Origin of the sequence: Clostridium gasigenes (assembly GCF_017348895.1) — a bacterium.
GTDB lineage: Bacteria > Bacillota > Clostridia > Clostridiales > Clostridiaceae > Clostridium > Clostridium gasigenes.
In genome coordinates, this window is the sequence record NZ_CP071376.1 from 1,032,501 (window position 1) to 1,090,171 (window position 57,671).

At 29.9% G+C, this 57,671-nt stretch carries 51 protein-coding genes, 9 tRNA genes, 1 rRNA gene, 1 riboswitch and 1 other annotated feature (2 of these 63 cut by a window edge); of the genes, 8 read left to right on the forward strand and 53 right to left on the reverse strand.

Going from position 1 to position 57,671, the window contains the following annotated elements; translation table 11 throughout:
* Positions 1-401: ribosomal RNA gene (locus J1C67_RS05110) — 16S ribosomal RNA — on the reverse strand; it reaches 1,113 nt to the left of the window's first position.
* Between the two features lie 536 nt (positions 402-937).
* Between J1C67_RS05110 and J1C67_RS05115 the strand changes: the two genes are divergently transcribed.
* Complete coding sequence (locus J1C67_RS05115; protein ID WP_167867068.1) at positions 938-1,924, forward strand: DUF5050 domain-containing protein; 987 nt, start codon at positions 938-940, stop codon at positions 1,922-1,924.
* 44 nt (positions 1,925-1,968) lie between these two features.
* On the opposite strand, the gene J1C67_RS05120 is transcribed toward J1C67_RS05115, so the two are convergent.
* The 38 genes from J1C67_RS05120 to purR form a co-directional block, all read right to left on the reverse strand.
* Positions 1,969-2,238 (reverse strand): hypothetical protein, encoded by a 270-nt coding sequence (locus J1C67_RS05120; protein WP_167867067.1) that lies wholly within the window; start codon positions 2,236-2,238, stop codon positions 1,969-1,971.
* A 93-nt stretch (positions 2,239-2,331) separates the two neighbouring features.
* Positions 2,332-3,723 (reverse strand): UDP-N-acetylmuramoyl-L-alanine--D-glutamate ligase, encoded by a 1,392-nt coding sequence (murD, locus tag J1C67_RS05125; RefSeq protein WP_167867066.1) that lies wholly within the window; start codon positions 3,721-3,723, stop codon positions 2,332-2,334.
* Positions 3,724-4,006: 283 nt separating this feature from the next.
* Positions 4,007-5,398 carry a glycine--tRNA ligase gene (locus J1C67_RS05130; protein WP_089970078.1) on the reverse strand — a complete coding sequence of 464 codons (1,392 nt, stop codon included), beginning with the start codon at positions 5,396-5,398 and terminating at the stop codon, positions 4,007-4,009.
* A 390-nt stretch (positions 5,399-5,788) separates the two neighbouring features.
* Positions 5,789-5,863: transfer RNA gene (locus J1C67_RS05135), tRNA-Asn, on the reverse strand.
* 68 nt (positions 5,864-5,931) lie between these two features.
* Positions 5,932-6,006 (reverse strand) — tRNA-Asn (locus J1C67_RS05140).
* 116 nt (positions 6,007-6,122) lie between these two features.
* Entirely contained in the window at positions 6,123-7,628 is a 1,506-nt protein-coding gene (gene lysS / locus J1C67_RS05145; protein ID WP_167867065.1) for a lysine--tRNA ligase, read from the reverse strand.
* A 14-nt stretch (positions 7,629-7,642) separates the two neighbouring features.
* Positions 7,643-8,125, reverse strand: coding sequence for a transcription elongation factor GreA (gene greA, locus J1C67_RS05150; protein ID WP_089970072.1), 483 nt, complete (start codon positions 8,123-8,125; stop codon positions 7,643-7,645).
* Positions 8,126-8,403: 278 nt separating this feature from the next.
* A complete protein-coding gene (gene dusB / locus J1C67_RS05155) occupies positions 8,404-9,378 on the reverse strand; it encodes a tRNA dihydrouridine synthase DusB (protein ID WP_089970071.1) in 975 nt (324 codons plus the stop codon).
* 6 nt (positions 9,379-9,384) lie between these two features.
* Positions 9,385-10,164 (reverse strand): type III pantothenate kinase, encoded by a 780-nt coding sequence (locus J1C67_RS05160; protein ID WP_089970067.1) that lies wholly within the window; start codon positions 10,162-10,164, stop codon positions 9,385-9,387.
* Between the two features lie 131 nt (positions 10,165-10,295).
* Complete coding sequence (locus tag J1C67_RS05165) at positions 10,296-11,966, reverse strand: formate--tetrahydrofolate ligase (protein WP_167867064.1); 1,671 nt, start codon at positions 11,964-11,966, stop codon at positions 10,296-10,298.
* 250 nt (positions 11,967-12,216) lie between these two features.
* Positions 12,217-14,016 carry an ATP-dependent zinc metalloprotease FtsH gene (gene ftsH / locus J1C67_RS05170; protein ID WP_089970061.1) on the reverse strand — a complete coding sequence of 600 codons (1,800 nt, stop codon included), beginning with the start codon at positions 14,014-14,016 and terminating at the stop codon, positions 12,217-12,219.
* Positions 14,017-14,043: 27 nt separating this feature from the next.
* On the reverse strand, positions 14,044-14,580 hold the full coding sequence (gene hpt, locus J1C67_RS05175) for a hypoxanthine phosphoribosyltransferase (RefSeq protein ID WP_167867063.1): 537 nt from the start codon (positions 14,578-14,580) through the stop codon (positions 14,044-14,046).
* A gap of 4 nt (positions 14,581-14,584) precedes the next feature.
* Entirely contained in the window at positions 14,585-15,979 is a 1,395-nt protein-coding gene (tilS, locus tag J1C67_RS05180; protein WP_167867062.1) for a tRNA lysidine(34) synthetase TilS, read from the reverse strand.
* A 179-nt stretch (positions 15,980-16,158) separates the two neighbouring features.
* On the reverse strand, positions 16,159-18,546 hold the full coding sequence (spoIIE, locus tag J1C67_RS05185; RefSeq protein ID WP_167867061.1) for a stage II sporulation protein E: 2,388 nt from the start codon (positions 18,544-18,546) through the stop codon (positions 16,159-16,161).
* Positions 18,547-18,981: 435 nt separating this feature from the next.
* Positions 18,982-19,068 (reverse strand) — tRNA-Leu (locus J1C67_RS05190).
* A 21-nt stretch (positions 19,069-19,089) separates the two neighbouring features.
* Positions 19,090-19,166, reverse strand: a tRNA-Met gene (locus tag J1C67_RS05195).
* 7 nt (positions 19,167-19,173) lie between these two features.
* Positions 19,174-19,249: transfer RNA gene (locus tag J1C67_RS05200), tRNA-Met, on the reverse strand.
* 24 nt (positions 19,250-19,273) lie between these two features.
* A tRNA-Leu gene (locus J1C67_RS05205) sits at positions 19,274-19,360 on the reverse strand.
* 22 nt (positions 19,361-19,382) lie between these two features.
* A tRNA-Met gene (locus J1C67_RS05210) sits at positions 19,383-19,459 on the reverse strand.
* A 7-nt stretch (positions 19,460-19,466) separates the two neighbouring features.
* Positions 19,467-19,542: transfer RNA gene (locus J1C67_RS05215), tRNA-Met, on the reverse strand.
* A gap of 24 nt (positions 19,543-19,566) precedes the next feature.
* A tRNA-Leu gene (locus J1C67_RS05220) sits at positions 19,567-19,653 on the reverse strand.
* 255 nt (positions 19,654-19,908) lie between these two features.
* On the reverse strand, positions 19,909-20,322 hold the full coding sequence (locus tag J1C67_RS05225; protein WP_089970048.1) for a S1 domain-containing RNA-binding protein: 414 nt from the start codon (positions 20,320-20,322) through the stop codon (positions 19,909-19,911).
* 82 nt (positions 20,323-20,404) lie between these two features.
* Positions 20,405-20,680: an FtsB family cell division protein gene (locus J1C67_RS05230; protein ID WP_089970044.1), complete on the reverse strand. Its 276-nt coding sequence runs from the start codon at positions 20,678-20,680 to the stop codon at positions 20,405-20,407.
* Between the two features lie 58 nt (positions 20,681-20,738).
* Positions 20,739-21,149 carry a spore cortex biosynthesis protein YabQ gene (gene yabQ / locus J1C67_RS05235; protein ID WP_167867060.1) on the reverse strand — a complete coding sequence of 137 codons (411 nt, stop codon included), beginning with the start codon at positions 21,147-21,149 and terminating at the stop codon, positions 20,739-20,741.
* Between the two features lie 9 nt (positions 21,150-21,158).
* A complete protein-coding gene (yabP, locus tag J1C67_RS05240) occupies positions 21,159-21,452 on the reverse strand; it encodes a sporulation protein YabP (RefSeq protein ID WP_089970036.1) in 294 nt (97 codons plus the stop codon).
* 52 nt (positions 21,453-21,504) lie between these two features.
* On the reverse strand, positions 21,505-21,765 hold the full coding sequence (locus J1C67_RS05245; RefSeq protein WP_089970033.1) for an RNA-binding S4 domain-containing protein: 261 nt from the start codon (positions 21,763-21,765) through the stop codon (positions 21,505-21,507).
* A 209-nt stretch (positions 21,766-21,974) separates the two neighbouring features.
* Positions 21,975-22,250: an HU family DNA-binding protein gene (locus tag J1C67_RS05250; RefSeq protein ID WP_089970030.1), complete on the reverse strand. Its 276-nt coding sequence runs from the start codon at positions 22,248-22,250 to the stop codon at positions 21,975-21,977.
* A 235-nt stretch (positions 22,251-22,485) separates the two neighbouring features.
* Complete coding sequence (gene yabN / locus J1C67_RS05255) at positions 22,486-23,946, reverse strand: bifunctional methyltransferase/pyrophosphohydrolase YabN (protein ID WP_167867059.1); 1,461 nt, start codon at positions 23,944-23,946, stop codon at positions 22,486-22,488.
* A 15-nt stretch (positions 23,947-23,961) separates the two neighbouring features.
* On the reverse strand, positions 23,962-25,500 hold the full coding sequence (locus J1C67_RS05260) for a putative polysaccharide biosynthesis protein (protein ID WP_167867058.1): 1,539 nt from the start codon (positions 25,498-25,500) through the stop codon (positions 23,962-23,964).
* A gap of 134 nt (positions 25,501-25,634) precedes the next feature.
* Positions 25,635-26,183, reverse strand: a complete 549-nt coding sequence (gene spoVT, locus J1C67_RS05265; RefSeq protein ID WP_089970021.1) for a stage V sporulation protein T — start codon at positions 26,181-26,183, stop codon at positions 25,635-25,637.
* A gap of 170 nt (positions 26,184-26,353) precedes the next feature.
* Positions 26,354-27,331, reverse strand: coding sequence for a peptidylprolyl isomerase (locus J1C67_RS05270; RefSeq protein ID WP_089970018.1), 978 nt, complete (start codon positions 27,329-27,331; stop codon positions 26,354-26,356).
* A 96-nt stretch (positions 27,332-27,427) separates the two neighbouring features.
* On the reverse strand, positions 27,428-30,940 hold the full coding sequence (gene mfd / locus J1C67_RS05275) for a transcription-repair coupling factor (RefSeq protein ID WP_167867073.1): 3,513 nt from the start codon (positions 30,938-30,940) through the stop codon (positions 27,428-27,430).
* Positions 30,941-30,955: 15 nt separating this feature from the next.
* A complete protein-coding gene (gene pth / locus J1C67_RS05280) occupies positions 30,956-31,534 on the reverse strand; it encodes an aminoacyl-tRNA hydrolase (RefSeq protein ID WP_089970012.1) in 579 nt (192 codons plus the stop codon).
* A gap of 196 nt (positions 31,535-31,730) precedes the next feature.
* Positions 31,731-32,417, reverse strand: a complete 687-nt coding sequence (locus tag J1C67_RS05285) for a response regulator transcription factor (protein WP_167867057.1) — start codon at positions 32,415-32,417, stop codon at positions 31,731-31,733.
* Positions 32,418-32,638: 221 nt separating this feature from the next.
* On the reverse strand, positions 32,639-33,598 hold the full coding sequence (locus J1C67_RS05290) for a ribose-phosphate diphosphokinase (protein ID WP_089970005.1): 960 nt from the start codon (positions 33,596-33,598) through the stop codon (positions 32,639-32,641).
* A 120-nt stretch (positions 33,599-33,718) separates the two neighbouring features.
* Positions 33,719-35,089 (reverse strand): bifunctional UDP-N-acetylglucosamine diphosphorylase/glucosamine-1-phosphate N-acetyltransferase GlmU, encoded by a 1,371-nt coding sequence (glmU, locus tag J1C67_RS05295; RefSeq protein ID WP_167867056.1) that lies wholly within the window; start codon positions 35,087-35,089, stop codon positions 33,719-33,721.
* A 206-nt stretch (positions 35,090-35,295) separates the two neighbouring features.
* Positions 35,296-35,568, reverse strand: coding sequence for a septation regulator SpoVG (gene spoVG / locus J1C67_RS05300; RefSeq protein ID WP_089969997.1), 273 nt, complete (start codon positions 35,566-35,568; stop codon positions 35,296-35,298).
* A 145-nt stretch (positions 35,569-35,713) separates the two neighbouring features.
* On the reverse strand, positions 35,714-36,529 hold the full coding sequence (gene purR, locus J1C67_RS05305; RefSeq protein ID WP_089969992.1) for a pur operon repressor: 816 nt from the start codon (positions 36,527-36,529) through the stop codon (positions 35,714-35,716).
* Positions 36,530-36,780: 251 nt separating this feature from the next.
* Here purR and murC point away from each other — a divergent pair, with 251 nt between their 5' ends.
* The 3 genes from murC (at position 36,781) to J1C67_RS05320 (ending at position 40,518) form a co-directional block, all read left to right on the forward strand.
* Positions 36,781-38,169, forward strand: a complete 1,389-nt coding sequence (gene murC, locus J1C67_RS05310) for a UDP-N-acetylmuramate--L-alanine ligase (RefSeq protein ID WP_167867055.1) — start codon at positions 36,781-36,783, stop codon at positions 38,167-38,169.
* A gap of 249 nt (positions 38,170-38,418) precedes the next feature.
* A complete protein-coding gene (locus J1C67_RS05315; protein WP_167867054.1) occupies positions 38,419-39,237 on the forward strand; it encodes a purine-nucleoside phosphorylase in 819 nt (272 codons plus the stop codon).
* A gap of 60 nt (positions 39,238-39,297) precedes the next feature.
* Complete coding sequence (locus tag J1C67_RS05320; RefSeq protein WP_167867053.1) at positions 39,298-40,518, forward strand: NupC/NupG family nucleoside CNT transporter; 1,221 nt, start codon at positions 39,298-39,300, stop codon at positions 40,516-40,518.
* A 54-nt stretch (positions 40,519-40,572) separates the two neighbouring features.
* On the opposite strand, the gene J1C67_RS05325 is transcribed toward J1C67_RS05320, so the two are convergent.
* The gene (locus J1C67_RS05325) at positions 40,573-41,649 is read right to left on the reverse strand and encodes a M24 family metallopeptidase (protein WP_167867052.1); all 1,077 of its coding nucleotides are present in this window, start codon (positions 41,647-41,649) and stop codon (positions 40,573-40,575) included.
* 310 nt (positions 41,650-41,959) lie between these two features.
* Here J1C67_RS05325 and J1C67_RS05330 point away from each other — a divergent pair, with 310 nt between their 5' ends.
* On the forward strand, positions 41,960-42,658 hold the full coding sequence (locus J1C67_RS05330) for a metallophosphoesterase family protein (protein ID WP_167867051.1): 699 nt from the start codon (positions 41,960-41,962) through the stop codon (positions 42,656-42,658).
* Between the two features lie 37 nt (positions 42,659-42,695).
* On the opposite strand, the gene J1C67_RS05335 is transcribed toward J1C67_RS05330, so the two are convergent.
* A complete protein-coding gene (locus J1C67_RS05335) occupies positions 42,696-43,088 on the reverse strand; it encodes a cytochrome b5 domain-containing protein (protein ID WP_167867050.1) in 393 nt (130 codons plus the stop codon).
* Positions 43,089-43,180: 92 nt separating this feature from the next.
* Positions 43,181-43,497 (forward strand) — a binding site (T-box leader).
* 64 nt (positions 43,498-43,561) lie between these two features.
* On the opposite strand from J1C67_RS05335, the gene asnS reads away from it, so the two are divergent.
* On the forward strand, positions 43,562-44,956 hold the full coding sequence (gene asnS, locus J1C67_RS05340) for an asparagine--tRNA ligase (RefSeq protein WP_167867049.1): 1,395 nt from the start codon (positions 43,562-43,564) through the stop codon (positions 44,954-44,956).
* A 230-nt stretch (positions 44,957-45,186) separates the two neighbouring features.
* On the opposite strand, the gene J1C67_RS05345 is transcribed toward asnS, so the two are convergent.
* Together J1C67_RS05345 and J1C67_RS05350 are read right to left on the reverse strand one after the other, a co-directional pair.
* On the reverse strand, positions 45,187-46,668 hold the full coding sequence (locus tag J1C67_RS05345) for a leucyl aminopeptidase (RefSeq protein ID WP_167867048.1): 1,482 nt from the start codon (positions 46,666-46,668) through the stop codon (positions 45,187-45,189).
* A 356-nt stretch (positions 46,669-47,024) separates the two neighbouring features.
* The gene (locus J1C67_RS05350) at positions 47,025-47,864 is read right to left on the reverse strand and encodes a hypothetical protein (RefSeq protein WP_167867047.1); all 840 of its coding nucleotides are present in this window, start codon (positions 47,862-47,864) and stop codon (positions 47,025-47,027) included.
* 250 nt (positions 47,865-48,114) lie between these two features.
* Here J1C67_RS05350 and J1C67_RS05355 point away from each other — a divergent pair, with 250 nt between their 5' ends.
* Positions 48,115-48,717 carry a TetR/AcrR family transcriptional regulator gene (locus tag J1C67_RS05355; RefSeq protein WP_167867046.1) on the forward strand — a complete coding sequence of 201 codons (603 nt, stop codon included), beginning with the start codon at positions 48,115-48,117 and terminating at the stop codon, positions 48,715-48,717.
* A 94-nt stretch (positions 48,718-48,811) separates the two neighbouring features.
* On the opposite strand, the gene J1C67_RS05360 is transcribed toward J1C67_RS05355, so the two are convergent.
* The 4 genes from J1C67_RS05360 to nrdG all read right to left on the reverse strand — a co-directional run bounded on the left by J1C67_RS05360 (position 48,812) and on the right by nrdG (position 51,510).
* Positions 48,812-49,384, reverse strand: coding sequence for a xanthine phosphoribosyltransferase (locus J1C67_RS05360; RefSeq protein WP_089969955.1), 573 nt, complete (start codon positions 49,382-49,384; stop codon positions 48,812-48,814).
* 169 nt (positions 49,385-49,553) lie between these two features.
* Positions 49,554-49,655: riboswitch (purine riboswitch) on the reverse strand.
* A gap of 195 nt (positions 49,656-49,850) precedes the next feature.
* A complete protein-coding gene (locus J1C67_RS05365) occupies positions 49,851-50,480 on the reverse strand; it encodes an SdpI family protein (protein WP_167867045.1) in 630 nt (209 codons plus the stop codon).
* 2 nt (positions 50,481-50,482) lie between these two features.
* Positions 50,483-50,755, reverse strand: coding sequence for an autorepressor SdpR family transcription factor (locus J1C67_RS05370; protein WP_167867044.1), 273 nt, complete (start codon positions 50,753-50,755; stop codon positions 50,483-50,485).
* A gap of 245 nt (positions 50,756-51,000) precedes the next feature.
* A complete protein-coding gene (nrdG, locus tag J1C67_RS05375) occupies positions 51,001-51,510 on the reverse strand; it encodes an anaerobic ribonucleoside-triphosphate reductase activating protein (RefSeq protein ID WP_167867043.1) in 510 nt (169 codons plus the stop codon).
* Between the two features lie 282 nt (positions 51,511-51,792).
* On the opposite strand from nrdG, the gene J1C67_RS05380 reads away from it, so the two are divergent.
* Positions 51,793-52,407, forward strand: coding sequence for a class I SAM-dependent methyltransferase (locus J1C67_RS05380; protein ID WP_167867042.1), 615 nt, complete (start codon positions 51,793-51,795; stop codon positions 52,405-52,407).
* 162 nt (positions 52,408-52,569) lie between these two features.
* Here J1C67_RS05380 and J1C67_RS19960 read toward each other — a convergent pair whose 3' ends face one another.
* From J1C67_RS19960 to J1C67_RS05405, 6 genes are all read right to left on the reverse strand, one after another.
* Positions 52,570-53,346 (reverse strand): ABC transporter C-terminal domain-containing protein, encoded by a 777-nt coding sequence (locus J1C67_RS19960; protein WP_479927570.1) that lies wholly within the window; start codon positions 53,344-53,346, stop codon positions 52,570-52,572.
* A gap of 3 nt (positions 53,347-53,349) precedes the next feature.
* Positions 53,350-54,483: an ABC-F family ATP-binding cassette domain-containing protein gene (locus tag J1C67_RS19965; protein WP_479927569.1), complete on the reverse strand. Its 1,134-nt coding sequence runs from the start codon at positions 54,481-54,483 to the stop codon at positions 53,350-53,352.
* Positions 54,484-55,143: 660 nt separating this feature from the next.
* Positions 55,144-55,383, reverse strand: coding sequence for an HlyD family efflux transporter periplasmic adaptor subunit (locus J1C67_RS05390; protein WP_167867041.1), 240 nt, complete (start codon positions 55,381-55,383; stop codon positions 55,144-55,146).
* A 42-nt stretch (positions 55,384-55,425) separates the two neighbouring features.
* Positions 55,426-56,112 carry an HlyD family secretion protein gene (locus tag J1C67_RS05395; RefSeq protein ID WP_167867040.1) on the reverse strand — a complete coding sequence of 229 codons (687 nt, stop codon included), beginning with the start codon at positions 56,110-56,112 and terminating at the stop codon, positions 55,426-55,428.
* Positions 56,113-56,752: 640 nt separating this feature from the next.
* A complete protein-coding gene (locus tag J1C67_RS05400) occupies positions 56,753-57,145 on the reverse strand; it encodes a hypothetical protein (protein ID WP_167866960.1) in 393 nt (130 codons plus the stop codon).
* A 131-nt stretch (positions 57,146-57,276) separates the two neighbouring features.
* Positions 57,277-57,671, reverse strand: the 3' end of a protein-coding gene (locus J1C67_RS05405) for an HlyD family secretion protein (protein ID WP_167867039.1). The gene runs 718 nt beyond the window's last position; the window shows 395 of its 1,113 coding nt (coding positions 719-1,113); the start codon falls outside the window, past its right edge — the gene reads right to left on this strand; its stop codon occupies positions 57,277-57,279.

The window sequence follows — 57,671 nt, forward strand, 5'->3', positions numbered from 1 at the left end:
CGCGGCGTTGCTGCATCAGGGTTTCCCCCATTGTGCAATATTCCCCACTGCTGCCTCCCGTAGGAGTCTGGGCCGTGTCTCAGTCCCAATGTGGCCGATCACCCTCTCAGGTCGGCTACGCATCGTCGCCTTGGTGAGCCTTTACCTCACCAACTAGCTAATGCGCCGCGGGCCCATCTTATAGCGGATTTCTCCTTTAATTGCTGCTTCATGCGAAACTGCAATGTTATGCGGTATTAATCTTCCTTTCGGAAGGCTATTCCCCTCTATAAGGTAGGTTGCCCACGTGTTACTCACCCGTCCGCCGCTAGATTCGTTCCGAAGAACTCCTCTCGCTCGACTTGCATGTGTTAGGCACGCCGCCAGCGTTCGTCCTGAGCCAGGATCAAACTCTCACTAAAAAGTTTAATCTTGTAGTACTCCTTATCTCTTTCGAGCTAAGTTTCCTTTATTCGCTGACTCTCAAAAAGAATTGCTGGTTATTATTACTTAACTTTAATTATCTGTTCAATTTTCAAAGATCTACTTATTTTTTTCAGCCGTATTCGACTGCTTACTCATAATATCATTTATTACCTTTCCTGTCAATATTTTTTTCAAAATATTTTTTAGGAGTTTATTTTAGTTGTCGTTGTTTTCTCCGACGTCATTTATAATATCATGTTTATGCCCTTCTGCCATATATAAACTCATATGTTTTTTAAGTTTATTTCTAATTTACTTCATTTTTCTCTAAATTACTTTATTTTTCTTATATTGATACGCCAGGATAAGTTAACCTATTTTCTTTCCTATTTCCACATAAAAATTCTTATTTTCATAATTTTCGCTTTATATTTATCCTATTTTTTATAATTATATTGTACTTATCATTCGATTTAATTTATTATAAGAGTATATAAACAAATAAACCCATATTTATTTTAGGAGGATTCAAATGAGAAAAAAACTTTTGCTTACTTTACTATTGTCTTCTTTTCTACTTATAGGATGCAACAGTAATAAAAGTTCAACTAATACAGATACCCTTATAGGTGTTACTAACGATAAAACATCAAATAGCAGTTCCCCTACCCCAACACTAGTAATAACCGATACTGCGATTTCTTACTCACCTTACTTGTCACTAGGTAATCTTATTTTCTTTCCCGACAAAGAAAATAACAATAGATTATCTACAATGGAAGAACCAAAAGCTAGTGGTTACATTAATCAATCTAATATAAAAGATATTTTCGAATATCCCATTGAATCAATTGCTGCAATTAATGATATTGTATATTTTTCTAATGGCTCAGATGGAAACACATTATATTCTTTAAATTACCAAAACAATGAATCGAAAAAAATTAACAATAATTACGCACTTAACTTAACAGCCACACTAGATACCCTTTACTATATTAATAAAAATGATAACAATAAATTATATTTCTACAATGCAAAAGATTCCACTTCAGGTATAATCACAAATGATAGTTTCGGAAAGTTTATAATTAATGGCGATTACATACTTTATCAAAATCTTTCCGACAAAGCCAACCTTTATAGCATAAAATTAGACGGTTCAAATAAAATGAAGCTTACAGATGTTTCAGTGGATAGTTTTATTCCTTACGAAAGTGAAGTTTTATATATAAATTCTGAGGACAATAACACTTTGTATAGAACTAATCCAAGTACACTCAAAACTAATCGTTTGACCCTAGTTCATGGCGAGAATTTAAAAATATCAGATAAAAAGGCATTCATTATAGATAACGATTCGTCTAATAGATTATCATCATTAACAATTGATTTTGGAAAAAATACTGCTTCTACATCAAAATTAACTGATGATGCTATAAATAATTATTTCCCTACTCAAAAAGGGATTTTTCTAGAAAAGAGCCCTGATGTAAATAAATCTTTTATACTAAAATAAAACAAAACAGACTCTGATAAAAATCAGAGTCTGTTTTTAGTGACTTATCTAAATAATTCAAATAAAAATACTGCTAAAGTAATACATATAACTTGAATTATTAAAAGTATCGCTACTGGTAAAACTATTCCCACTCTTGGCAATACTAAAACAGTAACTATATATAATCCTATTAATACAACTGGTAAAATTTTTAAATAATTTCTATCTTCAGCATATATTTCTGCTTTCTTCTTCCACCCTTTCTTTGCTGCTAAGTTATTTAATATAGCACTAAGAACAAACGATAAAACTATAACTACAACTATTTCCATTTTACTTCCCCCATCTATGTTTTTTCTTTTACACATTTCTACATTGTAAACATTATACCATATTTTTGGAAACAAAATACATAGTTTCAATACCTATTTCAAATCATTTTTAAGGTCCCTAACCAATTGTTTAAATCTATTTCCTCGAACTGCAAAATTTTGAAACATATCAAAAGATGCACAGGCTGGTGATAATGTAACTATATCATCTTTTTTCGCTATATCTTTAGCTATTATTACAGCTTCTTCTAATGATTCAACTGTAATTGTAGGTATCTCTATCCCTTTTTCTTCTTTTAACTTATTAAACGCAGCTTTTATCTTTTCTTTAGTAGCTCCAACTAATATCAATTGTTTTATAAATGGATATCCTTCATAAGCTAAGGGTTCAAAAGGAAGATTTTTGTCATATCCACCTGCTATTAAAATTACTTTCTTTTCGAATGCAAATAATCCTGCTAAAGTTCTCGTAGGACTTGATGCTATAGAATCATTATAGTATTTAACACCCTCTAATTCTCCAACTAATTCACACCTATGTTCAACTCCAACAAAAGTTTCTGCTACATTCTTCATAGTATCTATCTTTACATCATCTTTAACTGCTATAAATGCAGCTAAATAATTTTCAACATTATGAATGCCCTTAATAACAACATTGTCTTTTTCGCAAACTTCTTTGCCCATTAAATACAATGTTCCATTTTCATAATAAGCACCATTACCTAATACTCTTTTTGAGCTAAATTCTCTAACCTCACATTTAGCTTCTTTTTCAAACCCAAAAGTAATTTCATTATCTCTATTTAAAACTAATATATTACCCTTATCTTGATATAAGAATACGTTTTTTTTAGAATTTATATATTCTTCCATATCTTTGTGCATATCCAAATGATTTGGAGCTAGATTAGTTACTACAGCTATATCTATAGGAGAATTCATAGTCATTAGTTGAAAACTAGATAATTCTAATACAACTCTATGATTTTCTTCTATTTCTTCTATCTGTGCAAAAAGTGGAGTTCCTATATTTCCTCCAACCCAAGTTTTGTACCCCTGCGCTATTAAAAGCTTTGATATTATTGTTGTTGTTGTTGTTTTACCATCACTACCTGTAACTCCATATACTTTACCTTTGCAATATCTTACGAACTCTTCCATTTCTGAAGTTATATAAGACCCTTCTTCTTTTACTTTAACAAGAGCATCACAATCTATTCTCATGGATGGAGTTTTAAATACAACTTCAAAACCTGTTAAGTTGTTTAAATAATCTTCTCCTAGTTCTAACTTAACACCAATAGCTTTAAATTCTGCCCCAACATCTCCTAATTTTCCTTCTGTCTTTTTATCAAAAGCAGTAACCTTTGCACCTAACTTAACTAAAAAGTTAATAAGAGGTATATTACTAACACCTATTCCTACTACTGCTACATTCTTATTCTTTATAAATTCTTTAAATTCATTGAAATTCTTTTTCATTATTAATCCTCCACCATATATACAATATAAACAATTATTCATTTTATGCTTATATTATTAAGTCTGTCCCATTTCTTTCTAATTATAACATCTAAATTATTTATATTCTATAAAAAGTGAGGAGGTTAAACCGCATCCCCTCACTTTTAACTATAACTCCACTTATCCAACTAAGAGATTTTTAAAAAATAACTAGTCAGATTGTCTTCTATTCTCCTTTATCTTCTTATTAATCAAAAAAAAGATACAAACCACATAAGTTTGTATCTTTTAAATATCTTTATTAAAATTCTAAACTCTTTGCAATAAATGCATCTAACTCTTCTATTTTAACTCTTTGTTGTTCCATAGTATCTCTATCTCTAATAGTTACAGCATTATCTTCTAATGTGTCAAAATCTATTGTTATGCAATATGGAGTTCCTATCTCATCTTGTCTTCTATATCTCTTTCCTATACTTCCTGCTTCATCATATTCTATATTGAACTTCTTGCTTAATTCTGAATATACATCTAAAGCTTTTTCTGAAAGTTTCTTTGAAAGAGGTAATATAGCAGCTTTGTATGGCGCAAGTGCTGGATGGAAATGCATTACGCTTCTTACATCTCCGCCTTCTAACACTTCTTCGTCATAAGCTTCTACTAAGAAGGCTAAAACCACTCTATCAGCTCCAAGTGATGGTTCTATAACATATGGTATATACTTTTCATTAGTTATTGGATCCATATATTTCATATCTTGACCTGAATGTTCTTGATGCTTTGTTAAGTCATAATCAGTTCTATCAGCTATACCCCAAAGTTCTCCCCATCCAAATGGGAAACGGTATTCTATATCCGAAGTTGCATTTGAATAGAATGATAATTCTTCTGCTGCGTGATCTCTCATTCTTATGCTATCTTTTTCAATACCTAAGTTTAATAAGAAATCCCAGCAGTAGTTTTTCCAATATCCAAACCACTCTAAATCTGTTCCTGGTTTACAGAAAAATTCTAATTCCATTTGTTCGAATTCTCTTGTTCTAAATGTAAAGTTTCCTGGTGTTATTTCATTCCTGAATGATTTTCCTATTTGAGCTATTCCAAATGGAACTTTCTTTCTTGAAGTTCTTTGAGCTGCTTTAAAGTTTACAAATATACCTTGAGCTGTTTCTGGTCTTAAGTATATTTCATTTTTAGCATCTTCAGTTACTCCTTGGAATGTTTTAAACATTAAGTTGAACTTTCTTATATCTGTATAGTTCATTTTTCCACATTTAGGACAAACTATATTATTAACTTCTATATATTCTTTTAATTGTTCATTTGACCAACCATCAGCAGATGCTACTTCAGCGCCTCCTTCAGTCATGTGATCTTCAACAATTTTGTCTGCTCTAAATCTAGCTTTACAATCTTTACAATCCATTAGTGGATCTGAGAAACTGCCAATATGTCCTGATGCTTCCCAAACTTTATTATTCATTAATATAGCACAATCAACACCAACGTTGTATGGACTTTCTTGAACGAATTTTTTCCACCATGCTTTTTTAACGTTATTTTTAAATTCTACTCCTAAAGGACCGTAATCCCAAGAATTTGCAAGACCTCCATAAATGTCTGATCCAGGAAATACAAATCCCCTGCTCTTACAAAGAGAAACTATTTTGTCCATAGTTTTTTCTACTGCCATTTAAACTACCTCCTATTAATTTTGAATAAAAAAAAGCCTTAAACCACAAAGGGACGAAATTCTTATTCCGCGGTTCCACCCTTCTTGGCTTTAGCCCAACTTTCTATTTACCTACACTCAAAAGCTCCATTCATTTTAAATCATTAACAATTTACACCTAACATTGTCTCTCTAAAAATGATTTTTAAATTACTTATCTTCATCACCGTATATATTAAATTATATATTAATTTTACCAAAAGACTTTTATATGTCAAGTATTATTGTGATAATACTTTGAAAATCTATAATTATAAAAATTAAAGGTAAAAGCTTAAATACTTTTACCTTTTTAAACCTATTTATTTTAGAGAAAAAAAAATGATGTTTTTCAACACCTTCTTAAGAAATTGGCTCCGCGAAGAGGATTTGAACCTCCAACCTATCGGTTAACAGCCGAGTGCTCCACCGTTGAGCTATCGCGGAATATTTACTATACTATTATTATAGCATAAATTTCTTTTTTTGCAACAACTTTCAAACTAGGTTTGAATTGGCTCCGCGAAGAGGATTTGAACCTCCAACCTATCGGTTAACAGCCGAGTGCTCCACCGTTGAGCTATCGCGGAATGTCATTACTTTATTTATTATATCATAATATCCCAAAAGCGCAATACTTTTTATAATCTTTTTTATATTTTACAATAAAAAAAAGTAGGCACCCTTCTCAAGGTGCCTATTTATCCTATTTTAAAGGCTTCATAGTTGGGAACATTATAACATCTTTAATTGATGCTGAATCAGTTAAGAACATTATCATTCTATCTATACCAATTCCAAGACCACCTGCTGGTGGCATTCCTGTTTCTAAAGCACTCATAAATTCTTCATCTACCATGTATGCTTCATCATCGCCAAGTTCTCTTTCCTTAGCTTGTTGTTCAAATCTTTGTCTTTGAACTATTGGATCATTTAATTCTGAGTAAGCATTACACACTTCTCTACCAAATATAAATCCTTCAAATCTTTCAGTAAACTCCTCATTTCCTCTCTTCTTTTTAGTAAGAGGTGAAATTTCAACCGGATAATCTACTATAAATGTTGGTTGAATCATATGTTTTTCTGCATATTCTTCAAATAACATATTTAATATTTCACCCTTAGTTACATGTTTAAGATCTTTCTTAAACTCTAAGTGTTTTTCCTTAGCTATAGCTTGAGCTTCTTCATTTGATTTAATTCCATTGAAATCAACACCAGCATGTTCTTTAACAGCATCAACCATAGTTATTCTATTCCAAGGTGGCATAAAGTCTATTTCAGTCCCTTGGTAAGTAACCTTAGTTGTTCCATTAACTTTTTCACAAACATAAGCAATCATGTTTTCTGTTATTTCCATCATATCGTTATAATCAGCAAATGCTTCATATAATTCTATCATTGTAAATTCAGGATTATGTCTTACTGACATTCCTTCATTTCTGAATGTTCTTCCCATATCATAAACTTTTTCAAATCCTGCTACTATAGCTCTTTTTAAGTATAACTCTGGAGCTATTCTTAAATACATATCTATATCTAAAGTATTATGATGAGTAACAAAAGGTCTTGCCGATGCTCCACCAGCTATTGGTGCAAGCATTGGGGTTTCAATTTCTAAGAAACCTTTATTATCTAAGAACTCTCTTATACTTCTTACTATTTTAGCTCTTTTTATAAAAGTATTTTTCACTTCTGGATTAGTTATTATATCTACTTCTCTTTGTCTGTATCTTAGATCTGGATCTTTTAATCCATGCCATTTTTCTGGAAGAGGTTTTAAGGCCTTACAGATTAATTGGAATTTTGAAACTTTAACTGATATTTCTCCAGTTTTTGTTTTGAAAATTTCTCCTGTTGCGCAAACCCAATCTCCAAGATCATATGTTTTATAATCCTTTATTTCTTCTTCTCCAACAGCATCAATTTTTATGAATAATTGAATTCTTCCATCTCTATCTTGTATGTCTGAGAATACAACTTTTCCTTGTCCTCTCTTAGACATTATTCTTCCTGCAACAGTTACAGTTGATCCTTCTAAAGTCTCAAAGTTACTCTTAACTTCTTCAGAAGAATGTGTTTTCTCTACTTTATAAACATCAAATGGATCTTTACCTCTATTTTGCAAGTCCACTAATTTTTCTCTTCTTAAGCCTTCTTGTTCAGTACATTGAGCCTCAAGTTCTTGTATATTCATTTCCTCAGTTGACATTAAATATCCCTCCGTTAATCTCTTCTAATCGCAAGTATTTCAAATTTACTCGTCCCATTTGGTACTATAGCTTCAACTACATCACCAATTTTTTTATTAATAAGAGCGCTTCCTACTGGTGATTCGTTTGATATTCTAAATTCTATAGGATCTGCTTCTGCTGAACCTACTATATAATATTCTACTTCTTCATCAAACTCATAATCTTTAACTTTAACTATTGAACCTACTGCAACTTTATCAGTTGGAACATCTGCTTCATCCACAACTGTAGCATTTTTAAGCATATTTTCTAATTGAAGTATTCTTCCTTCTGTAAAAGCCTGATCATTTTTAGCTTCATCATATTCTGAATTCTCGCTTAAATCGCCATAACCTAAAGCGACTTTTATCTTTTCAGTTATTTCTTTTCTTTTAACTGTCTTTAAAAGTTCTAATTCATCCTCTAGTTTTTTAAGACCCTTATAAGTCATTAAGAATTTTTTTGCTTCACTCATATTTTTCTCCCCTTCTCAATCTTACTAGTTTATATAACAACACCTTTTTAAAGCCTTGTATTTCTTCAAATCATTTAAGATATTATAAATCAGCAAGGTTAATATGTCAACGAGTGTGAAAACTTTTACACCATTGAATCTATTATTAATCCTTCTTATTGATATTTTTAAGATTTTGTTTAAAAAATATCCAGTCAATATACATCTCACATTTGAAGGTTATTTTTAAGATGCTTACCTATACATATTCTCTTACCTATTATTTAATGTCCAAAAAATTATAATTTTATTAATTCTTCTTTATATTCTCTTAATAGCTCTATAACTCTAGCACTTCCATCAATAGTATTAACTACATTTCTAACTTCACTACTTCTTTCTAAACCTTTTAGATACCAAGAAGCATGTTTTCTCATTTCTCTAACAGCTTTATGTTCACCGTCGTATTTTAAAGCTAACTCATAATGTCTTATACACATATCTATTTTATCTGATGATGTAATAATTAGTTGCTTTTCTCCATTTAACGCTTTTTCAACTTGTTTAAATATCCATGGATTACCCATGCTACCTCTTGCAATCATTATCCCATCACAATTAGTTTGTTCTCTTACTTTCAAAGCGTCTTCTGGCGTAAATATATCTCCATTTGCCATAACTGGAATGCTGACTGCCGCTTTAACCTTAGCGATTATATCCCAATCTGCCTTACCTTCGTACATCTGTGTCTTAGTTCTCCCATGGACTGTAATGGCATCTACCCCTGCATCTTCTAATCTTTTCCCAAATTCTACTGCGTTTACATTTTCTTCATCAAAGCCTTTTCTAAACTTTACAGTTACAGGCTTATTTGAAGCAGCTTTTAAACTTTTAACTATTTCTGCAGCTAACTTTGGATTTTGCATTAATGCTGATCCTTCACCATTTTTAGTTATTTTGTTTACAGGGCACCCCATGTTAACATCTATAATACATATATCTTTTCTTTCATTAAAATATTTTTTTACTACCTCTGCCATTATTTCTGGATCATTTCCAAAAATTTGCGCAGCTACAGGCATTTCTTCTTCAGATATTCTAAGCAACGTCTTCGTATTTTCACTTCCATAGTGTAATGCTTTTGCACTTACCATTTCAGTATAAACTAGTCCACAGCCCATTTCTTTGCATAGACCTCTAAATGATATATCTGTAACTCCTGCCATAGGTGCTAGAAAAACATTATTTTTAAACTCTAGGTTTCCAATTTTCATATTATACTACTCCTTATTCTTTTCGTATATTATTCTTAACCCCTCTAATGTTAAACTAGATTTCACCTTATCAATAACATCAGTTTCTTTAGCTATTAATTTAGCTAAGCCACCTGTCGCTATTACTAAAGGTTCATCTGACCCAAGATCCATCATTTCTTTTTTAATTTTATTAACTATATATTCAACTTGACCTATATAGCCATAAAGTATTCCCGCTTGCATACTTGAAATTGTATTTTTACATATTATATTCCTAGGAACTTCAAGTTCTACTCTTGGTAACTTTGCAGCCCTCTCAAATAGTGCATCTGAGGCTATTTTAACACCTGGTACAATACAGCCCCCAAGATAATTCCCTTCTTTTGTCACAGAACAAAAGGTAGTAGCTGTTCCAAAATCAATTATTATCATATCTCTATAATACCTATCATTTGCCGCTACCGCATTTACTATTCTATCTGCCCCTACTTCCTTTGGATTATCATATTTTATATTTATTCCTGTTTTAACTCCAGGTCCAACTACTATTGGGTTTATTCCAAAAGATTTTTTTATCATATTTTCTAAAGAGTGCATTATATTTGGTACAACTGACGAAATAATTATGCCCTCAACCTCTTTAGGGTCTAATTTACTTTGAGTAAATAGTTGCATTACTTGTATCTCATATTCATCTGAAGTTTTTTTAACATCAGTAGAAAGTCTCCAACTAGCAACATATTCACTATCCTTATACACCCCTAGAACTATATTAGTATTACCTACATCCACCAATAAAATCATAAAAGCACCATCCTCAACACAATTAAAAGCAGCCCTAAAGCCACTTTTATTTTAAGTATTTATAATCCTTAAAATTAACAATATAATTTTAACAATTATAGTTTTTTTGTCAAGGGTTGTAAATTAGTATATTAAAATAATCCTACTATTTTTCCACCATCTAATATATCCATTTTATTTGCAGCTGGCACCTTTGGAAGCCCTGGCATAATCATTACATCACCAGTTAAAGCAACTATAAACCCTGCCCCATTAGATACACGAATTTCCTTAACTGTTATGTCAAACCCTTGAGGCTTCCCAAGTAACGCCGGATTATCAGATAAAGAATATTGTGTCTTCGCCATACAAACAGGTAATTTATCCAAATTAAATTTTTCAAGTTCTGCAATTTGTTTCTTAGCCGCAGGAGTATAAACAACACCTTTTGCACCATAAATTTCTTTTGCAATTGTTAATATTTTATTTTCAATTTTTTCTTTTTCACTATACAATGTTGTGAAATTTGACTCTTCATTATCTAAAATATCAGTAACTATGTCACCTAATTCTAATCCACCTTCTCCACCTTTAGCCCAAACATCTGAAAGTGCAACTCGAACTCCAAGTTTTCCACAGAATTCTTTTATAAATTCAATTTCATCCACACTATCTGTTAGGAACTTGTTAATAGCTACTACTACTGGCACATTAAACTTCTTAATATTTTCAATTTGTTTTTCTAAATTTACTATACCAATCTTTAAAGCTTCAACGTTTGGAATATTTAAATCATCCTTTTTAACTCCCCCATGATGCTTAAGAGCTCTCATTGTTGCAACTATAACTACACAGTTTGGTGTTAATTCACCATATCTACATTTTATATTTAAGAACTTTTCTGCTCCTAAATCCGCTCCAAAACCTGCTTCAGTAACAACTATATCACTTAATTTAAGTGCCATTTTTGTTGCTATTATTGAATTACACCCATGTGCAATATTAGCAAATGGTCCACCATGAATTATAGCTGGTGTATTTTCTAAAGTTTGTACAAGATTAGGTTTTATTGCATCTTTCATTAATAATGCCATAGCACCTTGAATTTCTAATTGCTTAGCGTAAACAGGACTTCCATCTAAGTCATATCCTATTACTATTCTGCCCATTCTTTCTTTTAAATCTTCTAAACCATTAGCTAAACATAATATAGCCATAATTTCTGAAGCTACAGTTATCATAAATCCATCTTCTCTTAGAAATCCATTTATTTTTCCACCCATTCCAACAACAATGTTTCTAAGAGCTCTGTCATTCATATCCATAACTCTTTTAAAAGTAATTCTTCTTGAATCTATTCTCAAAACATTTCCTTGATGAATATGATTATCTATAGCCGCTGATAATAAATTATTTGCTGATGTTATTGCATGCATATCCCCTGTGAAATGTAAGTTTATATCTTCCATTGGCACAACTTGAGCATAACCTCCACCTGCAGCACCACCTTTAATGCCAAATACAGGTCCAAGAGAAGGTTCTCTAAGTGCTATGACTGCATTTCTACCCATTTTGCATAAAGCTTGCCCAAGACCTACTGTAACTGTAGATTTACCTTCTCCAGCTGGTGTTGGATTAATAGCTGTTACAAGAACTAATTTCCCATCTTTTTTGTGTGCATTTTTTTCTAATACATCTAATGATATCTTACATTTATATTTACCATATTGTTCTATATCATCTTCACTTAAATTCAGTTTTTTTGCTATTTTTACTATGTGTTCCATTTTAGCCTCTTGAGCTATTTGTATATCATTTTTCATTTTTAAACCCTCCCTAATTAGTTGAACATTTTTTTAAACATACCTGATTATATCATTAACTTTATTATTTTAATATATTCCATCGAATAATTAATTCATTTTTTATTTTATCATTCGTATTTATTAGTTATATTCTATTAATTATCATGAATTAATTAATATAATTCGCGATAGACCTTATTTCATTCAATATTTTTGATTATTTAGACATCTTTAATACAGAAAAAGCAGCCCTAATTAGGGCTGCTTTTTAATTAGCATCAAATATTGCTTCGAATTCTTTACCATCAAGCTTTTCTTTTTCTAATAAAACACCTGCTACTGCATGTAGCTTAGTAATATTTTCTCTAAGTAAAGTTTCTGCTCTATTATAAGCTTCATCAATAAAGCTCTTAACTTCTTTATCTATTTCAGCTGCAATCTCTTCACTGAAATTTTTACTTGAGCCTAGATCTTTACCAAGGAACACTTCATTATTATCACTGCCATAAGATATAGATCCTATCTTATCACTCATTCCATAATGCATAACCATAGCTCTTGATATAGCACTTACTCTATCAATATCATTTTTAGCTCCAGTACTTATATCTGATAATATTATTTTTTCCGATACTCTTCCACCTAATAGACCAACCATATCATCTTTTAGCTTCGCCTTAGATGTATATGATCTATCTTCTTTAGGCAAGTGCATAGTGTATCCACCAGCCAAACCTCTTGGAATGATGCTTATTTCATGAACTGGATCTGAATGTTCTAGAAGTCTCATAACAACAGCATGACCTGCTTCATGATAAGCTGTTAGCTTTCTATCGTATTCATTAATAGCTCTACTCTTCTTTTCAGTTCCTACCATAACTCTAGTAATAGCATCTTCAAATTCATTCATTCCAATTTTTTTCTTTTCATTTCTTACAGCTAAAAGTGCTGCTTCGTTTGCTACATTTTCTAAATCAGCACCACTAAAGCCTGGTGTTCTTTTAGCTAGTACATGTAAGTCAACTTCTTCTGCTAAAGGTTTCTTCTTAGTATGAACCTTTAAAACTTCTTCTCTACCCTTAACATCTGGTACACCTACAACTATTTGTCTATCAAATCTACCTGGTCTTAATAAGGCTGGATCTAAAATATCTGGTCTATTTGTAGCTGCAATCATAATTATACCTTCATTAGCTCCAAACCCATCCATTTCAACTAGTAGTTGATTAAGAGTTTGCTCTCTTTCATCATGACCACCACCAAGCCCTGCTCCTCTTTTTCTACCTACAGCATCTATTTCATCAATAAATATTAATGATGGCGCTGTTTTCTTAGCTTCTCCAAATAAATCTCTTACTCTTGAAGCTCCTACACCAACAAACATTTCAACAAAATCTGATCCTGATATGCTATAAAACGGAACTCCAGCTTCACCAGCTACTGCTCTTGCAAGTAAAGTTTTACCTGTACCCGGAGGTCCTACTAATAAGATACCTTTAGGTATTCTAGCTCCCATTTCTATATATTTGGCAGGCAGCTTTAAAAAGTCCACTATTTCTTCAAGTTCTCCTTTTTCCTCATCTGCTCCTGCAACATCTTGAAAAGTTACTTTTTGTGATTCTGGATTAACCACTTTGGCTTTGCTTTTACCAAAGTTCATTACACCCTTGCTTCCGCCGCCTTGTGATTGTTGTTTCATAATAAACATAAATCCAAAAAATAATATACCCATCATTATTATTGGTAACATAGTAAGTATTATATTATTTTTTGAAGGTGCTTCAAAATCTATTCTTACATCGTTAGCCTCTCTTTTTTCTATTAATACCTTTAATACTTCAACTGGTGCATAAGTTGTGAATTGTTTAGCGTCTCTATATTTACCTGTTATAGTCATATTATCATTTTGTACTACTAAACTATCAATTTCACCGTCGCTCCATTTTTGTTCAAATTCACTATAAGCTATTTTATCCGACATTTTATTATTATTCCATAGGAATGTAGCTGACATGAAAAGAATTAAAATTGCGATTAACCACACAGTTGCGCTTGAATATTTCTTCATTCAAGGGCCCCCTTTCTTATTTTATTTTTATTTATATATTTCTTCTTTTAATATTCCTACGTAAGGTAGATTTCTATACTTTTCTGAAAAATCTAAACCATAACCTACTAAGAATTCATCTGGAACTTCCAAACCAGAATATTTTACTTCTAATTCTACTTTTCTTCTAGATGGTTTTGTTAATAGTGCTGCTATTTCTACACTGTTTGCTTTTCTTGTTTTTAAATATTCAAGAAGATAGCTTAAAGTAACTCCACTATCTACTATATCTTCAACTATAAGCAAATCCTTTCCTTCTATACTGTGATCTAAATCTTTTAATATTCTCACAACACCTGAAGTTTCGCTTGAACTTCCATAACTTGAAACTGCCATAAAATCTATTTCACAAGGAATTGTTATGTTTTTTATAAGATCTGATGCAAATATTACTGACCCCTTTAACACCCCTACTACTAATAGGTTTTTGCCCTTATAATCTTCACTTATTCTTTTAGCAATTTCTTTAATTGTCTCCATTATTTTTTCTTCGGTAAATAATACTTCTTTAATATCTCTGTTCATTTAATTATTCCTTTCTAACAAGCTTTATTTTTATAATTTTTTCTATTTTTTGTGTAACTTTGTAATCCTCAGAAACCTTATGTCCAACTATCCAAGATATGTTATTGTCAAAACAAATTATGGGTACAATATCCCTTTCATCTTTAGGAACTTTATTATTTATAAAAATATCTTTTAATTTTTTATTTCCAGTCATTCCTAAAGGTATTATCTTATCTCCATCTTTTCTAGTTCTAATAATTATCCCTTTTCTTATTTTATCATAATCAAAATATTTTATTAAGTCATTATTAGAAAATTCTATATTTTTTTTATTATTTATTATTTCTATATTAACAATATAATTCATAAATCTCAAATTATTATTAGATAAATCTTCTTTTGATATAAATATTTCGTTATTTTGCTGACTTTCCTCTTTCTTTTTTTTACATTTTAAATATATATTTCCATATATATTTTCAGCTATAATATCATTTGGAAGATCTATTTTTTTATTAGTTCCTTTCTTAGCCAAATCAATAACATCATATATATGTTTCATTTCAAAATTTATATATTTTCCTGAATAGTCTATAAATGATTTTTTTATCACTCTAGTTACTATTGCATCATCTAATTTGAATAGTTCTTTATTTATTAACAAACTTTCTAACTCTAATTCACAATACTTTTTAAAAGCTTTATTACATTGTTTATTTATATATTCATCATCTTTTTGAAGAATACTTGCCATTCTATTTAGTGCTTGTATTATATCTTCATTAAAATTTTCTTTCATATAAGGAAGTATGTCCAGCCTCACTTTATTTCTACTATAAATATTTTCTAAATTTGTTTTATCTATTCTTGGCTCTAATTTTTTTTCACTACAATAAGTTTCTATTTCTTCCCTTGAAAGAGATAATATTGGTCTTATTATATTTTCCCCTCTTTTTGCCCTTATCCCAACTAAACCTTCAAGCCCAGTTCCTCTCATCATACGCATGATTACAGTTTCTGCTTGATCATTTGCATTGTGAGCTATGGCAACCTTATTATACTTATGTTTATTGCTTATAGCTTCAAAAAATTTATATCTCTCATCTCTTCCTACCATTTCATGAGACATACTTGTTTTTTTCGATATACTATCTATATCTATTCTTGCTATATAACATGGTATACTTAAATTTTTACAGAGTTTCTCTACATACAGTTCATCACCTGTAGCTTCTTCTCCTCTTAACATGTGGTTAATATGAGCCGCTCCAATAGTTAGGTTTAGTTCATCTTTTAAAGAATGTAACATATGAAGTAAACATACCGAATCGGGACCTCCAGATAAGGCTACTAATATCTTATCATTATTTTCTATAAGATTATTTTTTTGAGCAAATACCTTTACTTTATCTATCATATATACCATCCTTAGTATAAATATTTTAATATATAATATAATACCCTTTCAATGTTATATTGTAAATATCTATACATTCTATATTCTTATATTCTTATATTCTTATATTTTAGTAATATTAATATTTTCTTCATAAAAAAAGACGAGATATTAAATTCCTCTCATCTTTAATTTACTTTCTAATAAACAGAATATATCTTTGATACAAGCACAGTCATATCATCTGTTACTTTTCCCCCACTTAAAATTTTTGCTTTTTCTAATATATCTCTACTTAATGATTCCGGATTAGTATCTGCAAACCTTAAATATTCCTCTAGCCATAAATGACTTCCTTGATTATTTTTATCTACATCTATAACCCCATCACTTAATGTTATAACAATATCTCCATGCTTTAATTTCTTTTTCACAGAATTTACATCTACACTATCTAATATTCCAAAAGGTAAGCTTTCACTTTTAATAACTCTTATTTCCTCTCCTCTTTTTATAAAACTCGCAACTCCTCCAACTTTTATAAAATCAGCTTCACCTGAATACAAATCAATAATATTTAAATCTAAAGTAGTAAACTTCTCATCTTCACTAAACTTCATTCCCATAATTGAATTCACCGTATTTATAGCTGTAGTATCACTAAAGCCTGTTGTTATAAACTTTTCTACCAAATCTACAGCAACCTTACTCTCAATCCCAGCTTCTGGTCCTGATCCCATACCATCACTTACAATACTTAAATAAGTTCCATCTTCACTTTTACCAAAGGTAAAACTATCGCCTGTATATTTTTCACCATATTTAGGATTAGTAGCTACATAAGATGCAACATGATATTTAGGTGTTTCTTCAATAATTACTGAACATTCATCTGTGTCTGGATTTATTCTGCATCCATCTCCACCTAGTGAAACTGGCATTTTGACTATCCCATTAATAATTGGAAGTATTTTTTTCACACAATAATTTGCCCCTTCGCAGTTATTAAGAGTAACTTTAATTTTCAATCTACCTTTTCTATCTATATAAGAAAATACATCTGTGTACTCCATACTATTTTTATTCAAAGCTTTTCTAAGGATTCTATCTATATCCGTACATACAGTTATATCCTTATTAAAATCTCTGACTATATCCCCCATAGTTAAAGCCATGTTATTGATATGATTAGCTATTAATTTTCTTCCTTCTCCCAATCTATTTTTAAGAGCTTCATTAACTGTATAATTATTTATAAGTTCTTGAGAGCTTATTAGTAAATTGCTTTTCTTAAGACAATACCTATCTAACTCTTTTGGCAACTTTAATTTTTTCTTTTCACAACTACTTATAAGCTCTTCAAAAGAAGAAAATGTTTTATGCAGATTTTTATCCCAACACTTTCCTTTTAATTCACAATTGAAACAAACTCTATCTGCTAAACTTTCTACTAAAGCTGTACTTTTATTTTTCCATAATAATTTATCATTTTCTGCCAAGTCATCTATTGATGTTGATAGGCTCCCTAAAACATCTTTAAGCCCATCTAACCTACCTATAAATTCACTCTTTATTCCTTGCAGATGTGTATCACTTATTATTTCTGCCTTTTTATCAGAATTAACTTCTTTAACTGCAAAATTTATAATATTTTTTGGTAATATCAATAATATAATTCCAGCCAAAATAGCCTCCATAGCAGAAGTCATAGCAAATGTGTCTGAGTACATAGTAACAATAAAGTAAACTACCACGTACGCAATCGAGGATAAAATTCTACCTGTATCTTTAAATATACCCACAATAAGCCCACACACACTATAAAGACTTATTAATGCTATTATATCATTAGTCGTTATCCCTATTAGAAACCCCATTGTCACGCCAACAGCTGCACCAAGGCCTGTCCCACTTACATAGGCTATTAATATTACTATACTTAAAGCAACTATACTTCTTATAGAAACCCCCAATATAGCTACATTACCGATCCCCGCCACTAATAGACAAATTAAAATTGATATACTAATTAATTCTTCTGTAGAGAAAAGATAATTTGTCCTTAATTCTTCCATACAATTCATGGCATATTTCAAAATATAGTACACAGGTATAATAGTTACTACTTTTATTAAAGAGAAAGTTAGATTAACACCTAGCGGTTGTGCCTGAATAACTGCACCATAAACACCGAACACTAAAAATATTATACAAAATGCAAATCCCTCTTTATATTTTGAACCTATCTTATTTTTAATATACCCATATAAAAACACCATAACAGATGCAATAATGTAAACATTAATATTATCTAAGGATTTATATATGGATAAATATCCAATTCCAACACCAAGCATAGCTCCAATCATTTCTTTACTCTTTTTATTAGATATAACACCAAGTAAGTACGCTATTCCAAAAGGCGCTATCCCCATCCCATGAGTAACGGATAATATAACTCTACTTAACATAAATGCCAATCCACAACATATAATTAGGTTTACAGTTGCATCTTTTAACTTTATATTTTTTTTACTTTTCCTATTATTAACTCTCTTATAGGTTCCTACATCTAATCCGTACTGCATACAGCCACTCCTTCTTCCATAAAATATATCTAATTTATATAATCTGAATTATAGCACCTTAGGAAAAAATTATATGTCATTTAATGTCAGCTAGTTTTTTTTTCGTAGGACAATAAACCCCCTTATTCTAATATAAATAAAACTAATTTTCTTTTTCATTAATATTTCTATTTTTAAAAATCGGCTATTTCTCTAGGTTATTTTACATTTATTGGAATTTAAATGTTCTTCATATATTTTATTAGTTATTTACTTTTTTAAAACTTTATGTCGCTATTTATTTAAATTTGTATTTATTTAAATTATATTTCTATGCATAATTTATTTTTTGTAGAATTTTAAGATATGAGTTTATTAAGGCATATTTTTAAAATACATAAATCAACCTTTCATTTTTTAGACAACAAAAAAGACTAAGTATAAATACTTAGTCTTTGGTGCTGAAGACCGGAATTGAACCGGTACGGTATCACTACCGCAGGATTTTAAGTCCTGTGCGTCTGCCAGTTCCGCCACTCCAGCATATTAATGTTATAAGGTTTATGGTAGCGGAAATAGGACTTGAACCTACGACCCTTCGGGTATGAACCGAATGCTCTAGCCAGCTGAGCTATTCCGCCAGATATATGGTTGCGGGGGTAGGACTTGAACCTACGACCTTTGGGTTATGAGCCCAACGAGCTGCCAACTGCTCCACCCCGCGATATTAAATGTTGAATTTAGTTTTTGGTGCTGAAGACCGGAATTGAACCGGTACGGTATCACTACCGCAGGATTTTAAGTCCTGTGCGTCTGCCAGTTCCGCCACTCCAGCATATTAATGTTATAAGGTTGTATGGTAGCGGAAATAGGACTTGAACCTACGACCCTTCGGGTATGAACCGAATGCTCTAGCCAGCTGAGCTATTCCGCCAGATATATGGTTGCGGGGGTAGGACTTGAACCTACGACCTTTGGGTTATGAGCCCAACGAGCTGCCAACTGCTCCACCCCGCGATATTATAAAAACTAAATTCAACTTGGTGCTGAAGACCGGAATTGAACCGGTACGGTATCACTACCGCAGGATTTTAAGTCCTGTGCGTCTGCCAGTTCCGCCACTCCAGCATGTTGTTTCCATCGCCTCTTGACGACAAAATTAATTATATATCAGGATTCAAATACTGTCAACACTTTTTATATTGTTTATTATATTTTATGCTTTTTTTTGCTTATATCAACTCTATAAACCTGTATTTTAGCCATATGTAGTTCAACCTTTTTTGAACTTCTGTTATTTAAATACATAAAAAGCTAAGAGATATATCTCTTAGCTTTTTATGTAAAGTTTTATATTAAATTAAAATTTTTCTTAAGCTATGCTTAACTTTTCTTACCATTTCTACTTTTAAAGTCCTGGTTTTTCTTTACATCTTGAAGTCTCTCTTCGCTATCCTTTAAGAATCTTGACATTATGTCCTCAAACCCAGCTGTATTGTGATTGTTTGTAGACTTCTTATTTTCTGAAGCCCAATCAATTTCAACAGGCTTAACTGTTCTTTTAGGAACACTTGCTTGCTTAATAGATAAGCTTATTTTGCCATTATCATCTATTGATATTACTTTCACCTTTACTTTATCTTGTTCTGTAAGGTGTTGTCTGATATCCTTAACAAATGAATCAGCTACTTCCGAAATATGAACTAACCCTGTTTTGCCTTCGATTTCCACAAAAGCTCCGAAATTTGTGATATTTACCACTGTACCTTCTAATATGTTTCCTGCCATTAAGGTCATGTTACAAAGATTCCTCCTTAAAATTAAATAATATATGTCATTATAATAATAACCATTTGTTGTGATTTTAAAACATATTTTTTCAATTTTCTTTTTGGGAATTCACCACTTTTTCTCCTTCTTTTATCATACCTAGTCTTTCTCTTACAAGTTTTTCTAAATAATCATGAGATGGTGTATTATCCAATTCAGTTTGTAGCTTAAAATTTTCATCTTTAAGTTTTGTCAACTCTTGTTGATTTGCTACTATATCATTCTGAATTCTTTTCATAGTAAGTTCTTGTTTAATAAAACTAATAATGAAAATTACAAAAAGTAAAATTACAATAGTGCCCTTGAAAGTTAATCTTCTTTTCATTATATTAACCTCTTTTAAATATATTCTATATACATTTTAAACATTATATATACTTTATTCAAGTTATTTTTTTTTGTTCTTTAGTTTTACCTGAAATTTTTGAATATATTAATTTAATAGGATAGACTATATTTTTAAATATAAGTCTTGAAACCCCTCTAATCTTGCCAATTATTATAAGTTCAACTTTGAAAATTAATGAACTTATAAACCTTAAATAAAATAATAAAGATATCACCATAAAAATATATACATAGGCTCCTAAAAAGGCATAATTAGTATATAACAAGAAAGTAAAAACTATTACAGCAGCTAAGCTCCAAAATAATATGTCTTGTATAAAAACAATAAATTTGGGAACCTTAGCTCCTCTTATAATTCTATAAAGATCAAACATAATACCAGTTAATAGACCTGCTAAAAGAGCATATAAAACTATATCAAATTGAATTCTTATTGGTAAAAGCATAATACACTCCTATTTGAATAACTTCGTTATTATATTTTCTTTTTCTTTTTTAAGCTCTTTTCCACTATAAACCATAGATGCGATCTTACCCACTATTATAACATCTCCATTTTGAACATCTAACTTATTCATCTTAAGTTCAGATCCTTTAATAGTTAATGCTCCTAATTTTGTATTAATCAATATCTTTTCATCATCAAAGCTTATAACTTCCTCTACTCCTGTTAATGTTAATCTATTTCTGTTCTCCAACGTTATATTTCCTCTTACATCTTCTACTTTTTTTTCTATTTTTCTTTCCATAGTTATATCCTCCACATATTCTTTATAAAAATATATGAAAGTTGTTTCACTTTTATTCTTTATCTTCTACGCCTTCTAATATCTCGTACATTTCTTTTGCATTTTCTTTTCTTACATGTTCAATAATACTTGTTATTCTAGCTTTTAAAGATCTGTTTGCAAAAGAAATTTCTATAATGTCCCCAGCTTTTACGTCTACTGACGGTTTCACAACTTTTTCATTTATAGTAACTCTTCCACTTGCGCAAACTTCTTTTGCAACTGTTCTTCTTTTTATTATTCTTGAAACTTTTAGATATTTATCTAATCTCATAAAGCACTCTCCTTTATTATTAGAATATGAATAAGCTCTTATTATCGCCTATGCTCAGGTTTACGCGACCTTAAGTTTTTCTTTTAACTGAAACTCCTACTCGCTACGCTCCTAGGAGTAAGTTCCACTACATGTTCCAGTCTCGCTGCGCGAGTCTGGAACATAAGTGTCACTTAAAAGAACCCGAGATAACTCGGGTTCCTATATAATTATTTATTAACTTTTTCTTTGAATTCTTTTCCAGCTTTAAATACTGGAACTGTTGATGCTGCTATTTGTATAGTTTCTTTAGTTCTTGGGTTTCTTCCTTCTCTAGCTGCTCTTTCTCTAGTTTCGAAAGTACCAAATCCAACTAATTGAACTTTTTCACCTTTTTCTAACGTTTCTTCAACGCTTTCTATAAATGATTTTAAAGCTGCTTCTGCATCCTTCTTAGTTAATTTGCTCTTTTCTGCCATACTAGTAATTAATTCTGCTTTATTCACAATTACATCCTCCTTAAATAACCAGTTATATATTTTAGTAGTTAACTGCTTTATTCTATGTACATAACTACATTACCCTATTATATAGTGTCTTTTCAAACTAGTCCATAGCATTATGAATTTTTTGTTATAAAAAGATAATTATTACAAGGTAATCATGATAGTTTTCTATAGCTTTATACAATCACTTTAAATATATTCTCTATTAAACACAAAATTCCTTCTTTAGTCAAATTTATTTTTGTGTTTTCTCTATTTTTTTTGCTTCATCCCATAAATTATTCATTTGTTCTAAGTTCATTTCTGTTAACTTTTTACCTTTTGATAATGCAAACTCTTCGATGAAACTAAATCTTTTTATGAATTTTTCTGTAGTCTTACTTAAAGCTTCTTCTTCATTAACATTTAAAAATCTTGAAACATTAACACAAGAAAATATTAAATCTCCTACCTCTTCTATTATTTTCTCCTGATTATCTGATTTATATACCTCTAATACCTCTTTTAATTCTTCTTCAACTTTTAAAGCCGCCTCTTCAACATTATCCCAATCAAATCCAACTTTAGCAGCTTTCTTTTGAACCTTATCAGCCCTAATTAACGCTGGCAAGCTTTTAGCTATAGCTTTTAGTTCTTCAGTTACAGAATTAAATTTTTTTTCTTTAGTTTTAAGTTCATCCCAGGTAGTAATTACTTCTTCACTTGTAGTTTCTTTCTTATCCTTAAATACATGAGGATGCCTATAAATCATTTTTGTACATATAGATTCTATTACATCTGTGATATTGAAATACCCATCATCATTTCCAATTGAAGCATTGAAAACTACATGTAAAAGAACATCTCCAAGTTCTTCTATAATTCCATCTATATCCTCATTATTTATAGCATCTATAACTTCATAACATTCTTCAATTAATTGATTTTTCAAACTTTCGTGAGTTTGTTCTCTATCCCAAGGACATCCATCCTCACCTCTTAATGTATCAATTATTGAAACTAAATCATTAAAATCTCGCTTGTTTTTTAAATCCTTAGGTACATATACAGATGTTAAATAATCTATATCTTCTTGCATATCTAGCTCATATATAGGAATCTTTCTTATACTTTCTTGACCTTCTATGCCAGCAGCTCTTACATAATCAATTATTGTATCATCATTATAAAATTCTAATAATTGAAGTTTAACTTCTGATGCTATTAGTGGGTTGTACACCTGTGTTATTATTGTGCCTATTCTCTTGTCTAATATTTGATTTTTCATATCAAAGGCATCTATAACTTTAATTCCTTCAATAGGATCAATTTTCAAGCTATCTATCATAGCATCTATAAAACTAACTGCTGGAAGTATTTTATATTCAATATTATTTTCATCACATAACTTCATTAAATTGAATACAGATTTTTCTGCAACTAAGGGATGTCCTGGAACAGCGTATATTAATTCGCCCTTTTCTTTATACTGACAAATTATATCTTTAGCTATATTTTCATATACTTCGTCAAAATTACTTCCCTCTTCATAAAAGTGATCGTATGTTTTGAATGTTTTCATCTTTTCTTTTAAATAATCTACTGTTGGATGTTTTTCAGTTCTGAAAAATATATTTTCACTTTTCTCTAAAGCTTTAACAGCTCCTATTGTTAATGCCTCAGGTGCACCAGGTCCTAAGCCTACTATCTTTATCATAAGGTTCTCTCCTTCTTATCTGTTTTTTATTAATCTTTCCTTAATTTCATTCATGCTAAACACTCTAAAGATTAATATTGATACTCCATATATAATAATACCCAAAAGTATTGCTAATAAGCAAGAAGTACTATTACTAGATGTCTTTTTAAATAAGAAATTATATGCAAACATTGTAGATACTATCATTAAAATTGCTGCATAAGCTGGTTTAATAAAGGAACTATAGAACTTAAGTTTTGTTTTCATTTTAACCTTCATAGATATCAAGTTTAAAATCGTTGCAACTACATAGGCTCCCACACTAGCTATTACAGCTCCATATATGTTTAAAGACGGTATAGGCACTAATATCCACGTAAGTACAATCTTCACTAAACATCCTATAAACAGGTTTATAACAGGTGCTATATAGTGGCCTGTCCCTTGCATTATGGATGTTGTTGTTTGCGTTACTATAATAAATGGAATTGATAATGATAAAAATCTTAATATTTCTATCCCCTCAAATCTACCGGGAAATATTAATTTCATAATAGGTCCTGCTAGAAAAAACATTCCAAGCATACATGGCAATGATATTACTGCTGATAACTTCATAGATAATTCTATTTTTTTATCAACTTCTTTTTTATTTCTTAGAATATAATTTTCAGCTATTATTGGAATTAACGATATACACAGTGCCATTGACAGTGTTAGAGGTATATTTACTATTACTGATGCTTTGCCTGTTAATTGTGCATACAATATAGTTGCCGCTGTCTCAGAAAGACCTGCTTCTAATAACTTTTGTGGAACCACTATTGAATCTATCAAACTCATAATTGTTCCAACAGTTGCTCCAATAGATATAGGTATTGATATTTTCAAAATACTCGTTAGTAATTGAGTGTTTGTTTTAACTTTTTTAATACCCATTTGTTTTTTAATTTTTCTATATTTTAAATATAGATACCCACCTCCAAGCAATCCACCTGCTGCTGCTCCAAAAGCTGCGCCTCCTGCTGCATACTCAATACCTTTAGGTAATAACAATATAGCAAGTCCAACTCCTACTATTACTCTACCTATTTGTTCTAAAATTTGAGATACACCTGATGGTGTCATGTTTTGAAGTCCTTGAAAAAAACCTCTGTATATAGTCATTAAAGATATAATTAAGGGTGCAAAAGATATTCCTATAAGTGCATAATATGACTTAGGATTCCATTTTAAAAAACTAATAATTGGATTCGCAAAGAAAAAAAGTATTAATGTTGTTCCAATCCCTAAAAGCAACATTAAATAAGTTGATTCTTTAACAACTTCAAAAATCCCTTCTTTATCACCTATTGCATTTTTTTCTGATATCATTTTAGACATAGCAACCGGAACTCCAGATGCTATAGCAATAAAAAACATATATAACGGATAAGACATTTGATAATACCCTACACCTTCATCCCCTATAAGCATAATTAATGGCCATCTAAAAAATAATCCAAGGAACCTTGCGAGTATCCCTGTAATTCCAAGAATTAAGCTACCTTTAATTAATGATTGCTTCTTCATAAAATACCTCCAAACTTTATTTCTATATAATAATTTCTATTTAAAGTTTAGAGGTATTATTACTTTTATTTTATGTTTAACTTTATTTTATAGATAATTTAACATATGCATACTTTAAAAAATGTTTTTATATTTTATTGTTCCATTTGTTTTCCTAAGAATGCTGCTGCTGTTTCAGCTAATTTCAACTCTAATTCACCAAGTTTTTCGCCTGGTTCTTTAGTTAAAATAATTACAACTCCAATGGCATCTCCTTCAGCAATTATAGGAGCAACTACTTGACTTGTATATTTACCGTCTTCCTCATCATTATGTAATGGAATAGTTTTTGCTGGATCAATAATTATTACAGGTTTTCTATTTTCCATAATCTTCTCTAATTCTGGACTTACTTTTCTTTCTACATACTCCTTTTTAGGCGCTCCACTAGCAGTTATAAATGCATCCTTATCTGCTATAATAATTATATGTCCAATAGCTTGTTGCAAGCTATCTGCATAATCTTTTGAGAAGTCTGTTAATTCACCAATAGGAGAATATTTTTTTAATATTACGCCACCTTCTCTATCAGTAAATATTTCTAAAGGATCCCCTTCTCTAATCCTTAATGTTCTTCTTATTTCTTTTGGTATAACTACTCTACCTAGGTCATCAATACGTCTAACAATTCCTGTTGCCTTCATTTTAAGTTTCCTCCCTTATTTATTAATAACTAATTGCATTATTATTATTTGACTTCTTAGAAATTTTATACACATATAGCCAATATTTATATAATTAATTTAAATATTCTATTTTTTCATGCAAAAAAGAACCCGACTTTGTCGAGTTCTTTAATATTCCTACTATTAAATTAAAGTTTATCTTCGTAAATTTTAACTTTAAGTTCTTCTTTCCATTTTGCTAAGTTTTCAGTTTTAATTTTATTTGTTTGTTCGCCTTTTATTGTATCCTTAGCAGCATCTTTAACTTCTTCAAAAGGTGTTACTTTTACTCCAGTAGCTTTAATTATGTGATACCCAAATTGACTCTTTACTGGTTGTGAAATTTCACCTTCCTTAAGAACGCTCATTGCAGCTACAAATTCAGGAACTAATTTATCAGTATTATACGTTGTAAAACCAAGTGATCCACCCTTTTCCTTACTTCCTGGATCTTCTGAGAATTCTTTAGCTAACGCTGCAAAATCTTCACCCTTAGCCGCTCTTTCGCTTACTTCTTTAGCTTTTGTCTCATCTGCAATTAGAATATGAGAAACATCTGCGCCTGTAAAGTTATTAGGATTTTCATCATAATATTTTTTTACATCTTCATCTGTTACTTTTATATCTTTTGTCATATCTTCTGTAACAAGATCTCTTATTACAGTTCTTTCAATACTCTTTTTATACTCTTCTTCACTTACTCCCATTCCTTCTAAAGCCTTTTTAAATCCTTCATCCCCACCTACTGATTCTTTTTGAGGATCGATTATTTCTGCAACCTTCTTGTCTAATTCAGATTGTTCTGGAATTAAATTTAAAGACTTAGCTTTTTGCATAAAAATTTCTTCTTCAACTAAAACTTCTATACCTTGTTTTTTTAATCCCTTTATTTGTTCGGCAAATTCTGGCTTTGATTCAAAACCTTCTCCATATTGTTGTGCACCTTGGCTTAAAACAGGTTTTGTTATTTTATCTAAATCACCTTTTGTAATTTTGTGATCCCCAACCTTTGCTAACACGGTCTTTTGGATAGCCTCCGGAGTCTTTTGAATCATTTTGCATCCAACTACTGAAAATGCTAATGTTCCTATCATTGCTATAGCTAGAACTTTTTTTATCTTATTCACACATGTTCCCTCACTTTTTTTAAATTTGTTGCTTGAAATTTTACATAATATTAGTATATCAATTTTAGTTTATTAATTCAAATTAATATACTAAAATTAACTATTTTTTATTATTTCATCTAACATGTTTTTATAGAATCCTAAGGCTTCGTCTTTTTTCACCTCACTGGATTTAACTGAGAAATATGGATTATTACCAAACATAAGGAATACCTTTCCTTTATATTTTTCTAATAATACTTTATAAATACTATTAATATCTCTAAATCCTTCAGCAAATTTAAATTTAACTTCTTTTGGAGTTTCTTTTATCTCTTCTATAGATAACAATTTAGCTCTGCTTTTTATATATGCTATGTCCATTAAGTTATATACAGGGTCTGGAATATCTGAATATCTATCTTCAAGTTCTTCTTTAACATCCATATACTCTTCTAAACTCTCAATGGCTGCAATTTTCTTGTAAACCTCTATTTTTTGAATTTCATCTTGTATAAAGTTTGCTGAAATATATGCATCTACTTTAATATCTACAGTTGTTTGTACAGGCTCTTTTTCAATTTCGCCCTTTATTATTTTAATTGCATCTTCAAGCATTCTACAATACAAATCATATCCAATAGCTGCCATATGACCATGTTGGGATGATCCCATCATGTTTCCAGCGCCTCTTATTTCAAGGTCTCTCATAGCTATTTTAAATCCTGAACCAAGTTCTGTGAAATCTTTTAATGCTTTAAGTCTTTTTTCTGCTATTTCAGTTAACACTTTATCTTTTGTGTAAACAAAATAAGCATAAGCAATCCTATTAGTTCTTCCTACTCTTCCTCTTAATTGATAAAGCTGAGAAAGCCCCATTTTATCTGAATCATGAACAATCATAGTATTTACATTAGAAATATCTATTCCGGTTTCTATAATAGTAGTACATACTAATACGTTGTACTCATTACTCATAAATTTAACCATCTCTTTTTCTAACTGCCTTTCAGTCATCTGTCCATGTATAATACAAACCTTACATTCTGGAACTAATTCTTGAATATGAGTTGCCATAACTTGTATGCTTTCAACTCTATTATAAACAAAGTAAACCTGCCCATCTCTATTAATTTCCCTTAAAATAGCATCTCTTATAAGTTGATCATTTTGTTCTACTACATAAGTTTGAATTGGGTATCTCTCTTCTGGAGGAGTCTCTATTACAGAGATATCTCTTGCCCCTGTTAACGACATATGAAGAGTTCTTGGTATTGGTGTAGCACTTAAAGTTAATACATCAACATTTTTCTTTAATGATTTAATCTTTTCTTTTTGAGCAACTCCAAATCTTTGTTCCTCATCTACTATAAGAATTCCTAAATCTTTAAATACAATGTCCTTCGATACTAATCTATGAGTTCCAATTAATATATCTATATTCCCTTCTTTAACTGCTTGCAATGTAGCTTTTTGTTCTTTAACACTTCTAAATCTACTAACCATATCAATTTTAACAGGAAAATCTGAAAATCTCTTAATTAAGTTTTTATAATGTTGTTCTGCAAGTATTGTTGTTGGTACTAAAAATGCTACCTGTTTTCCATCCATAACCGCTTTAAAAGCAGCTCTTATAGCTACTTCAGTTTTCCCATATCCAACATCACCACAAAGCAATCTATCCATTGGTTTATCTGATTCCATATCTTCCTTTATCTCTTCAATTGAAGTTAATTGATCTGGAGTTTCCTCAAAGGGGAACTCGTCTTCAAATTGTCTTTGCCATTGTGTATCTTTACTATATTTGTAACCTTTTAATATAGATCTAGCAGCATAAAGTTTCACTAAATCTTCAGCAATTTCATTTATAGATTTTTTAACCTTTTGTTTAGCTTTTTGCCACTCTGCTCCACCTAGTTTGCTGACTTTAGGTGATCTGCCTTCACTACCAATATACTTTTGAACTAAATCTAATTGATCAACCGGAACATAAAGTTTGTCACCTTTATCATAAACTATATCTAAATAATCCCTAGTGCTTCCTGCAACAGTTATTTGCTTTATACCCTTATATACTCCAACTCCATTACTAGCGTGAACTACATAATCTCCTGGCTTCAATTCTGCGAAGCTCTTTATTTTTGCAATACCTTTTCTTTTTTGTGTTTTTTTAGTTACCGTTTTCTTAGCCACACCAAAAACTTCTTTATCTGATATTACACTTAATCTTAAATCTGGATATTCAAATCCACTAGATAAATTCCCAAAAGTTATTACAACTTCCCCAAATTCTATAGATGAAACATCATCTTTATATACACTTTCTATATTTCTATCTCTTAAAGTTGAGGCCAGTCTCTCTCCTCTACTTCTAGTTCCTGCCAGTATTAAGGTCTTATAACCCTTACTTTTTTTATCCTGTATATCTTCAATTAACAATTCAAGTTGTCCTTGATAGTTATGAAGTGTTATTTGATTTAAACCAATAATTGATAAGGGATTTATTAATTCATTTTTAGTCGCAAAAGTATCTAATGTTATTATCTTTTTACTTTTAAGTTTTTCTACTAATTCATCTTTCCCAATTAATAAATCAACTTGTTTTGGAAGTATATCTCCTCTTTGTAAAAATGCTGAATAATTTTCATTAAATTCAAAATATAAACTATCCAATTTACCTTCACATCTTTTTACATCATCTACAATGTATGTATATCCCTCTAAATAACTAAATAAATCCTGTGGGTTTTCATAAAAATAAGGTAAATAACTATCCATAGTTTCAAAACTTAAATTTTCTGTTAAACTTTCTAAGTTTCTATTTACATTCATTTGTAACTTTTGTATTATTTCTGATTTTGGATTAGAAATCTCATTTTTAACTGTTTCTAATTCTTTTGTTATTTTTTCCTTAGCTCTAGTTAAAGATTCTTCAGCTATAATTATCTCTTTAGCTGGGAATATTTCAAAAGTACTTATTTTTTCTATACTTCTTTGAGATTGGATATTAAAAGTTCTCATTGAATCTATTTCATCACCAAATAGTTCTACTCTAAATGGATACGCTGAATTAGGAGGGAAAACATCTAATATCCCTCCTCTTAAAGAAAATTCACCTTTTACTTCTACTATTTCCACTCTTTCATATCCACTTTCCACAAGTTTTTTAGATAAATCTTTAAAATTAACTTCATCCCCTGTTTTTAATATAAAGCTATAATTTTTATATAACTCCTTAGGCGTATATACCGCTGCAAAAGCATCTATTGAAGTAATAATAATTTTCTTTTTATTATTTAACATTTCTTTTATAACTTTTAACCTTGCCCATCTAAGATCCCCAGAAATAGCGTCTATATTATAGAAAACTACTTCTTTTGTTGGGAAGTAGTACACATCTGTTGTATAAAAACTTAAATCTTCATAAAGGTTTTTTGCTGCCATCTCACTGTGTGTAACAATTACTACTGGCGTTTCTAGATTTTCATATATTCCATCTAAAATATAACTTTTTCCAGATTCAGAAACACCATATATATTAACAGGATGTCTATTGCTGTTTATATCCTTTATTATTTCTTTAAATTTATCGCTGTTTTCTAAGGGTTTAATCAATCCCTTTAATCTCATCAAATCACACCATCCTCAACCTATAATCGTCTTTGCTTTGAACCCATTTAGTTTATTCATAGCCTCTTTAATATCTTCTTTTAATATTATTTCAACAGCTAACGCTGATGCTTCCATACTTTCTTTAAGCACTTCTATTTCTTCTTTGCTAAATTTACCCAATACATGAGCTACTAAATCGCCCTTAGGTTGTCCTACGCCTATTTTAATCCTCGGAAAAATATCTGTAGAAAGGTTTGCAATAATGCTTTTAATACCATTATGCCCTCCTGCACTTCCTTTTTCTCTTACACGAAGTCTTCCAATTTCTAAACTTATATCATCATAAAGGACTATGACTTCCTCTTCTTCTAGTTTATAAAAATTAACTACTTCTCTTATACTTTCTCCGCTTAAATTCATATAAGTAGTAGGTTTTAATAATACAACTTTTTTATTTTGTATAAAGCCTTCACCATATATTCCTTTAAATTTTACCCTATTTAACTCTATATTATACTTATCTGCGATATAATCTATAACTTCAAAGCCTATATTATGTCTAGTATTATCGTATTCTTTACCTGGATTTCCAAGCCCAACTATTAGAAACATATTCATTTCTCCTTTTCTTAAGTATTAAATATATCCACATTCTAATTTGCTTAAGGGATCTTGAAAAAATAACAATTACGATTCTGTTCTATTTTTTTCAACTCCCTAATAGTATATTTAATTTAACTTTAACCTATTTATATTATACTAGTTTTGCAGAATAATAAAAGATTATTTTAATTTGTTATTTTTTCATTTATTCCACCTGAAATTTATACCCTATACCCCAAACAGTTTTTATTTCCCAATTTTGTCCACCACTTAACTTTTCTCTTAATCGCTTTATATGAACATCAACTGTTCTTGAATCTCCCGGATAATCATATCCCCAAACTTCACTTAACAATTGTTCTCTTGTAAAAACTTTATTTTTATTAATTGATAAATAGTGTAGTAATTCAAATTCTTTAGGTGGCATTTTAACAGCTTGATCTTTATACACTACGTTATATGAACTTAAATCAATCTCCAAATCATTGAATTTTATAAGTTCATTATCAACTCTTTCATAATTGTATCTTCTTATTACTGCCTTTACTCTTGCTAGTAGCTCTTTTGGTTCAAATGGCTTAACTACATAATCATCAGCTCCAAGTTCTAAAGCTAAAACCTTATGAAATGTATCCCCTTTAGCTGTTATCATAATTATAGGAATTTCCGAATTTTTTCTAATACTTTTTAAAACCTCTATTCCATCCATTCCTGGTAACATTATATCTAATAAAACCAATGTTGGTTTAAACTCCTCAAAAGCTATACAAGCATCTTTCCCATTCCCACATTTCTTAGTTTCATATCCAGCACTCTTTAAATACATATTAATTTCTTCGCATATATTTTCATCATCATCTACTACTAAAACTTTTGCTGATTTTGCTTTCATCTGCAACACCATCCTTATTGTATTAGGAACTTGAGAAATTAACTAGTCAGATGCTAATCTATTCTTTTTCATATCCCTTATTCAACAAATGTTAATTATAAAAAGACCTCTAAAAAGTTATACTTATTTAGAGGTCTTTTCTTATAGTTTAAGCATTTTGAAAATAATAGACTAATTTGTTAATCTATTTTTTTCAAATGCCTTATACGTAAATATATGTACTATGATTCGAATAATTTACTTATTGGTTCATCATCATAAATTCTTTGAATTGCTTCTGCAAATAACGGAGCTACAGATATAGATTTAAACTTAGTTAAGTCGTTTCCTTCTGGTAACTTTACGGTATTTAGCATTACTAATTCTTCTATTGCTGAGTTATTTATTCTTTCAAATGCTGGCCCTGATAATACACCATGAGTACAGCATGCATATACTTTAGTGGCACCTAATTCCATAAGTGCATTTGCTGCATTTGCAATAGTTCCTGCTGTGTCTATCATATCATCTATAAGTATACATTGTTTTCCTTCTATGTCTCCAATTATGTTCATTATTTCTGAAACATTAGCTTTTGGTCTTCTCTTATCTATGATAGCTATTGGTGCGTGTAATCTATCTGCAAATTTTCTTGCTCTAGTAACACTACCTAAATCTGGTGAAACTACTACTACGTCTTCAACATCTTCAAGACCCTTTTCAACAAAGTAGTTTGACAATATTGGCGATCCTAAAAGGTGGTCAACAGGTATGTTAAAGTATCCTTGTATTTGAGATGCATGTAAATCCATAGTTAATACTCTATGTGCTCCAGCTGCTGTTAAAAGATCCGCTACTAGTTTTGCTGTTATTGGATCTCTTGACTTAACCTTTCTGTCTTGTCTTGCATATCCGTAATAAGGCATAACAACTGTTATTCTACCTGCTGATGCTCTCTTGAATGCATCTATCATTATTAAAAGTTCCATTAAATTATTGTTAACTGGTGAACTTGTTGATTGAACTACAAATACATCTGCACCTCTAACTGTTTCATCAATATCAACTGAAATTTCTCCATCACTAAATGTTGAAACCTTAGATTTACCTAATGGTACTCCTATTATATCCGCAATTTCTTGAGCTAAAGCCGGATGTGAATTTCCTGTAAATATTTTAATGTTTTTTCCATGAGTTATCATAATTGTGAAGACCTCCTTAATTTATGGGGATTTTATTATAAGGCATCTTTAAAAATAATAAGCCAATATACGTCGCGCACCTTGACTTGTTATTTCTTTAAATGCCTTATATATAAATAACTATTTATTAGTAAGACCTCTTCTATTTACCCAACCTTCAATGTTTCTTTGCTTAGCTCTTGCAATTGCAAGGTCTCCCTCTTTAACTTCATTTGTTATAGTTGAACCTGCTGCTATATAAGTATTGTTTCCAACTTTAACTGGTGAAATTAAATTAGTGTTGCATCCAACAAAGCTATTATCTCCAATTTGAGTTTTATTTTTATTTTTCCCATCGTAATTAACAACTACAGTACCACATCCAAAGTTACATCCTGAACCTACTTCTGCATCTCCAATGTAAGTTAAATGTGAAACCTTTGTATTGTCTCCTATAGTAGATTTTTTAATTTCTACAAAATCTCCAATTCTTGCATTTTTACCTATAACTGAATCTGGTCTTATATATGCAAATGGTCCTACTGTAGTATTATCTCCAATTGTACTCTCGATAATAACAGATGATTGTATTTCTACTTCACTAGCTATACAACTATTATTAATTCTTGAATTAGGATATAATATACATCTTTCCCCTATAATTGTCTTACCTTCAATTACATTTCCAGGATAAATTATTGTATCCTTTCCTATTTCAACGTCCTCTCCAATATATGTGCCTTTTGGATCTATTAGAGTAACTCCATTTTCCATGTGTCTTAAGTTTATTCGGTTTCTTAATATTTCTTCAGCTTCTGCAAGTTGTACTCTTGAATTAACTCCAATTGTTTCTTCATAGTCTGTAACTACTGCTCCAACTTTCTTGCCATTATTTTTTAATATTCCAATAACGTCTGTTAGATAATATTCACCTTGCTCATTATTATTAGTAATCTTATTTAAGCATTCTAATAATTCTTCTATATCAAAACAATACATTGCTGCATTCATTTCTTTTGCTTTAAGTTCATCTTCATTACAATCCTTATGTTCAACTATTTTTAACACTTCATCATTTTCTCTTATAACTCTTCCGTATCCAGTTGCATCTTTAAGAATTGAAGTTAATAGTGTAGCACTATTCCCTTTTTCTATATGTTCATTTAATAATTTTTTTACTGTTTCATTTTTTATTAATGGTGCATCTCCGCAGAAAATTCCAACTGTTCCCTTTTTATCTTTTAGGAAATCCACAGCACACTTAACTGCATGGCCAGTTCCTAATTGCTCTTCTTGAAGAGAATAAGTAACATTTCTAGAACTTGTTTTCTCTTTTACTAGCTCTGATCCTTTTCCTATGATTACATTAATATCTTCTATATCAACTTTTCTCATAGTATCTATAACATGATTAACCATTTCTTTCCCTGATACTTTATGTAGTACCTTTGGTAAATCGGATTTAATTCTTTTTCCTTGACCTGCTGCTAAAATTAAAGCACATTTATACATAAAATCTCCTTTTCACGAAACATTTTAAGGACAAATTTATTCTTTTTTAAAAAAACGTTCGTCTACATTCTTTACCATTATATTTCATTAACAATAGTATTTCAACCTTATAGAAGTAATTAAATAATTTTTTCTTCAAACTTTTACTCATATTATTTCAAAAAAAATGAAAGGAATGGATTCCTTTCATTAAAAATAATTTATAATTATTCTGTTACATCTTGTAAAACCGCTTTTTCATAAGCTTCTAGAATTGATGTTTGTATTCTTTCTCTAGTGTCTGGATTTATAGGATGTGCAATATCCTTAAATTCGCCATCTGGTGTTTTTCTGCTTGGCATTGCTATAAATAACCCATTTTGTCCTTCTATAACCTTTATGTCATGCACTACAAATTCGCCATCAAAAGTAATAGATATTATAGCTTTCATTTTGCCTTCAGCAGATATTTTTCTAATTCTAACATCTGTAATTATCATCCCACTACACCCCCAGTTGTTTATAACTACTATATTTCTATAAAAGTTTCCAATTTCCTTTTTTTATACAAATATTTATTGGAATTTTATCAAAATTCTTAATTTTCCAATAATCAAGGTGTAGTATTCCTGAAAAATATATTATTTATGACATAAGCTTTGATGGATTAACCTCTAAAGTATCCGTTTCTTCTATATGTTGTAGCTCCACTATTGATAAGTATTCTGATGTCTTTTTCTTATTTACTCCAACATTATCTACTAAAACACCAATTCCTACTAATTCACTATCAAATTCTTTTAGTAGATTTTTTATTCCCTTAGCCGTTCCCCCAGCTCTTAAGAAATCATCTATAAACACACATTTACTTGCCGGTTTCATAGATTTTTTAGATAAAGACATTTGTTGTATTCTTCCACTAGTTCCTGAAACATAATTTATTGTAACTGTAGAACCTTCAGTTACTTTGTTGTCTCTTCTTATTATCACTAATTGAACACCTAAATTTCTTGCAACTTCATAAGCTAAAGGAATACCTTTTGTTTCTACTGTTACTATATAATCAACTTCTGATGCTTTGAACATAGATGATAATATAACTCCAGCTTTGCTTATTATTTTAGGATTATACATTAAATCTGTCATATAAATAAAATTACCTGGAACTATTCTTGTTTCATCTCTTAATAATTCACATAATTCATTTGCAAATTTTTTGCTATCTTCTTGACCAATACCTGGAATATATTTAATTCCTCCAGCTGCGCCTGCAATAGTTTCTATTCTACCCATTTGTAATTTTTCTAAAACTTCTCTAATAATAACGATATCTTCACTTATTGTTGATTTAGCCGCATTTAATAACTCCGAAAAGTTGTTAAGCCCTATAATTCTATTTGAATTTTCCATTAAAATCTTTGTAATTGCTACCACTCTACTATTTCTACTTAACTTTTCCATAATCTATATCACCTGTACACCTTTTTATTTTCCGAATTATTTTTATATTTTTCTTATCTAATATTCATATTTTATTCCATATCCTTATTAATATCAACATATTTTAAAGGGTTGTTGCTTTAATATCACTTTTTTTATACCATTTAAGATATTTTTTACATAAAATATTAAAAATACTTGTTTTTGTTGTGTTTATTTTGTTATTTTTGTATATAATTATAAATGTATTAATTAACAAAGGGGTTGATATTTTGTCTTTCGATTTTAATAAAGATCAACATAAAAAAGTTCATTTTATTGGTATTGGCGGTATAAGTATGAGCGGTCTTGCTGCAGTACTATTACACAACGGATTCAAAGTATCCGGTTCTGACTCAAAGGAATCTGATATTACAGATAAATTAAAAGTTACTGGAGCTGAAATATACATAGGTCATAAAAGTGAAAACCTAAAAAAGGTTGATCTTGTTGTATATACGGCTGCTATTCCATCAGATAATCCGGAAATATTAGAGGCTAAAAAAAATAATATAGACCTTATGGATAGAGCTGAATTCTTAGGATTAATTATGAAAGGTCATAAATTCAATGTGGCAGTTGCTGGTACTCACGGTAAAACTACATGTACCTCTATGCTTTCACATGTAACTTTAAAAGCAGATTTAGATCCTACAATTTTAGTTGGTGGAGACCTTGACGTTATAGGTGGAAACTTCAAAATAGGTAAAAGTGAATATTTCCTAACTGAAGCCTGTGAATATAAAGAATCTTTCTTAAGATTTTATCCTTTCATAGGAACTATATTAAACATTGATGCTGATCATCTTGATTATTATAGAGATTTAGCACACATACAAGAAACCTTCAAAAAATTTGCTGATATAATTCCATTAGATGGATATTTAATTGGTTATTCAGACGATGAAAAAGTTGCTGAAATACTAAAAGATGCTAAATGCAACACATTAAGCTATGGTATAGAAAGCGGAGATGTTAGAGCTAAAAACATTATCTTTAATAATAAAGGATGTGCAACATTCACTGTTTCTAAGGATAATAAAGATTTATTCGAAGTTACTCTTGGTACCACAGGCACTCATAATGTTCTAAATGCATTATGTACAATTTGTGTATCACTAATTTTCAATGTTCCATCAAGTTCAATTATTGAAGGCTTACTTGAATGTACTGGTGCTCACAAACGATTTGAATATAAAGGTGAATTTAATGGAGCTACTATAATTGATGACTATGCTCATCATCCAGTGGAAATTAAAGCCACTTTAAGCACAGCTAAATTAATTCCAAATAATAAAATTTACTCCATATTCCAACCACATACCTATACACGAACAAAAACTTTATTCAATGATTTCACAGAATGTTTCTCAGATACTGATGAACTTCTATTAATGGATATATATGCTGCTCGTGAAAAAGATACAGGGCTAGTTTCTTCTGAAGAGCTTGGTGATGCTTTAAGATTAAAAGGCGTTAACTGTATAAATGTTCATAGTCATGAAGAAGCTGCAGAATATCTTAAATCAAAAGTTTCTGATAATGATTTAGTTTTAACAATGGGTGCAGGAGATGTTGTTAAAATTGCCGATATTTTATTAAATAAAAATGTGAGTCTTTAGAATAAACCATTTAAATAAGAAGTGAAGATCCTTTATTGAAGGAATCTTCACTTCTTTTATTTCTTGTATAATTATTGATTATATGTATTTTACCCCTACACTTATTGACATATTAATTTTTTTCTATAAACTTTATGTGTTTTTATTTCTTTTTCATTAATTTTATTCTATAATTTACTATGAATTGGATTAATTTTATACAAATATGATTATAAAATTACTAAAAAATATATCTAAGGAGTGATTTTAATGGATTTATCAAAACAACTTCATATTGCATCAAAATTTATTATTGAAAATACCAAATATAAACCAGAAATTGGATTAATACTTGGCTCTGGTTTAGGATCTTTAGCAGATTCTATCGAAAACCCAGAATTTTATCCATATGAAGACTTACCTCATTTTCCAGTTTCTACTGTTGAAGGCCACGAAGGTCGTCTTGTAATCGGTATGTTAAATGGCAAATGCGTAGTTGCTATGCAAGGAAGATTCCACTATTATGAAGGTTATTCTTATAACGAAGTAACTTTCCCTGTTAGAGTTATGAAACTAATAGGCGTTAGCAAACTAATAGTAACTAATGCTGCTGGAGCTGTTAACGCTAGTTATAAACCTGGTGATTTAATGGTTATAACAGATCACATAAACTTTTCAGGAAATAATCCTTTAATAGGAGGAAATCTTGGAGAATTCGGTCCGCGTTTCCCAGATATGTCTAATGCATATAATCCCGAATTAAGGGATAAAGTAATAGCAATATCTGAAAAATTAAACTTAGATGTAAAATCTGGTGTTTATGCTATGATGAGTGGTCCAACTTATGAAACTCCAGCTGAAGTTAAGATGCTTAGAATTTTAGGGGCAGATGCAGTTGGTATGTCAACGGTTCCAGAAGTTATAATAGCAAATCATTGTGGAATAAAAACAGTTGGTATCTCTTGCCTTACTAACATGGCTGCTGGAATATTAGCTCAGCCACTTAACCATCAAGAAGTTATGGAAACTTCAACTATGGTTCGTGATAAATTTATTACACTTATGAATGAAATTATATCTGTAATTTAAAACTTATACCCAACTACTGATAAAGCCAATAAAAACACAGAAGAAAAAGGAGAATTAAAATTGAATAGATTTATAGGTATTTTAGGAATAATTGTTATTTTAGGTATAGCTTTTTTACTTTCTGATAACAAAAAGAAAATTAACTGGAGGCTTGTTTTAACAGGTCTTGGACTTCAAATAGTATTTGCAGTTCTTATTTTAAAAATTCCATTTGGACAAAAAGTTTTTCAAGGGGCTAGTAATGCAATTACTAAATTATTAGATTTCACACTTGAAGGGTCTAACTTCTTATTTGGACCTCTTATGGATACTAAATCAATAGGTTTTGTATTTGTTCTTCAAGTTTTACCTACAATAATATTTTTCTCAGCTTTAATGGGAGTTTTATACTACCTTGGAGTAATGCAATTTATAATTAAGTTTATAGCTAAATTTATTTGCAAATTACTTGGAACAAGTGGTTCTGAAACCTTAAGTGCGGTAGGAAATATTTTTCTTGGCCAAACAGAAGCGCCACTTTTAGTTAAACCTTTCATTAAACGTATGACAAAGTCAGAAATTATGGCAATTATGGTAGGCGGAATGTGTACTGTCGCTGGTGGTGTTATGGCTGGTTATGTTGCAATGGGAGTTAATGCAGGTCATCTTTTAGCTGCTAGTATAATGGCGGCGCCTGCAGGGCTTGTTATGGCTAAGATATTAGTTCCTGAAACAGAAGAAAGTGAAACTAAAAACTCAACAAATATCACTGTAGAAAATACAGCTTCAAATGTTGTTGAAGCTGCTGCAAATGGTGCTAGTGATGGTCTTGGCCTTGCTCTAAATGTTGGAGCTATGTTACTTGCCTTCATTGCACTACTTGCATTACTTAACTTCTTAGTGGGTGCATTTGGCGGATTATTTGGATTCCCTGAATTAAGCTTCCAATGGATTCTTGGAAAAGTATTTTCCCCTCTTGCTTACTTAATGGGAATACCTTTCACAGATATATCAGCAGCTGGTAGCTTACTTGGTCAAAAGGTAATACTTAACGAATTTGTTGCCTATTCAGAATTAGCTAACTTTATAAAATCTGGTGGATTACAACCAAAAACAATATTAATCTTAACTTATGCGCTATGCGGGTTTGCTAACATCAGTTCAATAGCAATTCAAATAGCAGGTATTGGTGGTTTAGCCCCAGAAAAGAAACCAACAATTGCAAAACTTGGTTTTAAAGCCTTAGTTGGTGGTGTTTTAGCAACTTGTTTAACTGGTACAATAGCCGGAATATTATTTTAAATGACCTAAAAAGAAGCTTAGATTTTTAATTAAATCTAAGCTTCTTTTTTATTTTTATATAATTGTTACTTCTTTTGACACTGAGTTCAGAATTTCACATCCGTCTTTAGTAACTAAAACTAAATCTTCTATTCTTACCCCAAAATCATCTTTAAGATATATTCCAGGTTCTATTGAGAATATCATTCCAGCTTTAACTTCTTCATGATTTATAGAACTTACATCTCCAAAATCATGACCTTCAATTCCAATACTATGACCAGTTCTATGTGTAAAGAACTCTCCATATCCAGCCTTTTCTATATGGTCTCTCGCAGCCTTATCTATATCAGAGAATTTAACACCCTCTTTTACATTCTCTATTGCTTTTAAATTTGCAGTTTTTACAGTGTTATATATTTCTTTATGTCTTTCATTTGGCTCTTCCCCAAAGAATACTGTTCTAGTCATATCCGAGCAATAATAATTATAAACTCCACCAATATCTATAACTATACTTTGACCCTTCTTTAAAGTTCCATTTCCCGATTTATGATGAGGATCTGCACCATTTGGACTTGTTGCTATTATTGGTGAAAATGAAAATGAATTCACACCTTCTTTTTCATATAATTCCGCTAAAAGATTACAATAATATTTTTCTGAATATCCTTCTTTTAAATTATTACATAGAGCCGTAATTACTCTATCATTTATTTCAGATGATTTTTTCATAAGTATAATTTCTTCTTTATCTTTAATCATTCTTAATCTATCAACTATAGGTGAAGAATTTACAAACCCCTTTGCACCCTCTCTATTCATAATATTTATTAAGAAATGCGCTGGCCAATTTTTATCTATACCTAAATCTTCTTTCTTATTTACTATTTTACATAAAATTTCTATAGGATCTTCTATGTCCGTATACCATTCTATATCCACCCCTAAATCCTCATATATAGGAAATAATTTATTTACTATAAGCTTATGGTTCCCATTTATATTTAAATATAAAGCCACCATTCTTTCACCTGCTGAAATCCACTTACCAGTTAAATAAAATATTGATGCTGCTGATGTTACAACCATTTGATTTAACCCTTGCTTTTCCATCTCTTTTATAACATTACTTACTCTATTTATCTTCATAATTTTTCCTCCTTTTTCTTCTACTATCTATATAATATACCTCAAAATAAAAACAATATCTATATAGTACTTATAACTATATTAAATACATATTTTGAAAAACAACTAGTCCATATAACTATAATTAAAAACTATTATTTTTTTTCAGATTCCTAAGTGCTATAATGTTAAATATCAAAGAATTCTTAAATCCAGCTGAATCTTACAAAAAATTATCCAGTAAGGGACATTCAAATAAATAGACTAGCATACTGACTTTCTATTTATTTGAACGTCCCTAATATAAATAAAATAATGGGGGGTACTTTAAATGAAAATTGCAGCAATTTCAGATATACATGGGAATCTTTATGCATTAATGAAAGTTTTAGAAGATATAGACCAAAAAAAAGTTGATCTTATAGTTTGTTTAGGTGATTTAGTAGGTTACGGGCCTCATCCTAACGAGGTTATTGCATTAATAAGGAGAAGAGAATTACCTTGTATAAAAGGAAACTATGATGCCTCAGTTGTAGATGGAGGATTTACTTATATAAGAGATACGCCTATAAACTCATTTGCGCTGCCTTGGGCACTTTCCGAGATTAGAGTTTCAAACAAATATTTTCTTAGTGGATTACCAACTACATTAAAATATAATTTTGAAGGTGTTAAAGTTGAATTTGTTCATGGAAGTCCTAACTCTATAAATGAATATCTTTTTGAAGATGGTCCTAATACAAAAGAAATTATGAAAGATTTTTCATCTGATGTTTTGGTATGTGCACACACACATATTCCTTCACTTAAGAATTTCGATGAAAAGATTTTTGTAAATGTAGGTAGTGTAGGAAAACCTAAAATTGGTCGTCCGAATGCCACTTATTGTATTTTAGATATAAATGGCCCTAATGATATAAAAGTTGAATTTGAAGAATTGGAATATGAATACAAAAAAATCGTTAAAGACTGCGTAATGCTCAATTTCCCTGGAAATATTGTTAAGTCTTACGAAACAGGCCAAGAATAAACTAAAAGCGCCATTAAGCGCTTTTAGTTTTAAGTATCTATTGTTTCAAGGTTCCTACAAGTCTTAATTTCCCCAAAATTTCTTTTTTCCCCGAATGACAACTATTATAAACTTCCGTTAAATCACTTCCAGCTAATATTCCAAAATGAACCCCACCCTTCCAAACATCAACATCACCTGTATCATAAACACTTCCATTAATAATAACATAAGCTGGCATTCCATCCTTGCCATTATATTTAGCTACTTCCTCTAAAGTAAACTCTTTCACCGCTCTTTTAGAAACAGCTAAGTAACTAATTATCTCGTCACTAACCTCACCAATTCGCTTTACTATATTATTTCTATAATCACTTGGATAAGTTGATAAAATTCCTTTTAAAATATCTAATTCTTCAAATTTTTTTTCTAATATATTTTCTTTTGTCATATAACCCTCCAATAACATATTATAGAAGTATATTATGTTTAAAAGTTGCAAATGTTATAGAAGTAGTGTAAAATCTTAAGAAATATTATATTTTTATTACTATGAAGAGAAGAGTACCTATATGGAAGTAGTCTTAGCGAGTAAGGATTGGTGAGAGCCTTATACGAAGCCTTTAGCGAATAACATCTCTGAGTTTCTAACCGAACAAGTGAAAAACGAATCACCATTTGCTTATGTCAAAGGTGTAAGTTCGACTAACAAAATTAAAATTTTTAGTCTCACTTAAGTAGGCTTAGACGGATTCAAACCGTTATTAATTGAATGACATTATTGTGTCAATTTAAGTTGGTCATGTTTTTAATATGACAATTTGGGTGGTACCGCGAAAAATATACCTTTCGTCCCAGGATCTATGTGATCCTTGGGCGAAAGGTTTTTTTATTTTAAATTATTATATCTTATAGGAGGCAATTATGGAAAAAGTAATTTTAATTAAATCACTTTACAGAAATTCTGAAGAACATTTATCAAAAAAAGTCAAAATATCAGGATGGATAAGAACTCTAAGAGCTTCAAATGCATTTGGATTCATCGAAATTAACGACGGTAGTTTCTTTAAAAACGTTCAAGTTGTTTTTGATAACAAATTAGAAAATTTTAAAGAAATATCAAAATTACCTATAAACTCATCATTAACAGTTATAGGTACACTTATAGCTACTCCGGATTCAAAACAACAATTTGAAATTCAAGCTACAGAAGTTATTGTTGAAGGTATGTCACAATCAGATTACCCACTTCAAAAGAAAAGACATAGCTTTGAATATTTAAGAACAATAGCTCATTTAAGACCAAGAACTAATGCTTTCTCAGCAGTGTTCAGAGTTCGTTCTGTAGCTGCTTACGCAATCCACAAATTCTTTCAAGAAAAAGGATTTGTATATACACACACTCCAATCCTAACTGGTAGTGATTGTGAAGGTGCTGGAGAAATGTTCAAGGTTACAACTCTTGATTTAGATAAAACGCCAAAAACTGAGGAAGGCGCTATAGATTATAGCAAAGATTTCTTTGGTAAAGAATCTAACCTTACAGTATCAGGACAATTAAATGCAGAATGTTTTGCTTTAGCATTTAGAAATGTTTATACTTTTGGACCTACTTTCAGAGCAGAAAACTCAAACACAGCAAGACATGCAGCTGAGTTTTGGATGGTAGAACCTGAAATAGCATTTGCTGATTTAGAAGACAATATGGAACTTTCTGAAGAAATGTTGAAATATGTTATAAGCTATGTTATGGCTGAATGTCCAGAAGAAATGGACTTCTTCAACCAATTCGTAGATAAGGGTATATTAGATAGATTAAACCATGTAGTATCTTCTGATTTTGCAAAAGTTACTTATACAGAAGCTGTTGAAATATTAAAAGCTACTGATAAGAAATTTGATTACAAAGTAGAATGGGGTATTGATTTACAAACAGAGCACGAAAGATATTTAACTGAAGAACACTTTAAGAAACCATTATTTGTTACTGATTATCCAAAAGATATTAAAGCTTTCTACATGAGAGTAAACGAAGATGGAAAAACAGTCGCAGCTATGGACTTATTAGTTCCAGGAATCGGAGAAATTATTGGAGGTAGCCAAAGAGAAGAAAGACTTGATGTCTTAACTAAGAGATTGGCAGATTTAAACCTTAATGAAGAAGATTACTGGTGGTATTTAGAACTTAGAAAGTACGGAGAAACTAAACATGCAGGTTTTGGTTTAGGATTCGAAAGACTTATAATGTACATTACTGGTATGTCAAACATCAGAGACGTAATACCATTCCCAAGAACAACTGGACAATCTGATTTCTAGTATTAAAAAAATATATAACTAGTTTAATAACACAACCTAAATAGAAGAGGAAAAGTCTATAAAGCAGACTTTTCCTCTTCTATTTTTAATTATATATTATCCACAATATTAAATTTAAACTAAAGATTTATGTGGATAAGTTTTTCAAACTGTTAATTACTTTTATTATGTATATTATTCTAACTTAAGAAAGGTGACCTATAATATAAGTCACCTTCTTTTATCTATAATTATTTACTTTGCTTTTTCTTTGCTAACTCATATAAAGTGCTTACTGGTGCACCAGTTCCGCCTTTAATTCCATAGTCACTTTTTGATGATGACCATGATGTTCCTGCTATGTCTAAATGTAACCAAGGTTTATCTTGAACAAATTCCTTAATAAATAAACCAGCTGTTATTGTTCCTGCAAATTTCCCACCAATATTCTTTAAATCTGCTATGTCTGATTTTATAAGCTTCTTATAATCATCAAATGCTGGTAGTTCCCAAACCTTTTCTCCAGTGTAATCTGAAACTTCTTTAAGCTCATTATAAAATTCACTATTATTAGTTATTACTGCTGTTGTTGTTTCACCTAAAGCTACTAAAGCAGCTCCGGTTAAAGTAGCAACATCAATAATTTCCTTAGCATTTTCTTTTTCAATTATATAATGGACTGCATCTGCTAAAGTTAATCTACCTTCTGCATCCGTATTAAGAACTTCTATAGTTTTCCCTGCCATAGAACCTATTATTTCACCAGGTTTATAAGCATTTCCAGATATTAAATTTTCACAAGATGCTATTACTGTAACTACATTTATTTTAAGTCTTCTCTTTGCAATAATAGCCATAGTACCAATAACTGCGGCTGCTCCACCCATATCAGATTTCATAGTATCCATTCCAGCAGTAGGTTTTATTGAATATCCACCAGAATCATAAGTTAACCCTTTTCCTACTAATCCTAATATATCTTCTTTATTGTCCTTATTTCCAAAGTATCTCATAACTATAAGTTTAGGCTCTTTTTCTGATCCTTTAGAAACTTCATAGAATGCTTCCATTTTTAATTCTTTTATCTTATCTAAGCCAAATACTTCTATATCAAATCCACTTTCCTTTGAAATTTTAATTGCTTCATTTGCTAAAGTTTCTGGGTATAAAACATTTGAAGGTTCATTAACTAAATTTCTTGCTATTATAACACCTTCAGCAATTTCTCTTCCCTCTTGTATATATTTAACCATTTCTTCTACAGTCTCATCATTAACCCCATGAGCTCCTATAGAAACTTCAATTTCCTTTGCTTCTTTTTTAGAAGTCTTATATTTATCAAAAGTATAATTACCAAGAACCGCTCCATAAGTCATAGCCTTTGCTATTTCGCTAGCTTCTAAAGTCTTAACCTCTGGTATTCTTAAGAACACTTTATTCAACTTTAATTCTATACATTTCTTAATAGCATTACCTGCTACCTTTCTAAAATCTTCTAAAGATAAATTTTCTTCTTTTCCAAGCCCTACTAATATTACTGTTTGTAAAGTTTCATTATTTTCTCTAGTAAATGTATAAACTTCCCCCTCTTTTCCAGCGAATAGTTCTCTATCTACTAACATTTTTATAGATTTATTAAGAGCTTCATTAGGTGTAGTTAATTTATTTTCTACTAAATTTACTACTAAGGCATCCACTTCAGCGCATGTCATACTTTTAAATCCTACTTTCATAATTTACCACCTTTCATATATGTCTATATTTATTATTAATTAAATTTACTATACCATAATAATAATCTAGTTAATATCTTTTTCCTCATAATATGTACTATTTTCCCAATAATTTATTGTCCTTCATGCAATTATAAAAAATATTTATAATTTATTTAATATTTTATAATTTAGATGTATATAAATTCCCTATATGGTTCATACTTAAAAGGTAGATACAAAAACCTGTATAGTACAGGTCCCATCCCCCCATTTTTTAAAAAGCGCGAAAGCGCTTTTTTTTATTTCCTAATGCTTAAATTTCAAAATAAAAAATAACCATACGTAGATTAATCTAAGCATGGTTATTTTTTATTTTACATTGCTGGAGTATTCCCTCTAAAGAAACTTACTTCAGACTTACCTGAATGTAGTTGCCACATATACCAGAATGTATAAGGAATTATTATTATAGCATTAACTAGTCCCCAATTTCTTAATACATCTGCATTAAACCATGCTGATGCATCCATTACTGCAGGGAATAAGTTTGGCAAACAAGCTCTAACAATCATATGAGTAGCTAATGTATATATACGAGCTGTTATATAAAGCTCAGGTCTACCTTTAATAATAGGATATAATTCAGCTGCTAATAGTATACAAACCGAACTTGCAAAGTATTTAGGGCTTTCACCATATACAAAGCATAAATTCCAAGTAGTGTATAAGAAATTCCAAGCTACGGTTGTATAAGCTACAACTGCACTATTATCTTTAGAACTTAATTTCCAGAACTTCCTTCCATTTGGGAATGGGATAGTAACACATAATAAGAATCCACAAAGTGCATTACCATAGTTAAGTAAACCAACATCTTTCATTGTAGCTTCTGCAATATTTAAGAATAGTACTCCATATAGGAACCAAACAATCCAATCTTTTCTGATTAAACTCCAAAATTTCCCTTGGCGTTGTTCTTCAGAAGATACACGGATCAGTCCTACTAGTATAGTTGGTAATATAACACTGCATATTTTCGCCCAACGGAACCATCCAACTACCCCTCCCATAAGCCAAAGTGGAAATGTAAGTAAAGAAAGAATCCAGAAGATAGCTGCAAATTTATAATTTTTCTTCATGTATTCAACTATAAATAAAAGTAAAGTAAAGTAAGCTCCCATTGAAATTACATATTTCCAAATAGGAATATCCATTATAAGTCCCCCTTTAAAATTTTTATTAACAGATTTTTTATACATTAATTTAATATTATATGATAATATTAAACATAACGACCGTTCGGTTTAATTACATTATATTCCGTGAAACCCTTTTAGTCAATTAAAAAATCAGTGTTTTTTATATGTAAATGAAATTCTAAAATATCTTTAAATTAGTTAATTTATAAAAGCAATAATTTTTTTATGTTATTATATTTATAAATAGAATCCGGAGGTGATAAAAGTGTCAAAGCATGGAAAAGACCGTATAATTGAAGGTGCTAAAAAAATCATCAGTGAAAATGGTATAAACGGTGCAACAATAAGAGGCATAGCAAAGGAAGCAGGATTAAGTACGGGGGCTATATATCATTATTATAGTTCAAAAGAAGAAATACTTTATGATGTTATGAATGTAAGTCTTTCTGTTTCTACTAGAATATCAAATGAATTAAAGGAAGGGGTTATAAGTAGAGACCAATCAATTAAAGAAATAAGTGAGAATATATTAAAAAGATTTGAAAAGACTGATGAAAATAGAATTCAATTTTATCTAGCTCAAGAGGCTATACTAGGAGAAATTCAGTTAAGAGAAAAATTTAAAGGTAAATATAGCGAATGGATAGTTCACGTTGAGGAAATATTAGAAAAACTTTATGGCAAGAAAAAATGTAGACTAACACCTGCCATAGCATCAATATTAATTGGAGCTATTGATGGGTTAGTACTTCAGAATTTACTTGGAGTAAATGAAGCATCTACCGAAGAAATTGTAGAAGCATATGATTTAATGATTAGAGAAGGAATACCAAAACTTTTAGACATATTCACTAAACCTTCCCCTTAAATTTATTACTATATATAAGTGAAAATAAGTTCCAACAGAAAATAAAAAGTTTTTAAGCCCTTGAATTTCATAAATCCAAAGGCTTAAAAACTTTTTATTTAAATATTACTGAGTTACCTTCAAATCTTTCTATAATTGCTAATGATTCAACTCTCACGCCTTTATCCTCTAGCATCTTTCTTCCAGTTTGGAATCCTTTTTCTATAACTATTCCTATCCCAACTAAATTAGCTTCAGCTTGATTCAATATGTCTATAAGGCCTTTTGTAGCACATCCTAGAGCTAAGAAATCATCTATTACTAGTATGTTTTCTCCTTTTGATAAGAAGTCCGTTCCCACTCTAACACTATAAGTCTTCTTTTTTGTAAATGAATGTACTTGAGCTTCATAAACAGACTTATCTAGGTTTATACTTTCTGTTTTTTTAGCAAAAACTACAGGAACAAAATCAAAGTATTGTGATACTATTGCTGCAATTCCAATTCCTGAAGCTTCTATTGTAAGTATTTTATCTATCTTTTCATCTTTAAATCTTTCTTTAAACTCTTTTCCTATTTCATTAAAAAGCTTTATATCCATTTGGTGATTTAAGAAACAATCAACCTTAAGGATATTCCCTTCTCTTACTTTACCTTCTTTAAGTATCTTATCTTTTAGTAACTTCATATTAATCTTCCCCTCTTCATATTAGGACTTTCACAAAACAACTAATTAATATGTTAGTCTATTTTTGAAGTCATCTTATATTTATAATCTTAATTTTGAATACTAACACCCAAATATTATCTCTATAAATATATAATTATGAAGATTTACAGATAATATAATTAACTATAAACCTTAATTATATATTCGTAGTTAGGATGTTTTTGGCTTCCCAGTAGAAACGCTTGAACCATATTTCCAAGCATATACGAATAATTTGAAACTTATTTTTATTAATTATAACATCTTTTTCTTAGCATTTTCAATGAAATAGTAATGTATCTCCAAATAAATACAAGAATATTGACTTATTATTTATTTGGAGATTTCTAAATAATTTTATATACTAAACACTTTATTATTAGGCACTTGAAAGAAAATAATAGACTAGAAAATTGACCTATTATTTTTCAAAGATGCCTTAATGTTATTTTTCAGAAATTTTATATGAATATATGCATAAAAATAATAAAGGTACTGTAATCATTACGAGCACAGGAAGAACTGTCATCCTCTTGAATATTAACGCTAAAATACCCATTAATACTCCAGTTATAACCATTACTTTTCCACCTAATCTATGAGTTTTATACCACACTTCTTCACTTTCTAAAGTCCATTTTGTTCTTATACCAATAATATGATTTCTTTTCAACTTTGGCATATAATTTCCTACTATAATAAATATAATTCCCGAAGCTATAATAAGGATTTGAGAAACATTAAAACTTTCATCTCCTCCTACTACTTTAAAACTTGTACCTATGATTACATACGTAATGATATTAAATGTAATAGCTATACATAATACACCTATTCCTAAAGATTTATTATTCTCTTTAGATTTTCTTTCTACTAAAGTATAAATACCACATATTATCATTGTCATTATAGGTAATATTAAAATTTCATATTTACTTCCCCATCTATCAATCTCACCACTAAAGTTATAATGAGCCGGTGTAGTCTCTGGTAAATAATTAAGTGCTATTAATGTTATGACCAAAGGCATAAAAGTCAGAATCCATAATAAATTTTTCTTTAACTCAAATTTCATAATTAATCTTCCCCCTTAAAATTAAATTGAGATAACCACATCATTACTTCTTCAAATACAGAAACATTCAATTCATAGTACACATACTTCCATTTTTTCTCTTCTGTTATTAGATCTGCTTTCTTTAAAATCGAAAGATGGTGAGATACAGTTGCTTGAGTCATTTCAAATTTTCCTGCTATATCTCCAGCGGATTTTTTCCCGTCTTTAAGAATTATTAAAATTTCACGTCTTGTAGGATCAGACAAAGCCTTAAATGTATTTTGAAATATCATAACGTCCTCCTAGAACATCATTTAGATATCCATCTATATGATTTATATTATTCTTAATTCCTAAATTTGTCAACATAATTTAAATAAATTTTTATGTGATATTGTTAGTTCATAAATTATGTAATATCTATGCAAAATTAAAGACTGCTAACATTTAGGCATTGTAAAATAAATAATAGACCCAAAATCAAGAATATTGGTCTATTATTTATTTTATGATGCCTTAGTCAACAGTCTCTAACACTCTAATATTCAATAGTTACTACTTCTCCTTTTTTCAAACTTTCTTTTACATCAATTATTCTTTGATTTGTAGATCCTCTATACTTTAACCCATCTTGAGTTTTTGTTTCATCAAATTTACCATCTACTAAAACATCTAAATTCTCCAAAAGATCTTTCCACCCTAATCTTTTATTAATATTTTCTAATATATATTCAAATGTATATCCTGTATAGCTCCATACATTTAACCCGGACTTTCTAAAAGACTTTGCCATATATGCAAATTCTTCTGCTCTTTCTAAGGGATCACCACCACTAAAAGTAATTCCTTTAAGAATGGGATTCTCTAACACATCTTTAATAAGCTCGTCCATATCTCTATCTTCTCCACCAGAGAAATTATGAGTATCTTCATTAAAGCAACCCTTGCACCCATGTATGCAACCTTGTGAAAAGAAAACCCTTCTCATTCCAGGTCCATTAACCAAACTTTCATATGCTATTCCTGATAATCTTATTTTATTTCCCACTAATACTCATCCTCTCTTATATAAAAATTATGTATTTACTAATCATTATATCATCTAATTATTCTTTCTCATCATAATTAAATAAACATTAAATCTAATAATACTACTAAATTGATTTTTTCTATTTCTATTTTTAAAGATGAGGTGTATTCTTATAGAATCTAATAATATAATGATCTTTTATTTTGAAAATGCCTAAAAATATAAAGCATTGTACATTAGTCATCATAAAAGATATTAAATTAAAAATATTTATATAAAAATAAGTTTGTGAGGTTAATTATGATAAATTTAGAACTAAATAATATAAAATTAGAATTTGAAACTAGTGATAAAGTATTTTCACCATCTAATATCGATAAAGGTACTTTGGCAATGCTTTCACAAGTTGAATTTAATAAAAATGATAAAATCCTTGATTTAGGTTGTGGCTATGGAATAGTCGGAATATTTGCAAGCAAATTGATAGGTGCTGAGAATGTAATAATGTGTGATCTATCACCTGATGCTGTTGAATTATCAAAATCTAATGCTACAAATAACGGAATCATAGATTTACAAATAATACAAAGCGATGGATTAGATAATATTACAGACAATAACTTTTCACTTATATTATCTAATCCACCTTATCACGTGGATTTTTCTGTTCCTAAAAAATTTATAGAACAAAGTTATAAGAGATTAATTACTGGTGGAAAGATGTACATGGTAACTAAACGTAAAGATTGGTATAAAAACAAATTAATTTCTGTTTTTGGAGGCGTAGTAATAGTTGAAATTGATGGCTACTATGTATTTATGGCAGAAAAGCGCAATGAGAAAAAAGTTAAAATCGAAAAAACTAGTACTTTATCTAAAAAACTACAAAGAAAACAGGTCAAAACTCGAAAATAAGGATCTCTGATTAGAATAATATTTCCAGGTATAATTTAAATAAAGAAATATAATAACTTTTAAATATATAGGAAAGACATAGTGGTACAAAAACCATTATGTCTTTCCTATCAATTCTTAATAAAGTTATTTCACCAAAAGTATCGAATTCTCAAACCTATTTTAATTTTCACTAACACTATCCATAGTAATGGTTTCCCAGTCTTCCATCATCTTATATAATTGATTTTCTAACTCTTCTTTATTAATATAACGCTCATTTAACTCACTGTAATTATCTTTTAAAGAACTCATTTCTTCATCTATTTCTCTTATCTTTTCTTCTAAAATAGATATTTGTTCCTCCAACTTAGCTATTTTCTTATCTATCTTTTGACTCTCATCTACTTTTCTCACTACTTTAGTTTTTTCCTTTTTTTCCTTTTTCTCTTCTACAAATTGTACCTTAAGCTTATCTTTTTCTTCTTTATAATAATCATAATTACCCAAGTAATTTTTAAAGGTTTTATTATCAATTTCTATTATTCTACTACTCATTTTATTTATAAAATATCTATCATGTGATATAAAGAGTATAGTGCCTTTAAAATATTCTAATGACTCTTCTAGTGCTTCAATAGAATCTATATCAAGATGGTTAGTAGGCTCATCTAGTATTAATAAATTTATATCTTCATACAAAAGTTTACTTAATTTAAGCCTAACTCGTTCTCCACCTGATAACTTATTAACCTTTTTAAACACATCACTTCCAAAAAACATAAACTTTGATAAATACTCTCTTGCCTTACCTTCAAGTATCATAAAATCTTCTCTAAAGCAGTCAACTACAGTTAATTCTTCATCCTTAAAAGTTATATTTTGAGGTAAGTATGCAGATTTTACGCTATCTCCAATTCTAACATTGCCTCCATCTGTAGCTTCCTCCCCTAATAACATTTTTTAAAATGTGGTTTTTCCACTTCCATTTCCCCCTATTAGAGCTGCTCTATCTTTAAAATTAATTAATAAGTTTGACTCATTAAATAGCTGCTTTTCCTCATAGCTCTTACTTAAATTCTTTGCAATTATAACCTGATTCCCTGATCTTTCTACATCATTAAAATCTAGCTTAATATTTTGCTTGTCAAATTTGGGCTTTTTTATTTTTTGTATTTTATCTAGCTTTTTTTGTATACTTGCTGCCCTTTTAAAGAATTTGTTATTATCTGCTCTTTGTGCCCAATCTCTTAAATCCTTTATAGTCTTCTCCATGGCCGCTATTTGCTTTTGTTGTTCTTTAAATTGGTGAAATTGTATAAGCATATTATCTTCCTTTTGCTTTACAAATTCTGAGTAATTCCCTTTATAGGTTTCACATTCCATATCTTCTATTTCTATAATTTTACCTACTACATTATCTAAAAAATACCTATCATGAGATACTATAATAACCATGCCTTTATAACTCTTTAAATAATCCTCAAGCCACTCTGTAGCCTTCATATCCAAATGATTTGTAGGCTCATCTAAGAGTAATATTTCTGGACTTTCTAATAAAATTTTTCCAAGTATTACAGTGGTCTTTTCTCCTCCACTTAATATACTAAAATCTTTATCAAGGAAACTATCATCAAAATTAAGCCCCGTGCATACTTTACTTAATTTTTCTTCCTTCTCATAGCCTCCTTGAATCTCATAACTTCGTTGAATATCACTATACTTTTCAAGAGTTTTCTCCAACGCCACTCCTTGTAAGTGCTTCATTTCCTTTTCCATAAACTTTATTTTCTCTTCCATAATTTCAAGTTCACTAAATGCTAAGTTTAGAATATCATTTACCTTAATATTATTATCATACTTATGAACTTGCTCAAGATACCCAATAGACTTTCCTCTAGGTATAGAAATAAAGCCTTTATCATCCCTAGTCATCTTTTCTACCCCTGCTATTATTTTTAATATAGTACTTTTTCCACTTCCATTTACTCCAACTATCCCAACTCTTTCAGTATCATAAATACTAAAACATATATTTTCAAGAACTAGATTTGCATCTAGATACTTCTTTACATTGTTAAACGATAATTCCATCATAATAAATTCCTCTTTTCCTTATTTACTTATATTTTTTTTGCTAAACTCTATTATTTTCAAAACAAATTAGAAATCTATCTTAAATACTGCCTATTACTCTATACTTCATAAATAAAATATTAAAATATTTTTCAGTAAAATAAAAATACCGTAAGAAGATTTCTCTTCTTACGGTCTAAAACACAAAATCACTCTATTTAATCAAGATAATTAAAAAAATCATTAGAGACTTTTAATGAAATATTGTTAAAAATAGCGCCTACTTTAAGTTAAAACTAATATTAACTTAATTAAAACTAACATTTGTTTAAATTTTTAGACACTATATCACTCCTATATACGGCATTAAATCTCTTTATCTTATTAAATATAAATATTTTAGTAACGTAAGTTATCTTCTAAGTTGCTAATTCCATAAAAGAGCATAACAAATAAACCTTCCACATATATGTGAAAGTAATACTCCCATAGAACAGATTATTAATTTTTTAAAATTAATATTTAAATTAGCAATTAGTTGGTATCATAACTTACAGTCCTCCTTAAAATATATTCTTTGGTTATCATACCATATAAGGTAATATAAGTAAATATATTTATATACAATTACTACCAGCCCTTATACATTTGTTTATCATTGAATATCAAATTCATAATTAATTATTTAAATTTAGTATAAATATTAATATCTAATCTTTTTTCACTACTATTAATATAGCTCCTATTAATTGTTAAAGGTATCGTTCCATACTCTGATTGTAGAAGCCCTCCAACCATTATTGAAACTTCATCTCCATTATTAATTCTTGGATTATCACTAGATGGAAGCATTGTTTCTATAATAAGTTCATCTTCTTTATTTGTTATAGTCCCAACTAAAGCTCCGCCTTGGAGTACCATTCCAGTTGTTAACGGTGAATTAATATGAATAATTCCACTACTTTAAGCTAAGACCTTAAATTCTTCTTTATTTTTTTCTAAGGCTACTTTTTGTGCTTCTAGTTTTACTATTTCTAAATCATACTTCTTTCTTTCATTTGTAAAAGCTGATATTGTTTTATAATATTGTTCACTAGACTTATTCTTTTGAGTTTTTACATGTTCATTAATTTGCTTTTCTTCAGCTCCTTGATCCTTTAAAGCTTGTACATTTACTTCAAATTCTTTTCTTGCAACGTATGCCTCAGATAATTTATTATAAAATTCTACTTCTACAGCATCATTTTTATCGAAATTGTTAGTTCCATTAGTTGCATTTTTTTCAGCACCTTTTAATAATTCAATTCTATTATTAAAATTATTAATTTGAGCTATTACTTGTTGCAATTGAAGTTCTGCTTCTATACCATTGGTCGTGAATATAACATCTCCAGCTTTTATTTCTTTGCCTTCTTCTATAAAAACTTCTTTTATTTCTCCTGGTGCTTTTGCCATAACATATGATTTCTTTTCAGATGCTACTATCCCTTGCCCTTTTATTATAAATGTCTTTACATTTTTATTAGCCCATATTATAACTACTCCTATTAACACTGTTACTATTAAAACTAAATGGTTCATAAACTTTGGTGGTTTCTTATCATAGAGCACCTTACTATCTGTTATTTCATTTAAATTATAAACTTTCAAGTAGCTCCCCACCTTTCAAAGTTTCCATAAATACATGTGCTACAAATTTATTCCCATCTTGTTTTACAAATACCGTATAAGAATCCCCTTTAAGCTTTATATCATTTTCAAAGGCATATACACCTAATTTTTGATATGCAAATTGAAGGTTTTCTTCCCCTTTGGAGTTTTCATCGAAATATGTTTTCTAGCAACAAAACTATATAACAAAGAAAAAGCTACGTTGAAAAACAAAATTTCATCGTAGCTTTCTCTAATTTAATTTCCACATATTGTTCCTCAGGGGAACTAGCACCTAAAGGTACTTGCTATGGCACTTATTTAATGTCTTCCAACATTCCTGGTAGTTGCTCATTTGCAAATATAAATCACTCGCTCTTTATCTATTTTCTTTGCTTGTACCTGGAATATTTTAAAACCCCCAGGGGTTTTTACGCGACCTTAGGGACGTTTGCTAATACACATCATATTTCTGTATGATTGCACTTATAAGCACTACACTCATGATACCTGTAAAAGTTCCTATATTACTATTAACAAATCGACTTACAACTATAGCTATCATTAATCCTATCATACATACTAAAAAATATATACATAATATTTTAAACAATTTTAACAACAATTTCACCTACCACTTCTACATATGCAAAGTAATTTGATTATCATATCCAGAAATCTTACTCAAAAGCGCATAATCTAGCCCCATTGATAATACATCAAAATAATACCAATCTTGCTTAAGCAACCCATTTGAAGCAACTGCTGCTATTAAACCTGATAGTGCAGGCACCGCAAGTAACGTTAATCCCCCCGTTATCCCAGCACTGCCTAGAGCTAGCGAGACTGCGGCACTTGCACCAATTCCAACTGCGGCATTTATTACAGTTCTAGATACTCTATATGTTATATAGCCTGAAAATCCATAATGAGGCCCGCCCCCATCAACATATTCCATTTCCTCGCTATCAACCTCTACATAGCTCGCTGGCAATTCTAACCCATAATTTCTTTTTAATACAAATGTACTCATCTTAAATTTCCCCTTTTATATTATATATTTTAAAGGATTTTCAATCAATTGTAAATATATTACAAACACCTTTTAAAATATTGCGCGCTATGTTTATAAACATCTACATTTAATTAAATTTCCTCTAATGGCTAATTAAATTTAACTCCAATTTGTTCTAATATATACTTCATATAGGTAATCTTTTCATATTTAACCCTTGTTTCTGTTACCATACCTATTGTTAGGTTAACTTTTTCACCTTTTGGATCTTCAAGATATGTTCTATCAGGCTTAATTTTTGCCTTGAAATACACATTTCCTTTTTCATTATCTACTGTTGCATCTTCATCTATGTTAATTACCTTTCCAGGTATGGTTCCATACTCTGATTGTAAAAGTCCCCCAACCATAATGGAAACCTCATCTCCATTATGGATTCTTGGTCTATCACTAGATGGTAGCATTGTTTCTATAATAAGTTCATCTTCTTTATTTGTTATAGTCCCAACTAAAGCTCCGCCTTGGAGTACCATTCCAGTTGTTA

Excerpts from the sequence above, each read along its gene's own strand:
- J1C67_RS05115 (WP_167867068.1), top strand. The coding sequence starts at position 938 with ATGAGAAAAAAACTTTTGCTTACTTTACTATTGTCTTCTTTTCTACTT.
- J1C67_RS05120 (WP_167867067.1), bottom strand. The coding sequence starts at position 2,238 with ATGGAAATAGTTGTAGTTATAGTTTTATCGTTTGTTCTTAGTGCTATA.
- murD (WP_167867066.1), bottom strand. The coding sequence starts at position 3,723 with ATGAAAAAGAATTTCAATGAATTTAAAGAATTTATAAAGAATAAGAAT.
- J1C67_RS05130 (WP_089970078.1), bottom strand. The coding sequence starts at position 5,398 with ATGGCAGTAGAAAAAACTATGGACAAAATAGTTTCTCTTTGTAAGAGC.
- lysS (WP_167867065.1), bottom strand. The coding sequence starts at position 7,628 with ATGTCAACTGAGGAAATGAATATACAAGAACTTGAGGCTCAATGTACT.
- greA (WP_089970072.1), bottom strand. The coding sequence starts at position 8,125 with ATGAGTGAAGCAAAAAAATTCTTAATGACTTATAAGGGTCTTAAAAAA.
- dusB (WP_089970071.1), bottom strand. The coding sequence starts at position 9,378 with ATGAAAATTGGAAACCTAGAGTTTAAAAATAATGTTTTTCTAGCACCT.
- J1C67_RS05160 (WP_089970067.1), bottom strand. The coding sequence starts at position 10,164 with ATGATTTTATTGGTGGATGTAGGTAATACTAATATAGTTCTAGGGGTG.
- J1C67_RS05165 (WP_167867064.1), bottom strand. The coding sequence starts at position 11,966 with ATGAAAAATGATATACAAATAGCTCAAGAGGCTAAAATGGAACACATA.
- ftsH (WP_089970061.1), bottom strand. The coding sequence starts at position 14,016 with ATGAAGAAATATTCAAGCGCAACTGTGTGGTTAATCGCAATTTTAATT.
- hpt (WP_167867063.1), bottom strand. The coding sequence starts at position 14,580 with ATGAACAGAGATATTAAAGAAGTATTATTTACCGAAGAAAAAATAATG.
- tilS (WP_167867062.1), bottom strand. The coding sequence starts at position 15,979 with ATGATAGATAAAGTAAAGGTATTTGCTCAAAAAAATAATCTTATAGAA.
- spoIIE (WP_167867061.1), bottom strand. The coding sequence starts at position 18,546 with ATGCAGTACGGATTAGATGTAGGAACCTATAAGAGAGTTAATAATAGG.
- J1C67_RS05225 (WP_089970048.1), bottom strand. The coding sequence starts at position 20,322 with ATGACCTTAATGGCAGGAAACATATTAGAAGGTACAGTGGTAAATATC.
- J1C67_RS05230 (WP_089970044.1), bottom strand. The coding sequence starts at position 20,680 with ATGAAAAGAAGATTAACTTTCAAGGGCACTATTGTAATTTTACTTTTT.
- yabQ (WP_167867060.1), bottom strand. The coding sequence starts at position 21,149 with ATGCTTTTACCAATAAGAATTCAATTTGATATAGTTTTATATGCTCTT.
- yabP (WP_089970036.1), bottom strand. The coding sequence starts at position 21,452 with ATGGAAAGAAAAATAGAAAAAAAAGTAGAAGATGTAAGAGGAAATATA.
- J1C67_RS05245 (WP_089970033.1), bottom strand. The coding sequence starts at position 21,765 with ATGAGATTAGATAAATATCTAAAAGTTTCAAGAATAATAAAAAGAAGA.
- yabN (WP_167867059.1), bottom strand. The coding sequence starts at position 23,946 with ATGATAAAGATAGTAGGCTTAGGACCTGGTGCACCTGAGGCATTAACA.
- J1C67_RS05260 (WP_167867058.1), bottom strand. The coding sequence starts at position 25,500 with ATGAAGAAGCAATCATTAATTAAAGGTAGCTTAATTCTTGGAATTACA.
- spoVT (WP_089970021.1), bottom strand. The coding sequence starts at position 26,183 with ATGAAGGCAACAGGAATTGTTAGACGTATTGATGACCTAGGTAGAGTA.
- mfd (WP_167867073.1), bottom strand. The coding sequence starts at position 30,940 with ATGAGATTAAAGGGATTGATTAAACCCTTAGAAAACAGCGATAAATTT.
- pth (WP_089970012.1), bottom strand. The coding sequence starts at position 31,534 with ATGTTTCTAATAGTTGGGCTTGGAAATCCAGGTAAAGAATACGATAAT.
- J1C67_RS05285 (WP_167867057.1), bottom strand. The coding sequence starts at position 32,417 with ATGAAAGCAAAATCAGCAAAAGTTTTAGTAGTAGATGATGATGAAAAT.
- J1C67_RS05290 (WP_089970005.1), bottom strand. The coding sequence starts at position 33,598 with ATGATAACTCATGGAAAAAACATTAAAATATTTACAGGAAATTCACAT.
- glmU (WP_167867056.1), bottom strand. The coding sequence starts at position 35,089 with ATGTATAAATGTGCTTTAATTTTAGCAGCAGGTCAAGGAAAAAGAATT.
- spoVG (WP_089969997.1), bottom strand. The coding sequence starts at position 35,568 with ATGATAATTACAGATGTTAGAATTAGAAAAATATCTGCTGAAGGCAAA.
- purR (WP_089969992.1), bottom strand. The coding sequence starts at position 36,529 with ATGGAAAAGTTAAGTAGAAATAGTAGAGTGGTAGCAATTACAAAGATT.
- J1C67_RS05315 (WP_167867054.1), top strand. The coding sequence starts at position 38,419 with ATGGATTTATCAAAACAACTTCATATTGCATCAAAATTTATTATTGAA.
- J1C67_RS05325 (WP_167867052.1), bottom strand. The coding sequence starts at position 41,649 with ATGAAGATAAATAGAGTAAGTAATGTTATAAAAGAGATGGAAAAGCAA.
- J1C67_RS05330 (WP_167867051.1), top strand. The coding sequence starts at position 41,960 with ATGAAAATTGCAGCAATTTCAGATATACATGGGAATCTTTATGCATTA.
- J1C67_RS05335 (WP_167867050.1), bottom strand. The coding sequence starts at position 43,088 with ATGACAAAAGAAAATATATTAGAAAAAAAATTTGAAGAATTAGATATT.
- asnS (WP_167867049.1), top strand. The coding sequence starts at position 43,562 with ATGGAAAAAGTAATTTTAATTAAATCACTTTACAGAAATTCTGAAGAA.
- J1C67_RS05345 (WP_167867048.1), bottom strand. The coding sequence starts at position 46,668 with ATGAAAGTAGGATTTAAAAGTATGACATGCGCTGAAGTGGATGCCTTA.
- J1C67_RS05350 (WP_167867047.1), bottom strand. The coding sequence starts at position 47,864 with ATGGATATTCCTATTTGGAAATATGTAATTTCAATGGGAGCTTACTTT.
- J1C67_RS05360 (WP_089969955.1), bottom strand. The coding sequence starts at position 49,384 with ATGAAGTTACTAAAAGATAAGATACTTAAAGAAGGTAAAGTAAGAGAA.
- J1C67_RS05365 (WP_167867045.1), bottom strand. The coding sequence starts at position 50,480 with ATGAAATTTGAGTTAAAGAAAAATTTATTATGGATTCTGACTTTTATG.
- J1C67_RS05370 (WP_167867044.1), bottom strand. The coding sequence starts at position 50,755 with ATGATATTTCAAAATACATTTAAGGCTTTGTCTGATCCTACAAGACGT.
- J1C67_RS05380 (WP_167867042.1), top strand. The coding sequence starts at position 51,793 with ATGATAAATTTAGAACTAAATAATATAAAATTAGAATTTGAAACTAGT.
- J1C67_RS19960 (WP_479927570.1), bottom strand. The coding sequence starts at position 53,346 with ATGTTATTAGGGGAGGAAGCTACAGATGGAGGCAATGTTAGAATTGGA.
- J1C67_RS19965 (WP_479927569.1), bottom strand. The coding sequence starts at position 54,483 with ATGATGGAATTATCGTTTAACAATGTAAAGAAGTATCTAGATGCAAAT.
- J1C67_RS05390 (WP_167867041.1), bottom strand. The coding sequence starts at position 55,383 with ATGGTACTCCAAGGCGGAGCTTTAGTTGGGACTATAACAAATAAAGAA.
- J1C67_RS05400 (WP_167866960.1), bottom strand. The coding sequence starts at position 57,145 with ATGAGTACATTTGTATTAAAAAGAAATTATGGGTTAGAATTGCCAGCG.